This is a genomic window from Winogradskyella sp., from assembly GCF_028282165.1.
GTDB lineage: Bacteria > Bacteroidota > Bacteroidia > Flavobacteriales > Flavobacteriaceae > Winogradskyella.
Genome location: NZ_JANQIM010000037.1, coordinates 1 through 57671, shown reverse-complemented (window position 1 = coordinate 57671; position 57671 = coordinate 1). Strand labels below are relative to the sequence as shown.

The following is a 57671-nucleotide window of genomic DNA, read 5'->3' as shown; positions in this document are numbered from 1 at the left end:
ATCGAAAACGGATAGTATTATTATTGAACTCAAGAGAACTGAAGATAGAAGAGCTATTGACAGTGGATTAAATCAATTGATAACTTATCTTTCTGCAAGTGGAATTACAAAAGGAATACTGTTCATACCACCAAAAGACGATAGACATTTAATTGGTCTTGAAACAAAAGATATTAAAATAGACAACACAGAATTGAATATCGTTGTGATAACACCAGGAAAGAAAAACGCAAGGTAATAATGCCTATAAGTAACCGCTTCCACACGTTTAAAATTAACTTAACCCACAACCTTCCCAACACTATTTCTATCCATAAGAGAAAAAGCCTGTCTTCAAACAATAAATAGTCTAAAAAAAAATGAGACACTTTCTAAAAGTTGAGTCTTAATAGTAGCATCCCAATTATTAGGACTCAAATTTTATAGCTATCCAATGAAAAACATAGTCTTGCTTGTCATAGGTCTAACCATTTGCCTTACTAGCCATTCACAAACAAAAAAAGAAACTCTAGAAACCTTATTTATAGATTGGATCACTTCTGTTAAAAGTGGTAAAACAAGTACTATTCAAAAGTTTGTCAAGGATGAGTTTGCTGATGACTTCATCTCTTTTATGACTGTTGACAAGGTTCTAAACATGAGTATGCAATTACATGAAAATCTGCCTAAGCCATTCAAAATCGATATCCAATACAATGATGGGCAGAAGATTGCTGGTTTACTGCATAATCCAAAAAATTCATTGGGACTGATTATTAATACGCTTCCATCAGGTAAAATAAGAGGTTGGAGTGAAACGGAAATCACTTGGAACTCTAAAAATCCTAATAGGAAATCGCAGCAGGAAATCGTCAACTATTTAAATCGGGTACTTGACAGTTTGAATATAGAGGGCTTTTCAATGTCGGTAACAATCGGTGACTCTCGTCAATCTTTTTTTCAAAAAAACATCGGAATTGCTAATCAATCATTTCAAATCCCTGTAGACGCATCCACAAAGTTTAATATGGCTTCATCCTCAAAAATGTTTACAAGTGTTGCTATTAGAATACTGGAAGCACAGGGTAAATTAAAGCTCTCCGATCCGGTTGTGAACTATTTAAATCTGTCATTAGATCCTACAATAACGATAGCCGATTTATTGAATCATACCTCTGGTTTAAAGACTTTTTTCTCAAGTGAATTTTGGTTAAGCTCAAAAGCAGATTTACAATCTTGGCATGACTTGTTGGATTACGCGGATTTGTCAGTCAAAAAACTTGAGGAAACGGCTTATTTCTACAGTAACACTGGATTTCTCTTGTTGGGACTCATCATAGAACAAGTAACTGGGGATTCCTATCAAAGCGTTCTTCAAAAAAATATCTTTAGACCGGCCGATATGTCCAAAACCTTAGCAGTTAATAAGTATCAAAGCACAAGTAAAAAAGCCACTGGATATACGAGGGTTTATCCTGTTGTAGATAGCTTAAAGGCATCCGTAGAGTTTCAACAGAAGAGACTAAGTGAAGCCACATTTCCCAATGACTTTTTTTCTAATACAGTGTCTTCACCAGCAGGAGGGATGTATACAGTATCTGATGATCTTTTCAACTTTATAAAGTTCGTCGCCAGTGGTTTAATGTCTAAGGAAACAACTCCCAATATGATGCGTCAAAGAACCGTTAGACACTTTAGTTTTATTGAAACGAAAGGGTATAACAATGGGTTTGAAGTCAATACATATAAAGATCAATCGTATTGGGGACATTCGGGAAGCATACCGGGATTTAACAGTATTGCCTACCATTTTCCTACGATAGACGTCACAATAGTGATATTATCTAATTCTGATGATCAGGCAAACAAATTGTTTGCCATGTTAAAAGATTTCCTGTTTTAAACGTCTTAATTACTGTTCTTTCGCATTAAGAAGTTGATCTAGATACTTTAAGTAGTTTGCATTTTGTTTTTCTTTAGGGCGTGCCAGCATGATATCTTTTGATATCTGAAAATGTTTTTTTGCTTTTTCCATATCCCCATTTTCCATGTATCCTTCTCCAAGATAAAATTGGGCATTAATTGATTCAGGAAATAGCTCTGTATTTAACCTTAGTATAGTTAATCCATTTTCATAATCTTCCGCTGTCCAAAAGACTCCTGCCAAACGGTTGATCTCGTTTTCTTTTAAATAATAAGACGGTGAATCTTTATACTTCTCAATAGTCTTATGTACTTCGTCGTTACCATATCTAGCAACTTTATACAATTCTGTTGCCAGTGATTTTTTTGGGAACACTATTTCTTTATCTAACAAGGTTCCAATAATGATGTCCCTAACCTTGTTGATATATTGCGAGTGTGCATTATCGTACATAATTAGGGAAACATCATGATCGGAGTAATACAAAAACCTCGCCCTTAGACCGGGTTCACCACCATTGTGATATATGATTTTACCAAAATCTTCGTGGTGTTCTAACTGAAACCCTAATCCATAGTCAAATGGTGAGTGTCTTAAAGAATCAGGTATATGGGTGATACTGGAAGCAAATACTTTTTCTAGTTTTCCTTTGGGTAAAATCTTATGTGTAAACAATGCTCTATTCCATTTCCACAAATCATCTAATGTAGACGCTACTTTGTCATCTCCTACCTTACCACTCAAATAATAAACTTCCTTTTGATAATCCAATTCCAGTGGACTTTTATACGCCCCAGAAATGGGATCAAGTAGATGCTCCTTAGCGAAGTTTTCGATCCTGTTTTTATTTAGTAAAGTATAGATCTGAGAATTTTCCATTTTTAACGGACCGAAGATTTCTTGTTTTAGATAGTCTTGAAAAGAGACTTTACTAACGTTCTCAACGATGCAGGCTAAGAAGACATAACCAATATTACTATACGAATAGCCCTCATCAGGAGAAAAAAATGACTTTGGTTTTTGCTCTCGATAGATTGTAAGAATGTCTTTATTCTCAGCAATTTTATTATGATCCCAATGTTTAACAAATAAAGGGTTGTATGGATACAGACCAGAAGTATGGGAAAGCAAATTGCGTATAGTAACATCTGGATAAGGCAATTCCGGAAAAAAATCAACTAACTTATCATCTAATTGTAGTCTGCCCTGTTCAATCAGTTGCAAAACAGCTACAGCTGTAAAGGTTTTTGAAACAGATGCCGTTTGAAATACGGTATTAAGGTTTAACGCTTTTTTATCTTCAAATGTTGAATATCCGAAAGTGTTTTTGTAGATCACTTCATTTCCTTTTGCAATTAATACCCCTCCATTAAACTGTTCTTTTTGATGTAAAACATTTAAGATGGAATCTAATTTTGAAGTTGTTCCACTTGCATTGTTGTATTCTTTACACGATGTGCAGCTTACTAGAAAAAGTAAAGCAATTACATTAAGAGCGGTATTTCTCATAATAAAAATCAAAAGTTTTAATTTATTAAAATAATCACGCTGCAAGTGTAACTGTTTTATGCCATTTCAAAGTAGCGTTTTACATTTTGACACCTACTTACTCTTTTATTTTCTGTAAATATTCAACTGGTGATGAATTAGTAAATTTTTTAAACGCTCTATTAAAAGAAGATTTAGAGTTAAAGCCTACTTCATAAGCCAAACCTAAAATTGTTTTTGTTTCAAAATCATATGTGCTACTATTAGATATAAACTCATTTATTCTGTATGTATTTATAAAATCTCTAAAAGAACTTTTGCTCATAATGTTAATAGCTGCAGAAACTTTATTTGGATGCAATTTTAGTTGTTCTGAAAAACTTGTAAGATTGATACTTGGATCTAGGTAGGGTTTGGAAGTTGCCATTAATTCCAATATATTCTGAAATATGTCAGTCATCTCTTTATTGGCAGTTTTTCCTTCTGTTTTAGCTTCACTTTTAAACCCAACACGCAAAAACGTATCATTATTTATTTTAAATCCAAAAAAACCGATAGCATAGGTCAATGCGGTAAATAAAATATAGAAAAGATAAAATCCCGAAGGAGGGAAAGCAAAATCATAATAGAGGGTGTCAAAAAAGGAATACACAACCCATATACTCCAAAGTATTATAAAGCATATGAGAATGGTTTTAATCTTATTTGTAGCATAGAGCATATGGGATTTTAATACTAATCTATAGCTCTTATATAGAAAGATCCCAAAAAAACTAAGTCCGTATAAATGTTCAACAGAAGCTGAATTAAACACCCATGTACTTTCAAACGTATTAAATGTTCTATAGTCCCAATGATTAACCCAATAAATTGCAATGGTTGAAATGTAGTAAACAAATTGAATTAGTAATGGGATAAAAAACAGTCTTATCTTAAAACCAGAGATGGGTTTATTGAAAAGAAATCTTAAATAGATATAAAAAGCCGGGCCAATACCACTAATAAAGAAAATAGGGAAAAGCCGTAAATGAGGAAAATACTTTTCAAATCCAAAGTCATATTTCAGTACCCAAAATATATAAGAAGATAGAAATATAACGGTAATTCCGAGATAAAATTGAGCGCCTTTTAATTTACTTCTAAAACTAAGGTAAAAGCCAAATATAAAGCTTTGAAGCATCCCGAATGCAATAAGTATATTGTACAAATTGACCTTAATATCCATTAGTAGTCTTTGGTTTTACAATAGTTTTGATTAGAGTTTTTACGATTCGTACTAACGTAGTTATCTCAAATATATTGAAAGTAATTTCAACCACACAAAAGAGAAAAATCTAACACCATTGTTTTTTATCGATATATAACTGAAGATATCCATAAATATTCTCTCATTGCAGATGATCTTTTCTTTAGGGTATGTAATTAGATGGAAAGATGAAAATTAAATGCGACAAAATCGTTTTTTTTAGTCTTATATAAATAGCAGGCTAACTAAAGCAACGAAACTAACACCTGGAATAGGAGGAATATATAGTTCTATAGAATCTAAAAAATAAAAATGTCGGACTTTATAATTTCGGAACTTCTGTAAGTTGTAAAAATCTATTTTTATGGAAACTAGTCCTCGATATTAATTTTTTTTGAAAAATTAGATAATATCTCCTTTCAGAAGGTAAAAAGTGGCTTTGAATAAATTCTTTCACGCTTTAAGAAATAGAGTATGTGATAAGAATAAAATTTAACTAAAACAGCGAGTATGAAACACCACCACAGAATAAAATTATGGATTTTACTCCTTGGAACGATCTTAATTACGAATCACCTAAGTTCCCAATCCTTACACGATTGGGCTGGTTTGTCAAAAGGAAAATTTAATGTAGGCTTTAAAGTGCTAACTGAAAGCGATACGAACAGAAAAATGGGAGATAGTGAAAGACCTATGAACTTAGGCGTTTGGTATCCTGCTGATGTAACGTCAGTAGACCAAGCAATTAAATACAAAGCATATATCGCTACCAGAGCTTATGAAGACTCCTTAGGCGGAGGTTCTGGAAACAACAAATCGTTAGAAAAGGCTTTTATCGATCATTTTAGGAATTCTGCAATAAAAAAGGGTGGGAGTGAAAAGAGCATTACAAAAGATTTTGAACATCTCACTTTAGCGCACAATGATGCAAAACCAACGGTTGGCGATTTTCCTGTAATCGTTTATGCTCCAGGATTGGGAGGAAGTATTTATGAAAATTCCATTTTATTTGAATATTTAGCCAGTCACGGATATGTTATTTTTTCTATGCCATCCAATGGCAAAGGTCCCAATATGACATATGATTTGGAAGGATTAAAAACGGCCGTAGAAGATCTTGTTTGGACAAGAAATTTTCTAGATACAGTAAAAACTTCATATACCAAGTCTAATAAGGTTGGATTGATTGGTTACAGTTGGGGCGGATTGGCATCTGCCATTGTAACCAGTGTAAAAAAACCCGATTCATTTGATGCCTTTATCAGTTTTGATGGTACGATTAGTTATGAAGACGGAATGGGCAGAGATAATTTTCAAGGCTATAGTGGTAAAGAATTAAAAATTCCTTTTCTATACACGTTGGCATGGGGAGATCACCAAAATTTTAATTTTTTTAAAGAAGGAAATTCAGAACGCTACTTACTAAAGTTTCAAAAAATGGGGCATCGCAACTTTAACTCGGATGCTATCATGACTATGGATAGGCCTTCTCCTCCTGATTTGGTTGAATTTTACAAACGTAAAGGTGCCGAGATAGAAGCAAGTTATGGATTGCTATGTCAGTTCTCTAAAGCTTTTTTGGATAAAACTTTGAAGAATAACCCTGCGCTTTTAAAATCACTCCAAAAGCAAACTAAAAAGACTAATGATTTTGATGAAGCCATTTATTTTACAAAAAAGACCGATAAGTATTCTGAAAAAAACAATGTATTTACAAAGCTTTTACAGAAACGTAATTTTATAGGGGCGATTAATAATTACTACGAGTATGTAATTAATTCAACCAAAAAACTATCCCTTTTTGATGAAGAAGAACTTCTAGATATTGCTTTAGGAGATTTTAATATAAAAGAGGCCAAAAGTGCTAGGGAAACAGGTATTCTATTGTGGATCAACTCTAGGGAAAACCCACAATCTGCAAAAGCATTTTATGAATTAGGAAATTATTATGTAGACTTTACACCCGAAAACTACAATAATGCTATTCGTTATTATCAAATGGCATTAGATATTGATCCAAATTGCAAAGAGGCCAAGAATAAAATTGATCAGTTGAAAAAGGCAGAAAAGGAAAATTAAATAGAAAAAGCTTGGTCTCTAATAAGGTTCTGTGCTTTTTGTAACATCCAATTTTCTCATAATAGAGGCGTTAGCATTTTCTTTATGATTAAGCCTTCCACAATCTTTGCTGGTTGGAGCTTGTAGCTCTAAATTCCCATAGTTTTTTATGTTGATTTCTTAAGACGAAAAGATTAACTTCGCTTTTAGACGGATAAAACCAATTTAAATGGATTTTTATGAGTCATTTATACATTAAAAAAGAACTATCAACAAAAAACGCATGAATTTAATAAGAAGAACAATCACAAAAAGCTTAAAATACAGGGTTTTTAGGCCTTTTTACTTACTCCTCGCTGTCATTCTATTATGCAGTCACGACCTGTATATAAAAATGGACACCTATTTCTTGAAACCTAATCAAGAAGCGACCTTAAGCCTATACAATGGGACTTTTGAAAATAGTGAAAATATTATTGCGCGCGATCGTATGCAAGATGCTTCTATTTTATATCAGGGAAACCGATTAACTGTAGATGCAAGTCAATGGACAGATAAGGACACCACCATTACACAATTTAAATTTACGCCTATTGAAGCCGCAACTTATGTAGCAGGTGTCTCAACCAAAGCCAGAAATATAGAACTCACCGCCGAAAAGTTTAACAACTACCTTAAACACGATGGTGTTTTAGATATGCTCGAATACCGCACGGATAATGACTTATTGGATCAAGATGCTATAGAGCGTTATGAAAAGCATGTAAAAGCGATCTATCAAGTGGGTGATGTAAAAACAGACGATTGGAAAACGGTTTTGGGCTATCCTATTGAGTTTGTGACATTAGCAAATCCTTATGAAAAGTATACTGGTGATAAGTTGGAAGTGCAGTTATTGTTAGATGGAGCACCTTTAGCCAATCAACTCGTTTATGCGGATTATATCAAAGTAATCCATGATCATGATCATGGTCATGGTCACAGCCATAGTCATGGTGATAAAAAACATAAGCATGATGAAGGTGAACATCACCATGATGAGCACAAACACGAAGGAAAAAAACATTCCCACGAGCATAAGCATGATGATGGTAAGCATAGTCATGAGCATGATGGGAAAAAGCACTCCCATGAACACAAGCACGGTGACGGTGAGCACAGCCATGAGCATGAGCACGAAGGAAAAAAACATTCCCACGAGCATAAGCATGATGATGGTGAGCACAGTAATGAGCATGATGGCAAAAAGCACTCCCATAAACACAAGCACGGTGACGGTGCGCATAGCCATACTGACAAATCAAAGCCAGAAAAAGACCATTCACATACCAGTGGTCAGCAGTTACGGACCAATGACCAAGGCATTGTTTCTGTAAATCTACCAGAAGACGGTATTTACTACTTACGAACCATTCATATGGTTAGTGTTACGGATAGTGATGAATTAACGCATCGCTCTAAATGGGCAACATTGACGTTTGAGGTGACCCACAAACATGATGATAGTACGCATACACATGATCATGATCACGAGGATGGAATCCCTACATGGATTTTTATATTAGGTAGCGTACTTATTATAGCGTTGTTATTCGTAGTCTTTAGAAAAAAGAGTTAATGAAACATCAACATTTTAGGCAGGCACTATTTCTATTATTAATTTTCGTTCCGCTTTTAGGGTTTGCACATGATGTAACAAGTGCTGATCAGGAACTTTTGCGTAACGGTGGTTTGTGGGCTTACATTCGTGTAGGTGCCACACATATGCTTACAGGCTATGACCATTTGCTTTTTCTAACAGGTGTTATATTCTACCTGAACAATTTTATAGACATCTTAAAATTCATTACCGTGTTTACAATAGGGCATTGTATTACCTTAATTGGTGCAACCTATGCCGGAATCACGGCAAATGAACATTTAGTAGATGCGGTTATTGCCCTGAGTGTGTTATATAAGGGCTTTGAAAATTTAGGTGGATTTGAAAAACTGAAGGTAAAATCACCCAATTTACTGCTTATGGTAGGTCTTTTCGGATTGATTCATGGCTTTGGCCTGTCCACCCGTTTACAGTCCTTTGATATTGGAACGGAACAGTTTCTAGTAAAAATCCTATGCTTTAATCTTGGTGTAGAAGTCGGGCAGGTACTGGCGTTGATTCCTATTGTTTTCATAATTACACTTTCGAGAAAACATAAACAGTTTCCAGCGTTTTACAAAGCGGTCAATTGGTATCTGGTACTAGCAGGGATAGGGTTATTTGTATATCAGTTGTACGGTTACTTTAATGGCTATCATTGATGCAGTGAAAGCGAGTTATTTCAATCAGGATAGTTTAAGTCTAAAAGCTCTAAGCAAGCTATAATAATTAACCTACAATCTTTCCATCGACCATTGTCAACTTACGATCGGCCATATTGGCGAGGTCCTGGTTATGAGTTACGACAACAAAGGTTTGCTTCAACTCATCTCTTAACTTAAAGAAGAGTTGGTGTAATTGCTCTGCGGATTCGCTATCTAAGTTTCCAGAAGGCTCATCTGCAAAAATAATCTTCGGTTGGTTAATCAATGCTCTGGCCACAGCCACACGTTGTTGTTCACCACCGGATAGGCTATTGGGTTTATGGTCGATGCGATCGCTAAGCCCTAAATAATCTAACAATTCCTTGGCACGTTTCTCAGCTTCGGCTTTGGGCGTATTATTGATAAATGCGGGGATACAGACATTTTCTAAAGCTGTAAATTCTGGCAGCAACTGATGAAACTGAAAAATAAAACCAATATGTTGATTCCTAAATTTAGCGAGGGCTTTATCGTTAAGTGCAGTAATGGATTGTCCATTGATTATTAGTTCCGAATCCACTTTGTAATCTGGTTTGTCCAAGGTCCCTAAGATTTGCAGTAAGGTGGTTTTTCCTGCCCCAGAAGCACCAACAATAGAAATGATTTCACTTTCGGAAATAGTGATGTTTACACCTTTTAAAACGTGTAGATCCTTAAACGATTTGTGGATGTTGGTAGCTTTAATCATACAACAGCGAAAATACTATATTTTATTAGATTATTAGTGGCTTAGACTGTTAGCCTTTTAGATTTTTAGACTCTTGGGTTATTATAGAGTTTAAATACTATATTGAGTGTCCGGACAATGGTCGATAACGAAGTATTAAGATTATGGTAAAGTGTGAAACGGTCTTATTACAGTATTGCGCATACTAGCCTGTCCGTCTTGTGTTTTGTTCTTCTTTTTAAAGATTGATTTTACATTATTGTAATCAATAAAAAACTGAAGGCGCAAGGAAAAGATGTTTTGCATCGGTTGCTGAAACAGTAAATCCAAGCTTTCGGTAAAACCATCCTCAGAATTTTCGTCATTGCTAAAAATTTGGTTTCTGTACAATGCCGTTAAAAAGCTACCAGGTGCAAACTGCCAAGAATAGCTTAAATCGATATTCCAAGTACTAAAGTTAATATTTGGATTGTCCTCAACCGTATCAATTGTATATCCATCTGCTGTGGTTAAACGCCCATTATCCAAAAGTGTAAACAATTCATTGTCGTAGTTGACGGTATCCCAATAATGTCTAAAGGTTAATCCCAAAGTATGAAATGGATTAAAGGTATAATTTCCCGATAGGGTATTGGTTACGATTTGTCGGTTACGTTCACCCAAGATTGGAATTTCTTCTGTTTCTCCTCCAAATAATTGAATTTCTTCACTGGTGGCATAACCACGATCACCATTGGTGTAGTCAAAAGAGAACCCATAGATTAATAATAGTTTATCAGACACTCTTACTCTAGGTTCTATGTTAAAATCGTAGGTAAAAAAGTCACGTCCATCTTCAAATAGGGTTCCGATATTGGCTCGGGCATCAATGGCAAAAACGCGATTGTAATTGGAAGAGACCCAACCACCAGTACTTACGAAATTTTCAAAAATAAAGGGGCGTCCATCACGAGATTCAAAAAAATCGTATTGTTTTCCAGGTTCTATAAACAAACGAAAACCATAAGCATCAAGCTTTCTGGTAAAGGCACGATAACCACCACCAAAATTGAAATTAGAAAAGGTATTTGGGTCTACAAGACGTCTGTAATTAGAGAAAAAGTTAAAACGATAGCTATTCAACTTTCCTGAAGGCTCAAAGGTTTGATATGAAAAATCGATACCGAAATCATTTCTGTTATTCCTGAAATTTAGACCTAAGTCATTAATCTCATATTTTGTGTCTGCAAAACGATGATCAAAACTATACCTAAAATTACCAGCAACTTTTCCAACGAACAAAAAGCTACTAAAACCGGTTTCACTGGGTTCATTTTGATAATTTACATTACTCATTCTTAACTCAGTGTCTAACCTATAGGTGTTTTTTTTATTCACCAAGTTGGCTACCAGTGCTGTGGCATTACCATCCCTAAACTCACCTTCCCGCATCACATTGGTATTAATAAGGCTTATAGCAGAGTTACCGCCAAACTGCTTGTCAACCACTAAAATATTGTAATTAGCAAAAGGTTCGACCACTTCTTGGCGAGATTGGCCAGTGATAGTATCTGTAATAGTCGCAAAGGTTTTTTCAGTAATGGCATTAAAAAGGCCAAGCCCCCAGCCATCTTTTGTTCGTCCCGATACTTTTACAGCATTTAATACTTTGACTTCATCGGGGACTTCAGCTTCTTCATCATCAGCTAAATCTAATTCGCCTGTTGGTGCACTTCCTACACGCCTCGAAAAGAATAACCCACCTTTAGAAAACAAGTCGACGCCCTCAGTAAAGAATTGTCGCTGTTCAGCAAAGGTTTGCTCAAATGGCCCGAGATTGAGCACCAAATTGTCAAAACCTGCCTGACTAAAGTCGGGAATAAGGGTCGCATCTAAGGTGAAGTTATCTGTAATTCCATATTTAACGTCCATGCCTAATCTTAAGGTAGTTTCTGTTTCGCCATCAAAACTATCGAGAATCCCAGTAGTAAAGGGATAAAAAATGAGTCGGGTAGGAGGTTTAAGGCCATTAAGTCCATGTAGCTCTCCATGGTACAAACCAATATTGCCTTTAGTGGGATCTATGGGATTCCATGTATATTGTGCTCTATCGCGTCTAAATTGTCTATGGAATTGCAAACCCCAAATCGGATTTTCTTCTTCGGCAAAGCGTAATGTTCTGTATGGAATTTCGATCTCTAAACTCCAACCATCATTGTGTATTGTTACAGCACTTTGCCAAACGGCGTTCCAGCTAAAATCCTCACCAATACTTGGATTGGCGATAGCATCTGCCTGTTGGCCAGAACTGAATACAAAAAACTGAGTGTCATTTTGGGCGTCATTATTTGGGTTAATGACCACGGCAAAAAAATCGGTCTGACCGAAATTATCTCGATTCACCAATTGTTTCATGATCAATTCAGGATCATCATAAAGATAAGCAGCAACATAGATGGCTTTATCATCGTAGGTCATTTTTACTTCAGTTCGTTTTTCCTCAGGAAGTGTGTTACCTATTTCTGGTCTAAATTGGATGAAATCTGTAGCTATATCAGCATTTTGCCATATATCCTCATCTAAGATACCGTCTATTTTTGGTTTTTGATTTGTGCGCTCAATATTTAAAATCTTTTTGTCTGGAATCGGTATAGAATCGTTTTGTGCGGAGAAAATAAGGACATAACAAAAGCTAAGAAAAGTTAATAGAGAACGTAAGTTCATAGTGGTTGGTTAATGATGACTTAAACTTTTGTTATAAAGATGGGTTGACAAAATGATTGTTGCACTTATAATGTGCAAATCTACATTCTCACATTGAGCACAGCTCTTAATTAAACGTTAAAAAGGTTTAAGGTATGTTAAGAGTACAGCTTGACTAATTGACACAATATAAATTTGGAATACTTATTGCTATTTACTCAATGAATTAATACTTAAATCTTTACATGAATAAATATAATAAACTTGCATTGGGGCTACTTTTGGATGGTTTAGGATATGTCTCTATAGTATTTCCACCTTTTGATTTTATATGGGCACCATTATCGGCCTATTTTATGACCAAACTATATAAGGGGAGAGAAGGGAAAATAGCTGCTGTGATTGCATTTATTGAAGAAGCCTTACCATTTTTGGATGTGATACCAACATTCTCATTGATGTGGCTATATACTTATATTTTGAATCCGAGAGACTCTGTAACTAAGGCATAAAAAAAGCACTCGACCTCGAGTGCTTTTTTATCTGGTTTTGTTTATTACTTAGTCTATTTCAACATTAAAAGTGATATCAATATCTGTATCAGTTCCAGTTGCTGATCCAAAACCACCATCATCACTAACACTTGGAGACTCGTGGAAAAGTTGAATAGTTATAGTTCCTGTTTCGTCATTTGGGCCAGCAGTCCATACCGTTTTTACACCAAGTCTATTGCCATCTCCTCTTAAATTATCATCATCGGCTCTAACCATTGTAAAATCTAGATCGGTACTATACACAAAAAAGTGTGCATCTATTCCTGCTTGGTCTGCCAAGATATCTTCTGCAAGAAAATCTTCATCCATATTGAATAATTGAATTTCAGCATCATAAACTTCGTCAGCATCGAATTCGCCAACGACCGTTTGTTCGCCTGCATCAATCACTTCATCTAGGTTTGCATCGTTCCAAGTCAATATAACTGTATCTGTTTCGTCATCGTTTGTAAACGTAAGAATCAATCTCGTGATAGCTTCTTCTTCTTCAACTGGTTGTGTACCTGAACCATCATCATCATCTGAACATGATGCCAAAAGGGCTAAACCTAAAAAAGCACTTGCAAAAAATTTAGTTGTTTTCATTGTGTTAAAATTTAAAAAATTAGTTTTCATTGTTTTTGTATTTAAAATTTAAAGTAGTTATTATTTGTTTTTTTTAGTAATTCAATTGAATTTGTAATCTTATATTTCTTCCCATTTCGTCTGCAAAAAAACGTAATCGGTTTAAATAATTTCTGTAGTTTGTATTAAAAATATTGTCAACGCTTAATCGAATATCCAAACTAGATTGTTTAAACACAGGTAAGGTTATTTCACTTTGAAAATGCATTAAATGATAAGCTGGAGGTGGACCAAGGTCGACAACGATATCATCCTCATCTGCTATTGGTACTGAATAATTAAACTCATCTGGAAATTCATTTTGCTCAAAGACCCACTCCGATTGTAAACTTGCATTAAAATTATACCAGTCGGTATTGGTATATGTAATGCCGTTTAAAGTTGCAAATGGTGGAATATCAATCAATGGTATATCGGCTTTCACGTCATACCCCTTTATAAAAGATGATTTGTGATTTATATTCCAGCGAGGTCCAACCTGATAATTTGCACTAACATCTACACCAAAAAGTGTGGCATTAGTTTGGGTCTGTACATATTCCCATTCAGGAAATGGCCCCCTTATTGTTGGAAGTATTCCTACTTCAGTGGGAACTAAGTAGATAAAACTATTGATATGATTATAGTAAGCATCTACCTGTACATTAAGTTTTGAAGTGATATAGCCATAAGTTGTAGATATACGATGAGACTGTTCGCTTTCAATACGAAGATCTCCGATCTCATATCTTGCCGCTGAATGATGCACGCCATCACTAAACAACTCGGAAGGGTTAGGCGCACGACTAGCCAAATTATAACCTAAAGTCATCCAATGATTTGCATTGAATTCGTATTTAACACCTACAGCAGCAGATATATTATGAAAGTCAAATATCGGGTTAGTTAAATATTGTGAAGCATTAGCATCGATACCATCAACAACTTCACCAGCCACTACAGAACCAATAATGATATCCCTAAAATCTTCATCATAACCTCGTTCTTCCCATCGTGAAAGTCTATAAAATTTTAAAGCGTCTACTCTGCTAAAATCGTATCGCAACCCAGCATCCGCAATTAAGTTATCGTTTATAGCCCACTCTGTATTAGCATAAATACCAAAGTCGTATTTATCATAATCTGGGATTAAACGTCTTACACCAGTATCGGGGTTTGCAAAATTATTTTGATATCTGGCCAACAAACCAAAGTTGTACTTTCGTTCTAGATTGTTATCAATTTTAACATTTGCCAAAATGGTGTGGGTTTCTAGTTCTAGGTCAATAGCGGCTTTTCCACTTCTACCACCTCGGCGAACATCGAACTCAAAACGATGATTGTTCTGGTAGTCGTACTGAATGTCAACTTTTCCAAAGTTCTTAAAGCGTTTATAATATGAAGCCTTAAAGAGATGATGTGTCACTTCTTGTTTTGGTTCATTGATATCGTAGCTAAAATCATTTATAAAAATTGGAACTGGTGCATTGATTGAAGCTGCCAAATTCCCTATATTACCAATATGGGCAGATCTTAAAATGCCAATTTCATTATCTAGATAGCTATAATAAACTTCGAATCCCGATTCAAAAGTCTTTTTGCCAAACCGTGCAGATAGGCCTGTCGACTCTAACCCAGTATTGGTAAGGTTATAATCAGGTGCTTTAAAATCGCCATTTCTTTTATAAGAACCCTGAACTTTAGCAAACCATCCTGATTCGTAATTTTTATTTAGACTTGAAGTGAAATTATAACCACGGCCATTGGTTTGACCACCAATAATGGTGCGTCCGTAAAGTGTGTCTTTTCTAATAATTCTGCTCGGATTAATAACGACGACACCACCAATGGCATCACCACCATAAGCTAGAGCACCAGACCCTTTGATCACTGAGATTTGACTAGCGCTGTTAATATCTACATTTGGTGCATGTTCAATTCCCCATTCCTGATCTTGTAAACGTACACCATTATTCATGATCAAAATTCTGCTGCTATGTAGGCCATTTATCATGGGTTTAACAATCGTATTTCCTGTATTTATAGAAGATACGCCTGGAACTTCCCTTAACGCATCACCTAAGGAAAGGCTACTGTATTGCTCTAGGATATCACTTTTTATAAGCGTCTCTTGAGCGGTTTTTGTTTCCTTTCTTTCTTTTCCTGTTACATTAACCTCATCTAGTTCTTCCAAATGATGTTCTAGTTTAATTACGTTATGAGTATCTCCTTGGACTTTCACTGTTATTATTTTCGTTTCACAGGCTATGTGAGACACCTCTATCTGATATGTTTTATCACATAAATCTTTAAACCTAAATTTTCCCTGTTTATCCGATATGGTGATCTTATTTGTACCAATAAGTTTTATTGAGGCATTTTCTAATGCAGTATTATCATGAAAATCGGAGATTTCTCCACTTAAGACACTATTACATTCTTGAGTATAGCCAAAACTAGTTATTAGTATAAATAAGATTAGAAAGATATTCTTCATTTACTTATTTATAATATCCCTATTACTAATCTATTTACTAATTTTTTGACGTATTAGATAAGGTGAGGAGGGGCTTTGTTCCTATGATGTTCAGAAAAAAGTTGGTCGTAATTAAGTTTTTGGTAAACCAGATGGTCTTTTCTGAAGTTATTAATTAATGGTATATCACTTTTGTATGAAAACTCTAAGCTGTTGTTGTAGTCTAAACTGTTGAGATTTAGAACTAAGAGGCATAATTCACAAGGTGTGTTTTCTTCATCTTCATGATTTTCATCAGAGTCTGCAAAACATTGATGTTGCTCATGTTCGTGAAGGTAGACGTGAAGATTTAGAACATTACTGGTAAGTAATATTGATAAAAAAAAGAGCGCTATTATCTTTATAAAAATGTTCTTCATGCAATCTTGGGCAAACCTAGATATTATCCTAAACTAACAATGTTAAGAAAATCTTAATTTTCATCTTTAATGAGGCTGAATCTTCTTAGTATTTTCTTTTCAAATTCCCAGAAAAACTTATGTTGACCAAACAGCCAACCAAAAGTAACTAAAAGAATTTGATAAAAAATAAGACTGATGATAATAAATAGTATCCAATAAAGTAATGGATGTAGATTGTCTTTAGTAATTCCGATCCATTTCATAATGGGTCGTCCTACATACATAGAGGTCGATCCGGTTATGGCAAATACGATAAATACACGTATCATTTCCCAACGGTATTGAAGAATCCAACGTTTTTCTAGCCATTTAAACAATTTAAGGGTAACGGTTAATAAACCAAAAAAAAGTAGAACTGATAGTATAATAACTATTGATAAACCGAATTTTTGAAATAGTGCATTAGACAATTTGTAGGCAGAATACCCTAGACCCAAAAGACCTAAAAGTGGAAATAGCAGTTGCCAATTATGTTGTATTTCCCAATTTTCCTTAAATTTTTTCATCTATTTGAAAATTTCTATTTCATTAGAAATGAAGCGAATAAAAATTTTCTACTTAGATCAACCGCTGCGCTTTATCACAAAAAATTTAATCTTTCCGGTTAGCAAGTAAGAAATTAAATTTAGTTTGTGCCCATTTCATACACTATAAAAGTGCTGCAAAGTTAAGCTAAATTCTAGGAATGATGGATGTTAATTGTTGTTTATATTTAAGTTGAAAATATAAAAAGTAATTGTACAATAGATAGTTGACTTCGTAGCCATAATCTGTGCGCGAATCGTAATCTATACGAAATACATACAAATTTGGGTCAAAAACATGTGGTTGGAGGTTTCTCTGGTTCCATGATTGCACAAGAAAGATATTTCTATCTTCTAAATAGCGCTGTGAATGAAATCCTCTTGGTCTTGCAATAGTTTCTAACCAGCCTCTAAAACCAGGCTCAATGATTATAATTTCATAATCGGTTTCGTCACTGCTAATAGATACCGTATCATTTTCTACCAAGGCATTTTCATCACCGTGGTCTATGGTCTGACTGGGCGTATATGATTTACAACTGGCAATTAATACAATGAGTATTGCAAACGGAATAAGCTTTTTCATGATAATAAAGATACAAATAATTTATGTTTAGTACTGTAAAATAACGTATTCGCAATGTGTCTTAGTAGTTAAAATGAGTAAAAACCGTTTATGAATTAGGTAATGATATGGTTTTAAAGCTTTCTAAAACGAAAAGCAGCTCCATGAGCTGCTTTCATTAAATATTTGAAGTTCTGCTTATTTTCCAAATAAGCCGCCTAAAAGACCGCCTAGACCACCTTTATTCTTACTACCACCTAATACCATTCCGGCAACATCATCAATAACACTCCCATCACCATCAGAGTCTAATACTTGTTCTAAAAATGTTTGCTCTCTAGTCACTGGGCCACTCTGGCTTGCACCACCTAATAAACCTCCTAATAAGCCTGTTAGATCACTTTGGGAACTCACATTGTTTTGTCGTGACTGTTTACCTAACATTCCCATTAGTATAGGTGCAGCAATTTTTAAAATATTTCCAACAGAACCTGCATCGATACCGGCTTTTTGCCCAATTACTTGTTCTACGCCTTGACGTCTTCCTCCTAATACATGTCCAAGAATCTTATCACCATCAGTAGTTACTGTCTCATCAACGCCGCCACCAAATAAACCACTAAGGTTGTCTAAAATACTCCCATCGTGCTTATTGTTTAATGCGCCCATAAGCCCTTGTGCACCTTCTGGTGTAGAGGCATTTCGTTCCATAGCTTTCATGAGTACAGGTAATGCCATTGTTAATACGTTTCCTGTTTTGTTTTGGTCTGTTCCTGTAGATCCAGAAACACCACTAATGATTGTTTTTCCTATGTCACTATTTAATAAATCCAAGATTCCTTCCATTGTTTTTTATGTATTAAGGTTAATAAAATTTAGCATTCATAAGGTACAAAAAAAAGTCCTAGCATATGTAGGACTCATTTATTTTAATTTGGTCACATTTTAGAACTTATTTATCCCAAAATACTAATGATTTGGTCTGCAAGTTCCACGCCAATTCTATCTTGCGCTTCATTTGTCGCCGCGCCCGTATGCGGTGTTAGTGACAGTGCAGAATTCATTAATAATTGAATTTCGGGTTTTGGCTCTTTTTCAAAAACATCCAAAGCAGCTCTTGCGACTTTACCACTTTCAATAGCTTTTACTAGTGCTACTTCATTGACTACGCCACCACGTGCAGCATTGGCAATAATAACACCATCTTTCATAGCGTTGAAGTCAGTCTCATCAATAACATAATCTTTTTGTGCCGGAACATGCAATGTTAAAAAGTCGGCTTGTTTTAAAACCTCTTCCTTAGAAATGGTATCGATCTCAAAACTCACTTTTTGACCGTCAAAGAATTCCAATTCAAGATTGGCTTTTTCTATGAATGGATCGTAGGCCACAACTTTCATTCCTGCTCCAATTCCTATTTTGGCCGTGGCTTGACCAATACGACCAAAACCAATCACGCCAAGGATTTTTCCTTTTAATTCCGTTCCTTTTGCATAGGCTTTCTTTAAACCTTTAAAGTTGGCATCACCTTCTAAAGGCATGTCTCGGTTAGATTTATGTAAAAACCGTGCTAGACCATAAAAATGACCAAAAACCAATTCCGCAACGGAGTGCGAAGATGCTGCGGGTGTATTAATAACATGCAGGCCTTTTTCCCTTGCATATGCTACATCGATGTTGTCCATACCAACACCACCACGACCAATGATTTTAAGACTTGGACAATTGTCAATAATGTCTTTTCTAACTTTGGTAGCACTTCGCACAAGAAGTACTGTTACGCCATTATCATTGATATAATTTTGAAGTTGTTCTTGTGCTACATTGGTAGTGATAACTTCATATCCTGCAGCTTCTAAAGTGTTGATACCACTTTGTGAAACACCGTCGTTTGCTAATACTTTCATTTTTTCCTTTTTTGTCATTCCCGCGAAAGTGGGAATCTATTTATTTTTACTTGCTAATTACTTTGGAATTCCTGGTTATACTTCGACTATATTTTGACTTCGCTCAATAACCACGTACAGTGACCTGACCAACCCAGGAATTGTGATTTACGCTTTACTTTCTAATTCGCTCATCACTTCCACAAGTACCTTCACACTATCTAATGTTAGCGCATTGTACATCGATGCTCTGTAGCCACCGACACTTCTGTGTCCATTTAGGCCATTAATACCGGCTTCTTTCCACATGGCATCGAAGGTTTCTTTAAGATTTTCATTTTCTAAAGTGAATGTTGCATTCATATGAGAACGATCTTCTTTTACAGCATAACCTTTAAACAGTGGGTTTAAGTCTATCTCAGAATAGATTAAACGTGCTTTCTTTTCGTTTTCTTCTTCTATAGCTTTAATACCTCCTTTATCCTTTAGCCATTGCATGGTAAGCATAGATACGTAAACCGCAAATACAGGAGGTGTATTAAACATACTACCTTTATTGATGTGTATTTTATAGTCCATCATTGATGGAATCTTACGCGACACTTTTCCTAAGATATCTTCTTTTACCACTACAAGCGTTGTACCTGCTGGGCCCATATTCTTTTGTGCACCTGCGTAAATAAGATCGAATTGTGAAAAGTCTAATTGACGCGAAAAGATATCACTACTCATATCGCATACCATTGGAATTGGTGAGTTAGGGAAACGCTTCATTTGCGTTCCAAAAATGGTATTGTTGGATGTACAGTGGAAATAATCATAATCCTCAGGAATGTCATACCCTTTTGGAATGTAGTTAAAGTTTGCACTCTTAGAGGATGCTACTTCATAAATGTCATCATAAATTCTAGCTTCTTTTATCGCCTTGTCACTCCAAGTACCAGTATTAAGGTAACCAGCTCTTTTTTCTAAAAGGTTTAAGGCGACCATTAAAAATTGTGTACTTGCACCGCCTTGTAAGAATAAGGCTTTATAACCTTTACCCTCAAGACCTAAAAGCTCTAAGGCCAAGGATCTTGCATTTTCCATGATATCAACAAAAGGTTTGCTGCGATGCGAAATTTCAATGAGCGACAAACCATTGTCATAGTTGATTACGGCTTCCGCAGCTTTCTCCATTACTGATTTGGGTAATACACATGGTCCTGCACTAAAATTATGTTTTTTCATTTTATCTGAATTTATTTCGGGATCTTGTTATCATGACCCTGAACGTCATTTTTTAAACAGCTACAAAGGTGCTAATTTATTGGGTATAATACATTAATAAATTGATAATTTTTGAATCAAATTTTTAACAGGAATTCAACAGTATCAACATCATCGGCATAATCCCAAAGTTGTGGTTTTTGCGTTTCTCCAAAGGCGACTTCATGCTTTACAAAACCATCAGCAACAATACATTGTATATGATTGATATCTGCTGCTAATTTAAGCTCTAAATCGGTTTTGGAATCATAAAATTCGTAGAATAAGGTGGCGATAGGTGAGGCGTAACTTTGATCTTCTTTCAACATTAAAAAGCCATTTTCTAACATATCAAATTCACTCATCAAATATACAGCTTTATTATAGTCGTAGTTGTTAGCATATTTTGTCTCGTGAATCACGGGATGCCATTTGTAAACCGCATTAAAGAAGGCGTCAAAGTTATAGTCTTTAGGGACAAATAGTTTTGAAACGTTTCTGCAACCCAAACCATAGTATCTAAAAATATCGTCAGACAACGCTTCAAGCTGTGTTTTGGTCTCATCGCCATGGAGTACAGCTACTGAATTTCTATTCTTTCTAATGATGGATGGCTTATTTTTGAAATAGTACTCAAAATAGCGTGCGGTGTTATCACTTCCTGTGGCAATAACAGCATCAAAATCTTCGAGCTTATCTTCAGTGAAGGTGATATTACCTTTAAATTCAGGTTCAACCACTTCCAAATATTTAGCTAAAAATGGGAGAAGATGCTTATCGTTAGACGATTGCTTTACTAAAACCTTATGTCCACTCATCAGTACAGATAAAAAATCGTGAAATCCAACCAACGGAATATTGCCAGCCATAATGATGCCAACGGTCTTTGATTCAACACCTTTAAAGTGATAATTTTTTGCCCATCGCTGTAAGTGTTCATTGGTTAATACTTGGGTCCAAGATTCTAGACTGAATAATACATTGGCTTCGGTAAACCAACCATTATGTTCCTTGGCCAGTTTTATTTGATGCTTAAAACCTTCAAAGAATAAGTCGTTGGCTTCGATATGGTCTTTTTTTTGAATGCCATCATTAGAAAATTGACTAAAAAAAGCGCCTAATTTTGCGAAAGCGTTAATTCTTTGTTGTAAATCCATCATGTATTTGGTAAAAAGCGCTTTAGGCTTTATTTTTGCAAATGCAAAATTACGCAATAAAAAAGAAAAATTACGATGGCTATCATAATTACAGACGAATGTATTAATTGTGGTGCTTGTGAACCAGAATGCCCAAATACTGCTATTTATGAGGGTGCTGACGATTGGCGTTATTCTGATGGTACAAGCCTAAAAGGAAAAGTGGTCTTGCCCAACGGTAAAGAAGTGGATGCTGACGAAACACAAGAGCCCATCAGCGACGAGGTGTATTACATTGCTCCCGATAAGTGTACAGAATGTATGGGCTTCCATGAAGAACCACAGTGTGCAGCGGTTTGTCCAGTGGATTGCTGTGTGCCCGATGAAAATGTTGTAGAAACAGAAGAGGAATTGTTAGGGAAACAACGTTTTATGCATCCAGATGATTAAATTAATAATTATTAATGAATAATAGTCCCGAGCTTCTGGCTTGGGATTTTTTTTGCTCGAAAATTACGTAGTTCTACGTATTGGTTTTTCTGTCATTAAGGTCTACCTTCGTTTGGGTATTTTTAATTTTCAATTAAACAGATATAAATATGAAAATTTCTCAGATATAACAGTTAATTACTAAAGACTCAGTTTTATTTCTGAGATTATTTAATTTGTTTTCAAAAGTAATATTAATACATTTAGAATATGTTTGTTTAAATATCCTGTTTTCCAGCTTATTAATTGATTTAACCGATCCAACTATTTAAAAATGGCTAAGAACATTACTGTAATAATTTCTCTTTTTATATTTTCAAATTTGAGTGCCCAAGTTTTAATTCCGAAGGAAAGTCCTCCTTCAGAATTAAATCAGGTTGTTGGTTTGACTAATATTACGATTCGTTACTCAAGACCACAATTAAAAGGAAGGACTATGTTTGGAGACTACATTCCATATGGAAAAGTCTGGGCAATAGGGGCAGATGAAATCACTCAAATTGTAATAGATAATCCCTTAATAATTAAAGATAAAAGGTTAGAAATAGGAACATATAGTGTATTTGCCATACCAAACAAAGACTCTTGGGAAATTATATTCTGTAATGACCCTACAAATTTTGGGGCTTCGGATATCTCCGATAACTCTAATAACTATGAGGACTTAGGCAACTCTTTAGTTAGTGAATATGATGAAAGTCAAATAGCCCTACGTGTTGGGGTAGAATCCATCTTTTATCCCATTAAGACAGATACTTTCACTATTAGAATAGACGACGTTTCATCACATGGCGCAAAAATTGCTATTGTTTGGGAAAACACCTATGTAAGTATCCCATTTAAGGTAGAGACCGATATCCAAGTAAAGGCCAGTATTGAAGAGACTTTGAACAGTCCTAGTGGAGAAGATTATTATGCTGCTGCTAGTTACTATTTATCGATTGGAAAGGATATTGAAAAAGCAAGGTTATGGATTGATAAAGCTGTTGAGTTGTCAGAGGAACCTTCTTTTTGGTACCTGAGGCAAAAAGCTTTGATTTATGCGAAGCTAGGTGATTTTGATACGGCTTTGTTTACTTTAGCTATAGCGAAAAAGTTTGAAAATGCAGAGTATGACGCTATAAGTAATGAGAGTTTAAAGGAATGGGGATGGAAGTCTACAGAAATATATTGCTGTTCTAATCATGAAAAAAAGCATTGTGGTGAGTTGGAAAAGTTGGAAGAACTATCATCGAAAAAAGGGTGCAAAGGATTTAATTGAATAAGTATGATATTAAGAGTAATTGCCTATTTACTTTGGCTTAGTATAGGTTTATATTTTGGTGTTGGAGGTTATTTAACACTTGATTTAGAAGAAAGAAAGATTAATGCCAAATCACTCCCTAGAGCAGAAGCGGTTTATGATGGAATTGAATTTAAAAATATAGAATTGGCTCAAGTCTATATTGATGAGAAAAAGGCTAAACCATTTTTTAGTTTTATAATGGATAATTTACCAAAAAACTTAATATACCTTATTACGGCCATGTCATTTGGAGTATTAGGAGTTATTACTAGAATTACAAAAGAGACCGTAATCGATAAATTTGAATTCAAAAAAACGGAAATGTTTTTTTACCCAATCTTAGGAATAATGACAGGTATATTAATTTTGGCAATTTCAAAAATCATTCCAAACCTCTTAGTTAATAGTAAAAACAATGTAGAACCTTTAACCTTAGCATTTTTTAGTTTGATAGCTGGTTTCGGGTCACAAAGGTTTTATACATGGTTAACTGAATCTAGTTCTAAAATCTTTGGTAGATCTGAGTAGCTTTTAGGTTAATTTTATTCAATAATTTAGATTTATTTTCTCATTGTATACTTTAGTTACAAGTTTTTTTTGCTGGGTTTGTTTTTAGCAAGTGTAACTAACCTCAATAAACATGGTAAGTCTAACTACCTCACCGCCACCATACTAATCTCCACATTAACAAACTTAGGCAAGTTGGCCACTTCAACGGTTTCTCTAGCTGGTGCCGTAGCTTCACTAAAGTATTCGCCATAAACGGCATTGATCTTCGAAAAGTTATGCATATCACTGATGAAGATCGAGGTCTTTACCACATGATCAAACGTCATATCGGCAGCTTCCAAAACGGCTTTCATGTTTTCCATGACTTGTTTGGTTTCAGCTTCAATAGAATCCATAACCAGCTCCATGGTTTTAGGGTCTAAGGCAATCTGGCCTGAGGTATATAGCGTGTTGCCTGTTAAAACCGCTTGGTTGTAAGGTCCTATCGGAGCAGGCGCATTTGGTGTATTAATAATTTGTTTCATGATTATGAGTAAGTATTTGTGTTTAAAATATTAACTCAAAAGTCGTCAATTCGAGTGATTTTTCAGAATGGAATACTAAAAATTTAGCCTACCTTGAGCAAAGTTGAAGGGTCGAGAATAGAATTTAATGATCAAACCTAGTTCTCGATACTAAATTCTTAACGAATTTAACTCGAACTGACAAGTTGTTTTAAGTTAGTTACCCAATTGTCGGTCAGGCTGACGACGTTGATCGTATTTTAAGTCTTTCAACAGGTTAGATTTAATACCAATGAAGAAGTTCCAAGATTGTTGATTGCCAAAGGGTATCCACGAAAAATTCATCCGCCAACTTAATAAATCGCGTTCAAAGCGTAATTGCGTAAATGTAAAACCTTGGTTAAGAAAATCATAACCAGATGATACACCAACGGACCAACGTGGCGATATTTCCACATCTCCAGAAAACATCAAAGAGTTCGAAGTGATTTCATTTTGCCGTTGGGTATTGGTATAGTTGGCCGCATAAGATAATCGTAGACTCCACGGCATTTTATAGTTATACAAATCGTTATCTTCTGGTTCTTCTTCACCGCTCTTGTCACCATCCGATAGCCTTTGGTCAGCAAAGTCCTGAGAAACACCAAAAAGGTCATCGGTTCTGGCATTAGCTGTGGCTGCGCGCCGTTCGGCTTCTTTATCCGTGTCTTCATCCGTCTCCTTGCCAGAAAAACTATCGTTGTTTAAGGTATAGCTGATGTTTAGATTAGCTGAGGTTAGACGGAATAAACTTCCACCATTGTCAACATTAAATGTATTTATAACTCTGTTGTTATTATCTAAGGCATAAGGATTTAAGGTCATGCCAAAGTTAATGTTCATTTTTTTATTTAAGATTTGTGTATTACCAGTAACCCTTAGCGGACTCCAATTTAATGAATCTGCTGCGAGGTCATAAGAGGTGGCTAAATTTAGGTTGTTGAGCAAAAATATCTTTTTGGGTTCGGTATCGGTAGAATCCTTAGAACGTACTTTAGCTTCAAAATTATTACCAACTGAAATCCCAATATTGCTAGAAAAACGATTGCCAGGTGCGCCAAACAATGAATTTTCAAAACGCGTGTACTCAACTTGGTCACTTGTGGTACCATCGGCATCGATAACATCATAAGTTTCGTAATATTGATCAAATGCAGGACTAATACTATAGCTAATTGCGGGTCGCATGACGTGCCTTATGGCCTGTATTTTGGGATCCTTGCCTTCCTTTTCAAAATTATACATGCCATATAATGTTGTTCCGATGCTTGCTCCAAAATTATAGGTTAAAAAACGGTCAAAACCGTTGACATCGATTGCTTCTGAAGTCTCTCCTTCAAAAATATCTTCACGTCTAGTAGTCTTTAAAGTCCAGGTTTCTTCAAAATTGGCACTGGTACTCACACTAAAATGATTAAAAACCTTAAAGTTTGTGGTTACAGGAATTGAATGTCGCATTCCCGCTAGAGCATCATCAAACATTTCGCTTTTTCCAAACAAAGAATCCGTAGTATTAATGCGATATTCCCCTCGAGTATTTACTTGAAAGTTAACGTTTTGAATAGCTCCTTTCTTTGCGCCAGCCTTAGGGGCAAATGGGAATACCCTAGTCATGGAGGCTTGCATGGTTGGCAAGGTGAGGTTAATGGCTTCTGTATTTGTATTTTGATTATGTGTTGCGGTTAAACTTAAATTAACCTGTGGTTCTCCTTGAAATGTTTTAGAATATGATACGGATGATGCTAAGGTATTTGTAAGGACATTGGCTAAGTTGGCCTGATTAATAGATTGTTGAAAGAATTGACTACTACCTAAGTTAACCGAGGCCGAAAATCTTGAACTTGGGTTGGCTTTTGAATCTTGTGTGTGAGACCACCTAATATTGTAAATTGTACTTTGTCTAAAATCCGGAAACCCGCGTTCGCTATTTAAAAGGTTTTCGTATCTAAATCCAAAATTACCTCTAAACTTATAACGTACAGCGTAGTTGCTCTCTAATCGAAGTGCGTAACTGCCGTTAGTATAATAATCGCCTAATACTGCCAAGTCCACATAATCGCTAATCGCGAAGTAATAACCTCCATTTTGTAAAAAATAGCCTCTATCATTACCAGTGTCTTCTCCAAACGAAGGGAAAATGATACCAGACGTTTGTTTTTTAGACATAGGAAAATAAGCAAAAGGAATAGCAATTGGTGTTGGTACGTCATAAATGTACATCTGACTCATACCGGTAACAATCTTCTTGTTGGGAACAATTTTGGCCCTATTCATTAAGATGTAATACTCAGGGTCTTCCAAATTCTCTGAAGTAGTAAATTTTCCTCTAGATATAAAATAGACCGAGTCGTTTTCCCTTTTTGTTCGTTCAGCCAGTACTGTGCCACCACTCTGTTCGGTTACAGAATTAAAAATTAAGGCTTTTCTAGAATCTGTATTAAAAATAATAGAATCAGGTTCAATAACATTAGCACCTTGGGTGAAAACTGGTTTTTGGGAGTAGCCCGTAGAGTCTTTTAAACGACCAGCATATACCAAATTTTTACTATAGTCTATAACAATAACACCAGCGGTAATTTCCATATCCTCATAGACTACTTCGGCCTTATTGTAGAGTCGTATCTGTTGCTTTTTTTGATTGATCGCCACATAATCCCTGGCTTTGTAGGTTACAATATCTTTTAAAAAACTTTCATCTTTTACAGAATCTTGTTCTGTAGAATCAACTTGTTTGATATTGATTGGTTGACTTAATAATGAGTCAACCTCTACTATTTTAGTCTCTTTAGCTATAGCTGTAGAATCTGTTTCTTCTTTTGGAGGAATACTGGTATTCGCTTTTGGTAATTCTTGGGCAAAGCTAAAAGTGTTGATAAACACTGTAAAACTCAAAGCAAAAAGTATGTGTAGACTATTTGTACGCAATCCTTTTAGATGTATTTTTGTAAAAGTATGGCTCGGTTTTTGAAACGCCAAAAGTACAGATATTTTTTTGTGATTATCTTATTTATAGTCTAAAGTTTAAAAATACTGTATTACTAGTAATGACGTGAAATAATACGAGTTCAGAAACCGTTAGATTACATATGCAAACGAAGCGAAATTATATAATAGTATCAATAGTTCTTACTTTTATCACTTCTTTAACATGCCTTTCAAGCTTACAGGCACAGGACGATAAATTTGTAGTGGTTTTAGATGCTGGCCATGGTGGTAAAGATCCAGGAGCCATAAGCAATGGATATAAGGAAAAAAAAATTGCCTTGGATGTGGTTTTAGAGTTGGGGAAGACCCTTGAAACGCTAGATGACGTAAAAGTGATTTATACGCGTAAAAAGGATAGGTTTATTGAGCTTTGGAAAAGAGCCGATATAGCGAATAAAGCAGATGCAGACTTATTTATATCCATCCATTGTAATTCTGTCACTAATTCTAAACCCTATGGTACCGAAACTTGGGTGCTGGGAGAAAATAATGCTGGTAGAAATTTTGAATTTGCAAAACGCGAAAACGAGGTTATTTTCTTAGAGGATAATTATGAGGAAAACTATGCAGGTTTCGATCCGACCTCACCTGAATCTGAAATTGCCTTAACCATTGAGCAAGAAGTGTATGTGGAGCAAAGTGTAATACTTGCACGTAAAATAGAAGACAATTTTATAGGTAAGGCCAAACGAAAAAGTCGAGGCTTAAAACAGCATAGTCTTTTAGTAATAAGAAATACCTATATGCCTAGTGTTCTTGTAGAACTCGGTTTTATTAGCAACAAAAGAGAAGGTGCATTTTTAAATTCCAAATCAGGTCAGCATAAAATGGCCAATGCACTTAAAGATGCCATTCTTTCTTATAAAAAGGAAATCGATCAAAATGTCGGTGGCAATATTCTAGTATCGGAGGAAACAAACGATAATGTGCTGCAGGAAAATATCCCCTTAATTTATGAAGACATCACCTTTAAAGTGCAAATTGCCGCGAGTTCTAGGAATCTAGAACCCAAATCCTATAACTTTATGGGCCTATCTGAGTTGAGTAAAGAAAAAGTCGGTCAGCTTTATAAATACTTTTATGGTAGTACTTCAGATTATAATAAAGCGAAACAACTTCAAGAAGAAGCTAGAATAAAAGGGTATACAACAAGCTTTATAGTTGCTTATAAAGACGGAAAGCAAGTCGATATATCCGAAGCTCTGAAAACTACCACTAATTAGAAACATTATTAATATATTTATTCCTAATTTTGTTTAGAATCAAAGCTTAGCCCATTGAAAATCTCAAGAGAAGTTAAAACAGCAGTATTGGTATTATCTGGTATTGCACTTTTTATATACTTGTTTTCCTATTTAAAAGGAGAAGATATTTTTTCAGACACTAATACCTATTACACTGAGTTTGACTACAATGCTTTAAGTACATCATCTTCCGTGACAGTAAAAGGCAATAAGGTCGGAAAAATAGAAGACATTAAATACGATTTTGAGACAGGAAAAACACGTGTGTTCTTTTCAGTTAATCCGAAGCTTAAATTTTCTAAAAATAGTATTATTCGCCTTTATGAAACGGGTTTGATGGGTGGTAATGCTCTTGCTATTGTAAATACAAATGACGGAGAACTAGCTAAACCAGGTGATTTTATAAAATCTGAGGTGCAACCTGGGCTTATTACTACGCTCAAAAATAATTTTTCGGGAATAAGCTCTGATTTAGACAGTGCTATTCGCTCTGCGGATACTTTAATGACAAGTATAAATGCAATGGTTGTTGACGAGTCGGACCAAGGTTTAAAAAGTACCATTGCCGAATTAAATGCAACACTAAAGTCATTTAAAGATCTATCGTATTCAATTCAATCCGTTATAAAGGAGAATGATGACAAGGTGACATCGGTTCTGGATAATTTTGAAAAAACAAGTAAAGATCTAAGTGAGTTGTCATCCAACCTAAAAGAGGTTAATATTTCTAAGACGGTTGACAATTTAAATAAGACATTGACTGGTATTCAAGGTATAATGGCTAGCATTGATAATAATGAAGGCACCATAGGTAAACTTTTAAATGACGATAGCTTGTATAATAATCTTGAAGCAGCTTCAAAGGAAATGGAAGAATTACTTCTAGATATTAAACTCCATCCTGCAAGGTACAGACGTATTTTATCCAAGAAAGAAATCCCATACCAACCACCAACCGAAGACCAAAAGAATTAATCGATTATATGGAGTTTATACCAAATATACTTTTTGCTATCATCCTCATTTTAGGAATAGGATATTTCACAAGAAATGTTAGAAAACTTATCCGTAACATTAAATTAGGGAAAGCTGTAGATACCAGCGATAATAAAAAAGAACGCTGGAAAAATATGATGCGTATAGCTCTAGGACAAAGTAAAATGGTAACACGTCCTATCGCTGGTATGCTTCATGTTGTCGTCTATATCGGTTTTATCATTATCAATATTGAAGTTCTAGAGATTATCATTGATGGCCTTTTCGGTACACATCGTATCGGATTAAAAGTACTTCCAGAGTCAGTTTATGGCTTTTTAATTGGTTCTTTCGAAATACTGGCAGTTTTGGTGATTGTAGCTGTTATTGCGTTCTGGTTACGTCGTAATGTAATTAAGCTAAAACGTTTCTTAAGTGCCGAGATGAAAGGTTGGCCAAAGAACGACGGTAATATCATTCTATATTTCGAAGTGGTTTTAATGTGCTTGTTTTTAGTTATGAATGCCACGGACACACCATTTCAAGATATGGGACATGGCAATGTTATTTCGCAATTTATAGCACCTTGGTTTGAAGGTATATCAGAAACTGCGCTTCACACCATTGAACGTACAGCATGGTGGCTACATATCATAGGAATTTTGGTGTTTTTAAACTATCTGTATTTTTCAAAGCATTTGCACATCATTTTGGCATTTCCAAATACGTATTATGGAAGTGTTGAGCCAAAAGGAAAGTTTAATAATCTTGAAGCCGTTACTAATGAGGTGAAATTAATGATGGATCCCAATGCCGACCCATTTGCTGCTGCACCAGAAGGCGCTGAAGATGAAGTACCCGAGAAGTTTGGTGCAAGTGATGTGATGGATTTAAACCAAATCCAACTACTCAATGCCTACACCTGTACAGAATGTGGTCGTTGTACATCGGCATGTCCAGCAAACCTAACAGGTAAAAAGCTATCGCCACGTAAGATTATGATGGATACGCGCGACCGTTTAGAGGAAGTCGGAAAGAACATAGATGCCAATAAAGGTGAGTTTAAAGATGATGGTAAACAGCTTTTGGGCGATTATATAACTCACGAAGAATTATGGGCATGTACCACTTGCAATGCCTGTGTTGAGGAGTGTCCTGTAAGTATCAATCCGTTGTCTATCATTGTAGATATGCGTCGTTACTTGGTGATGGAGCAAAGTGCAGCACCAATGGAACTCAATAATATGATGACCAATATAGAAAACAATGGAGCACCATGGCCATATAACCAAATGGACCGTTTAAACTGGGTTAAAGAAGAATAAGAGCTATGAACGAAGAACTTAAAGTGCCAACTATGGCAGAGTATATGGCAGAAGGTAAACAACCCGAAATATTATTTTGGGTAGGTTCTGCTGGAAGTTATGACGATAGGGCAAAAAAAATTACTAAAGCTTTTGTAAAAATACTGAATAAAGCTAATGTCGATTTTGCTGTTTTGGGCACTGAAGAGAGTAATACAGGTGATTTGGCAAAACGCGCGGGAAATGAGTTCTTGTTTCAAATGCAGGCTATGATGAATATTGAAGTGCTCAATGCTTATGAGATAAAACGCATCGTAACCTGTGATCCGCATTCGTTTAATTGTATTAAAAATGAATATCCAAGTCTTGGAGGTAATTATGATGTGGTACATCATACGCAGTACATCAAAGAATTGATCAGCTCTGGGCGTTTAACCCTTGAAGGTAAAACCTATAAAGGAAAACGCATTACATTCCACGACCCATGTTATTTAGGCCGTGCCAACAATGAATATAACGCACCTAGAGACGTTCTTAAAGAAACAAATGCCAACCTTGTAGAAATGAAGCGTCATAAAAGTACAGCGCTCTGTTGTGGAGCAGGAGGTGCACAAATGTTTAAAGAACCAGAAAAGGGCAATATGGATATAAATATTCTTAGAACTCAAGATGCCCTAGAAACCAAACCAGATATAATTGCCACAGGATGTCCATACTGCAATACCATGATGAGTGATGGTGTTAAGTTCAATGAGAAAGAAGATAGTATTAAGGTACTTGATGTTGCAGAATTAATAGCCAATTCTTAATGATTCATTTTTATGTTAGTAGATTTTAATACACTACCTGAGGAATCTCGAGTTTGGATATACCAAGCTAATCGCTCATTTTCAGATGAAGAAGTAACTGAAATAAACTCAAAGATCGAAACATTTATAGAGGCTTGGACAGCTCACGGTAAAGGTTTGCAAGCAGGCTATAATATTGTATATAAACGCTTTATAATAATAGCCTTAAATCAAAACTTAAACAGGGCAACAGGATGTTCTATAGACGCTTCCGTACATTTCATTCAAGACTTGGAGAATGCCTATAACGTGGATTTGATGGATAAAATGAACGTGTCCTTTAAACAAGGGGAATTTATAGCATACAAGCCCTTGGTCGATTTCAAAAAAATGGCAAAGAACAAGTCTGTTTCAAAAAACACTATCGTTTTTAATAATCTAGTCAGCAATATAGCAGAGTTTAGAGAGAATTGGGAAGTGCCAGCCAGTGAGAGTTGGCATAGCCGATTTATCAAATAGGGATTCTTATATTAAAGAATTTGCATCAATTCCCCATAATTATTGTGGCATTCGCATCTAGAATTATTTTTATTTCTCAAATAGAATAATCATTTTTACCACCTGAATACTGTGTTTTAATAAGTACTTCTAAAACTAGGATGGCTACAGATATATTTTTATTAAACATTTCAGGTCAAGACAAACCAGGATTAACCTCTGGTCTTACCAGTGTATTGGCCGAATACGACGCTAAGATTTTGGATATAGGTCAAGCTAATATCCATGATACCTTATCTCTTGGGATGATGTTTGAAATCAAATCAGGGAAAAAATCTGCAGCAGTATTAAAAGATTTGTTGTTTAAAGCCTATGAACTTGGTATTACTGCAAAATTTACACCAATTTCATTAGACGATTATGAGCATTGGGTAAGTATGCAAGGTAAAGACAGATATATCATTACAATATTAGGAGAAAAACTAGCTGCCGAGCAGATTTCTGAAGTGACTAAGGTGATTTCCGAAAAAGGACTTAACATCGATTCTATAAAACGATTAACAGGTAGAACCTCTTTAGTTAAAACAGAAGAGTATCCGAGAGCTTCAATTCAATTATCGATAAGAGGAAAACTGACCAATAAATCTGAATTTACCACAAGGTTTATGGATATTTCTAAGGAATTGGATGTAGATATCGCTTTTCAAGAGGACACCATGTTTAGAAGAAACCGTAGATTAGTCTGTTTTGATATGGATTCTACATTAATACAGACTGAAGTTATAGACGAGCTTGCAGAACGTGCTGGAGTCGGTGAGGAGGTTAAAGCCATTACAGAATCTGCAATGCAAGGAGAGATAGATTTCAACGAAAGCTTTAAAAAACGTATGAAGCTTCTAAAAGGCTTGAGCGAAAGTGTTTTGAAGGATGTTGCAGAAAACCTTCCAATTACTAAAGGTGCTAAGCGCTTAATCGATACATTACATTATTACGGCTATAAAACAGCAATTTTATCTGGAGGTTTCACCTATTTTGGCCATTATCTGCAAGAAAAATTGGATATCGATTTTGTCTATGCAAATCAACTGGAAATAGTAGATGGCGCACTAACAGGTGGTTATGTTGGTGATATTGTTGATGGCAACAAAAAGGCGGAATATCTTAAACGGCTTGCCAGTAATATGGGCATAGATATTGGCCAGACGATAGCCGTTGGTGATGGCGCCAATGATTTGCAAATGCTCAATTTAGCCGGGTTGGGAATTGCTTTCCATGCCAAACCAAAAGTTAAGGATAATGCGCAAAACTCTATATCTAGCATCGGTTTGGATGGCGTACTGTACCTGTTAGGTTATCATGATCGTCATATTGACTTAATGAAGTAGAATAAAGACTGTTAATTACACGGTTTATAAAACTATCCTAAAGTCTTTTTACTTCTTATTAATTATGCTATTTTGGCATGGTATTCGTTAATTAATCTATTAAGCGAAAAAAGAGTTTCATGCGTTATTGGTCCCTTATTCTTATATACTTTTTTATTCAAATAAATTTTGCTCAAGAAGCAATTACAAATCCTTTACTAACTAAGGATACAACTCAGCAACTCAAATGGGTAGATAGTATTTATAATTCAATGTCTGTAAAGGAACGTATCGGTCAATTGTTTATGGTTCAGGTCATGTCTGAGAATAATGATAAGGTAAACAACGATATCGTAAGTCTTATCAAAGATGAAGGCATTGGAGGCATTATTTATTCTAAAGGTGGACCATATCGCCAAGCAAGACTCAATAACAAGTTGCAAGCTGCATCAAAACTACCATTGTTAATAGGCATGGATGCCGAATGGGGCTTAAATATGCGTTTGGATTCTACATATGCGTTTCCCTGGAATATGACCCTTGGTGCTATAACGGACAATATACTTATAGAACAAACTGGGCGTCAGATAGGTGAGCATTGTAAACGTTTAGGAGTACATTTTAATTTTGCGCCTGTTGTAGATATCAATACCAATCCTAAAAACCCGATAATTGGTAATCGTTCTTTTGGCGAGGATAGGGATAATGTTACTGCAAAAGGTCTGGCTTTTATGAAAGGGATGCAAAGTGCTGGTGTTTTGGCAAATGCAAAACATTTTCCAGGCCATGGTGATACTGAGGATGATTCACATAAAACACTCCCAACGGTATCATTTAGCAGAAAAAGAATTGATTCAGTTGAATTGTATCCTTACAGGAAACTTATAAAAGAAGGACTTTCGAGTGTTATGGTTGCACACCTTAATGTGCCAAGTTTAGAAAGGCGAAGAGGCTTTCCTTCATCATTATCTAAACATATAGTTACTGATATGCTTAAAGATTCACTAGGATTTGAAGGCCTAATTTTCACCGATGCACTAACGATGAAAGGCGCAGCCGATTATATTGAGAAAGGAGTAGATGGTATTACACCAAAAACCTTGACTAAAGGCGGTGAAATAGATTTAATGGCGTTTTTGGCAGGCAATGATGTAATGTTAATGTCCGAAAACCCACAAAAAGGAATTGCCAAATTTGTAGAGGCCTATGACGAAGGTGTTATTTCGGAAGAACGCTTATCGCATTCGGTGAAGAAAATTCTAATGGCAAAATATAAGGTAGGTTTACATAAATATTCTCCTGTTGGTCTTTATGGCCTCGATAATGATCTCAATAGAATTAAGGACGATGCACTATATGAAGAGCTTATGGAAAATGCATTGACGGTTCTAAAGAACAAAAATAACCTTTTGCCATTACAAGATTTGGAGACCAAGAACATAGCTTATGTAGAGCTCGGTGATGCTTCTGGGTCAGTATTTTATAATGAATTAAAGAAATATACTAAAGTACATCATATAAAAGCCGATAAGTTAGATGGTCTTATTGCTAAACTACAGAACTACAATACAGTTATTGTTGGCTTTCATAAATCTAATGACAACCCATGGAAAGATTTCAAGTTTACACAAAAAGAATTGACATGGTTATATGAAATCGCAAGAAACAACACCATAATTTTAGATCTGTTTGCAAGACCCTACGTGTTAAATGAGTTACGATCCATAGAAAACATAGAGGGCATAGTGATGAGCTATCAAAACAGTAGGATAGCCCAAGAGAAATCAGCACAGCTTATTTTTGGAGCTATAGGCGCTTTGGGTAAGTTGCCCGTAAGCGCTGGTGAGTTTTTTCCGGTAGGTTCTGGAGAGACCTTTAACTCGATATCTAAATTAAGCTATGGTCTTCCGGAACGTGTTGGTATGAACTCTGAGTTATTAAATAGAATTGATTCTGTGGCGAATCATGCAGTAAACAATAGAATGACTCCGGGTATTCAATTGTTGGTAGCTAGAAAAGGAAAGGTTATCTATAACAAAAATTTCGGATATCATACTTACGCAAAAAAAAACAAGGTAGATTTTGATGATGTCTATGATGTTGCATCATTGACAAAGATTTTGGCAACATTACCAGTACTAATGGAATTAGAAGGTCAAGGCTCGGTATCATTAGATGCCAAACTAGGTAATTTGATGGCATTTTATAAAGATTCCAACAAAAAGAACATCACCTTAAGAAAAATGTTATCTCACTATGCGCAATTAAAGCCTTGGATTCCCTTTTATTATGCAACATTAGATTCTGTGACCAAAAAACCAGATCCAAAATATTACAAAACTAAACGTTCAAAAGCGTTTAATGTGGAAGTTACAAATACCCTTTTTATGAGAAGCGATTATAAGGATTCCATTCAAGATATCATAAAGGAAAGTGAATTGCTATCTAGATTACGCTATCGTTACAGTGATTTACCCTATTATATTTTGAAAGAATACCTGGAAGGGTTTTATGACAAATCATTAGATGAGATTACCCAAGATAGATATTACAAGTCTTTAGGCGCCAACTATACTACTTATAACCCTAGAAAAAAGTTCAGTTTAAAGGATATTATACCAACAGAGATCGATAATTATTACCGATATAAAAAAGTTCATGGATATGTACACGATATGGGAGCCGCAATGCAAGGAGGAATAGGTGGACATGCGGGTATTTTTAGTAACGCTAATGATGTTGCTAAAATTATGCAGATGTATCTACAAAAAGGGTTTTATGGCGGCAAGCGCTATTTAAAGTCGAGCACAATTGATAAATTCAACACCTGTCATTACTGCAAGAATAATAACAGAAGAGGTGTTGGTTTTGATAAGCCACAATTAGGAGAAGAAGGTCCAACATGTGGTTGTATATCTATGACAAGTTTCGGGCATTCTGGTTTTACAGGTACTTATGCATGGGCAGATCCAGAAGAAGAAATAGTCTATGTGTTTTTAGCCAATAGAACGTACCCTGAAGCAGGTAAGAACTTGTTGCTAAGGGAGAATATTAGAACAGAAATACAGCGTCTAATATACGAAGCCATCATTGAATAATTTAAAACGAAGTTGTAAGTTAAAAAGTCTTAAAGTTGACTATTAAAAACATAAAACATCTAACTTTAACCTCTCAAACTAGTAACGACCATACTTAAATGAAAATAGGAATTGTTTGCTATCCAACCTTTGGTGGGAGTGGAGTAGTAGCCACAGAACTGGGTTTAGAACTGTCTAGAAGAGGGCATGAAATTCACTTTATTACTTATAGCCAGCCAGTAAGATTAGAGTTATTGAGCAACAATGTTCATTTTCACGAAGTACACGTTCCTGAATATCCATTGTTTCACTACCAACCCTATGAATTGGCCTTGTCTAGTAAATTGGTAGACATGGTTAAAATGTATGATATTCAATTATTGCATGTGCATTATGCGATTCCTCATGCTTATGCAGCATATATGGCACAGCAAATGCTTTTAGGTGATGGTATTTTAGTCCCTATTGTTACTACATTGCACGGAACGGACATTACTCTTGTAGGTAGCCACCCATTTTATAAACCAGCAGTTACATTTAGTATTAATAAATCTGATGCTGTGACTTCAGTTTCGGAAAGTCTAAGGCAAGATACATTACGCCTTTTTGATATTAAGAATGATATTCATGTGGTACCAAATTTTATAGATTTAGATAAGCATGAACACAATTTTACGGATTGCCAGCGTGGGATGATGGCAGAGGATAACGAACGTATTATTACACATATCAGTAATATGAGGGAAGTGAAACAGATTCCTGATGTGATTAAAATCTTTTATAATATTCAGAAAGAATTACCAGCAAAATTAATGCTTGTTGGTGAAGGACCAGAAAAAGAAGCGGCGGAGTTGTTGACGGAAGAATTGGGAATTAGCGATAAGGTCATTTTCTTTGGAAACAGTTATGAAATAGATAGAATCCTTTGTTTCAGTGACTTATTCTTACTGCCATCACGGACCGAAAGTTTTGGCTTGGCGGCCTTAGAAGCAATGGCAAGTGGAGTACCAGTTATTTCAACAAATACTGGTGGACTACCAGAGGTCAATATTGATGGTTATTCGGGTTACTTGAGTGATGTTAATGCCGTTTCGGATATGTCATCAAATGCCATTAAGATTTTAAAGGATATGAAGACTTTGAATACCTTTAAAGCGAACGCTAAAAAACAATCCAAAAATTTTGATATCCATAATATAGTACCAAAATACGAAGCGATATATGAAGAAACTTTAGATAAGTTTTTGGTGACTAATTAAACCATACGGCATATCCAGATCTTCGTAACTCCAAAGCAATTTCCTTCTCGGCTACAATAGCTTCTTCCCTGGACAAAAAGGGATCTATATGCATATAAAGGCTGGGTCTTAAGTACAAACCATACTGTTGTACGATGTTAGAAGAAATTTTATACCCTTTTTTGTTTCTATAGCCTGTTTTGTGTTGTAGGAAACGTTCTTTAGGTGTCTTACTGGTCATACCAACATAAAGACATTCCAGAACACCATTAAACTGTGGATTTGCAGCTCTAAATTTTGCATTTTTTGTATAAACACGTTTAGATAATTCTATGACATAAATACGATACAGAGTTTTAGGCATAGTAAGATATTATCAATTCTAGATGTTTAGGATCGCAGGATTTTTTCCATCTTTCGGCCTTTAGCTAATTCATCTACCAGTTTATCAAGATATCTTACGCTTTGAGTTGTAGTATTGGTAATATCTTCTACTCTGTAACCGCAAATCACCCCTTTTATAAGGTGAGCGTTCTGATTTAATGTAGCTTCTTTAAAGAAAGTTTCGAAATTAGTTTTTGCCTCAATAATTTTATGCAATGCTTTTTCATCGTAGCCTGTTAGCCACTCTATAACTTGGTGTAATTCTTCTTTGGTTCTGCTTTTCTTCTCCACTTTGGTAACATAATGTGGATATACGGATGCAAAAGTCATTTTTGCAATGCGTTCGTCATGATGGCTAGTATCACCCATAATCACTATTTTAGGTTGTTAAAATTAAGAATTGTGCGTTATTATCTGATTTATAATGCAATTCCTCTATTATTTTTCATAAAAAAGCTTAAAGTTCTTAAATAGCAACGAACTTTAAATCAATATATATTCTATATTCTAGCTCTTTAATCAAACTCATATTGTAGTTCAAGACTTAATCTCCCTCTGTTTTTTATAAATATAAGCAAGAACTTTTAATTATTATCACAATGCCTACTTCAGATAAATTGAAATTCTTTCTACTCAAAACTCCATTTGCAAAGCAAATAAGAGCTATTGAGGGACGACTAGTACTGTGGCAAATGAACATGCAAAGCTCAGAAGTTTTGAAGCAGAGAACAGTTTATTGTATTTCGCCATATAAAACGGGTACAACCTATCTATCAAGCAGTTTTAAATCCGAAATTTCAAGACACGAGCCAATACATTATGCGTCATATAAGTACCTCGATAAGGATTTTGATAAATACTTCGTAAAACGTCTAAATTATTTAAACTTAAAGTTAGAATGTTCAGGATCATGGAGTGCCTATGTAGAGGAGCTGTCTAAAAATGAGATTGCTAAAGATCTAAATTATATTTGTATTTTAAGATCACCTTCATCATGGATCACTTCAGTTATCAATTATTGGAATAAGCCTTCAATGTTAAAATTCTATTTTGATATACCACATGAGCATTTCTGGCAAGAAAAAGTAGGTGTGAATCTTCGCGAATTTGAGTTTGATCTAAAAAGTAAAAAAAATCAAGACATGATAGATAAGCTCATTGATTTTTATTTCGATTTTACGGAGAAAACAAGATTGCTTAGAAATATCACATATATTCGACTAAAAGATATTAAAGAGAGTTTGCCACTCGTAGAAGGTTTAATAAACGAGAAAGCATCCCCCGAAAAAAGCTGGAAAAGGGCAAATAATAAGAAGCAGTTCACCTACAAGAATGAGGCTATTGACCAAAAATACAAAGACTTAACTAACGAGCTTGTAAAAGAGAATAATGTTAGGGTATCTCTTTGATTTTTCCCTTAAGCTTTCTTCAATTGTTTTTTTGGTTTACTACCTTTACGTTTTATGGCGTCATTAAACCAATTACTCGAACGTTTTTCATCTTTAGCATGGGGCTTACCTCTACTAATACTGCTTATAGGAGGTGGTTTATATTTAATTATTCGCTCTCAGTTTCTTCCTTTTCGATATTTAGGACATGCTATTAGTGTCCTTAGAGGTAAATACGATGACCCAAATGATCCTGGACAGATTTCTCATTTTAAGGCTTTGAGTACTGCTTTGTCATCCACCATAGGTATGGGAAATATTGCTGGTGTAGCTTTGGCCATTTCAGTTGGTGGGCCAGGTGCTATGTTTTGGATGTGGGTCAGTGCCATTGTGGGTATGAGTACTAAGTTTTTTACGTCGACATTGGCTGTTTTATATAGAGGAAAAGACAGTAATGGAGAACTGCAAGGTGGGCCAATGTATTTTATTGTTGAAGGCCTAGGAAAAAAATGGAAGTTTTTAGCAGTATTATTTAGCATTTTTGGGATGTTGGGAGCGCTTCCTGTGGTTAATGTTAACCAACTTAAACAAGCGATTAATGATATTATCTTAATTCCCAATGGTGTAGAAGTAACGTTTAACACAAATCTTACGATTGCACTAGTCTTAGTTATAGTAACAAGTATCGTTATTCTTGGAGGTCTTCAACGCATAAGTACTTGGGCATCTAAAATGGTACCATCTATGGTTGTATTGTATTTTGTATTAGTGCTTATAATCCTGAGCATTAATTATTCTGAAGTTCCAATTTATCTAAAACTAATTGTTACTGATGCTTTTGCAGCCAATTATTTCCCGGCAGACCAACCTTTTTTAGGTGGTGTTTTGGGAGCATTAATCTTACATGGTATTAAACGTGGTGCTTTTTCTAACGAAGCTGGTTTAGGTACTGCCCCCATGGCTCATGGAGCAGCTAAAACCGATGAACCTGTGAGGGAAGGCTTAGTAGCTATGTTAGGGCCTGTAATAGATACTTTAATTGTTTGTACGTTAACAGCTTTGGCTATATTGGTTACAGGGGTTTGGGAGACAACACCAGATAATGGGGTTAGTCTTACTGCTTCGGCCTTTAAGGATGCGCTTCCCTATGGTCAGTACCTCTTAATGGTTTGTGTATTCTTTTTCAGTATTTCTTCACTCTTTAGCTATGCCTACTATGGTAAAAAGTGTATGTCGTTTTTACTAGGTGCTGATAGAAAACATTATTATAACTACTTTTATATTATAAGCATTGTTTTGGCAGCAACGACCCCTTTTGAGGCTATGATAAACTTTATTGATGGTGTCTTTGCTTTTATGGCGATTCCAACTATGCTTGCCACAATTTTATTAGCACCAAGGGTTGTAAAGGCCAGTAAAATCTATTTTAGCAGGTTATAAACTTTATTTTATCTTCTTTAAGAGAATCTTTTCGTTTGAAAATTGATTGGCCTCATCCAAGAATGCAATCATTTTTGGCCAGTTCTCACTGGGTTCAAAATGGTTTTTGTATTTCTTGGAAGTTTCTATTTTTAGAATATTATCCTCAATTGTCGCAGTACTTATAAAAGCACCAGTTTCATTATCAACACTTTTGTTTAGTTTATCTAAGCCTGCAACGGTATAGCCTTCAGGAATTACAAAATCAATTTTGTAATTAAAACTTCTCGCATATTCTACATTTATATTAGCTGTTCTTTCCCGTTCTTTTTCTTCCAAATCAATTTGCCCTCCAATTAGTCTTCCAATTTCAATAATGTGATTAGGGCCAGCTTTCTTTAAAAGTGCATTATTTATATCAAAACTCTCTGTAAACACAAAATAATCATCAAAGGCATAACGTCCCGTAGCGTCAATAGAATACGTGTAATTTTCAAATTCTTCTAAGTCGAAATCTGATTCAGCCGCTGCTTTAAATCGCTCTTGCTGGTTGTCTTGTAGTTTTTTGGCTAGGGCGTCTAACTCTTTTTTATATCTCGCTTTGTCTTTTTTACGTTTCATCATATTAATCCAGGATTTGGTGCCGTATTTTGCATAATCCTCATTTACATAGTCATTGAATAAGAGACGGTCGTATAGATGTTCCGTTTTTACATGTCCTTTAAAATAGTTGACTGAAGAAATTCTTAGTCCAGAAAAATCATCATTTAAACTAATGGAAATCTCTTTTTTGGTCTCATTATCCGAATAAGATGATACTGGAAGTTTTCCCTTTTTAATGGTGTCTATTTTATTACGAGTTGCCGACAATAAGTAAACATCCGTACCTTCGAGTAAAGGCGAAAACTCATTAATATTGGTGTGGATACTAAAAAGCTCTGCATATAATGGTGTTGGCGTATTCACCTTAATCAATACATTAACGTTACGTTCTATAAGTAAATCTTCAATTGAGCCATCATAACGTTTTTTGGCAACAACGATTTCATATTTTATTTTTTCGCGTTTTAGAAATTCTGTAAAATGCCTAACAAACTGTTTTTGATTATCTATAAAAACGGGATAACCATAATAAACATAAGGATTAAACATTATGTTTGCCTCTTTGGCGAATATGGCTTCAACAAAGCGTGTTAAATAATAATGACGCATGTAATAATAGGCCTCAGTGACTTTTTCTGTAGGGTTTTTGAAGGTTTTCTTTTTAAAGAATCCTTTTACATCCCCGATATCGCCATCTGGTCTAAATCGATTATCATACAAATCCAATACTTCATATTTTGAAACCGAAGTCTTTATGATGCTTTCCTTTTCGGGTAAAAAGGCCATGGCTCTGTCCTCAAATTTACCTGAGCGTGCAAAATAAACCTGAAACTTGTAAGAAGGCAATTCTAAAAGTGGAAAAAACCAACGCTTATATTCACTTTTGCCTATATCCGAAGCAGATAGCTCATAACGTCTCAAACTGCGCTTATCGGTCGGAATTTCTTTTAATTCAGGAGCGCCATTAAAGGACCTAAAATTGATAAAGAAATCATTTTCGGTTTCAATGAAGAGTTTATAATTTACTATGGGGTATTCTTCATTTAAGGTTGTCTCAACAGGATCAAAACCAAAGGCATATGTAGATTTAAATGGTTCTAAGCTGTAAAAATAATAGTCAATTATGTCACCAATTTCAAGATTTGATATGGCAATTTTAGACTCGCCGTCTACTTCCACAGCCTCTTTTTCTATATCGATTTCTATTTCTTTACCATCTGGTTTAATAATCTTTACACCTACAAAATTATTGCCTTTCTCTCGCCAAGTAAAACGCCCTTTTGTAGATCTAAATCGCTTTTGGAAAGCAAATTCTGAAAATTCTTCAACCGCAGCTTTGTCTAAAAGCTTTATGCGTTTTCTTACGGAACTCTTATACGTCACATTTTTGCCAAACTTATGGAAGTCGTAGTTAACATTTTTGTAAATAATGACTGCGGATTCATTATTCCATTTTTCAGGGATTTCAATAGCATTTTTATAGGTGTCGTTTGCGCCCCAGAAAAAATCTTTAGCTTCTTGGGCTTCCTTCGATTGCCCAAATGTTGATAATGTTAAACATGCGAATAATATTAGTAATATATGGGTCTTCATTAGTTTAGTTTTTTGTAAGTATAATTTGTTCATTATATAGGGTGTTGAGGTCCTCCATAAAAGTATTCCACTCTTCAAAATCCGTAGTTTCAATTATAGCATTTTTAATCACGAATACCTTTTTATAAGAAAGTTGACGGTCATTTTTTGTAAAGGAAACAGAGAGGTCGTAATTGGTGTTTGAAACAGCTATATTTTTAGGCAAATAATCAATAGTATACCCTTCAGTAATAGTAAGATTTGTTGTAGATTCTAAATATTTTTTTGAACTGAAGATGTAATCAACATCTCGCTCTTTAAAGGCAAAATCGGCCAGTTCTTTATCTATATCCAAATCTATATAAATGGAGCCGTCAAAAGACGATACGGCATTCTTCACTTCAATTTTATAGTCCATAGCAATGTTTATGTCTCTATTGGATAAATCTGAAGTTTTAATATCAAAAACCTTGATGTTACTATTCCCTTTATTTAAAAAGTATTCTAAGAATTCTTCTTTTTTATCCGACTTAAGCTGATCGAAAAAATAGAGCAAATCAGAACGACTTTCTCCTTTATACTGTTTGTTTACAGTGCCTTTTAAGGTTTCCCCTTCAAGGTTTAAGTTGTATGTAAAAACTTCTTTATTAAATGCTACATCACTTACTGGGACAGTTTTTAAAATATACGCATCGCCGTTTTCTATCATAACTTGCTTACCTTGAATGCGGTCGGCATATTCACCATAAGCATTAAACTTTTCAGTACCATCCAAGAATATAACTTCGCCATCCTTAAAAAGTGAACAGATCATATGGTTATCCACGGACAAATTGGGTGTGGAATAGTCGTAAGCGATATGTTTAGTACCAATCCAAGTTAGTCTAGCATCAAAACCAGCTTCTATAAGCATTTGTTTGGTAAGATTAGCCATGCCTTTGCAATCACCATATTTTTTATTGTACACATTAGAAGCTTCATCTGGCTTAAACCCGGCGATTCCATCTTCAAAAGCAATATATCTAATATTATCTTGTACCCAATAATAGATGTTCTTTATTTTGTCCTCGTCGGTTTTAGCGTCTTTGATGAGTTCGGATACTTTTTCTTTAAAAGGCGTGTTATCGTTCTCTAAACTTTTGGTGAGTGAACTGTACCAATTGTACAAGTCTTGTGTAGATTCGAAAATAGGTGTTGTTTTGTCAAGTTTCTTATGGGATTTAGCTAAAATCAACAAATGAGGATACATGTAAGTGGGGCCAGGTGCATTAGAGGCTTTTGTCATGGCCGGTATGTCCTTTAGTGTATAAATATGGGTTTTGGATTTCTTTCTGGGATTAGGTTGAGTACGCTTCTCTATATTAAACCCCTCAAAATTAATCTCCTTTAATTCTATATCTAACCACTCGGGAATTTCAATACTAATGACTTTATTTTCGGTTGGGTATTGGTCATTGAAATATAGCTTTGTAAAATATTTAATGTCAAAGTAGATCTTTTTGATAAACGTTTCATAGCGATAGCCTTGAAGCGGAAAATCCATTTCAGTATACATAACCCTAGCATCATTATGAAATAGATCGCCGCTGGTGTAAGCTTCGTCTTTTATAAAAAAGTTGGCATCTCGACCATTTTTATAGTTAATTTCAAATTCTATTACCTCGGATTGACCATCATAAAAACAATATTTTTGAATATCAGCACGAGTATTCATGTTTATCATTTTTTCCTTCATTTCGTGCTGCACAGTAACGTTTTCGGTTCTAGAATTAAAATCGAATGAGACAAAATCAAGACTCTCCTCAAGTACAACATCGTCGTCTTCATTATCGAATTTGGATTTTAGTTTTTTTGCTTTTGCTATATCGTATGCATCTGGTTCTATCTTTCTTTGGGCATTTATGACTGAAAAAGTAAAGACCAAAAAGAATAAGGGGAAGTAGAGTTTAGCCATGTTGTAATAATCTGCGACTAATATATTTAAATGTTAAGAAAATCAAAAAGAATACCCAATGCTTTGTCATTGGTTTTCGATAAAAGCTAATTTTTTGTGTTAAAATCTATACTTATTAATCTAAGTTAACTAAAGGTCTTTCCAATCTAAGAGATGCCCTGATATATTGTATTTTTTTGTTTAATGACTTTTGCTTATTGCTACAACAAAGTATTTTTATTTGTATATATTATGCTAAATTAATATATTTATGCTAAATAAATATATATAACTAATGAAAACTAATCTTTGTCCAAATTGTGGTTCTAATCACTACGTTAAGAGCGGAATAGTAAATAATAGGCAACGCTATAAATGTAAGTCTTGTAATTATTACTTTACTGTAAATAAATTAGGGAAAAAGATTGATGATTATTATGTTAATAAAGCCCTACAGCTTTACTTGGAGGGGCTAACATATCGTGAAATTGAGCGTATCCTTGGTATTTCTCATGTTAGTGTAATGAATTGGGTGAAAAAGTTTAATATTAAGCGACCTTATAATTCTAAATACCACCCAACCTATAAAATTTTAAACGCAGAAGAGCTCTCCAAATTTTTTTCTAATTCCAAAAATCTATCAGGAGCGGGTACGCTAGTAACTGAACTTGGGGATAAGTTTATGCTTATTAAATGGGAACGTTTCAGGGATTAGGTATTGTTTCAATAATTTTTAGGTATATTTTGTTTAAGTTATTTTATAGCTTTAAGTATTAGCTTTTTTATGCTAAAAGTATATTTAATTAACAAAAAACTATATTAACTTTTTTTTTAGAGCTTGTTTTTTAGAGCTTAGTGGTGCACACAAAACCAATTGTAACTAACTAAATCACTAAAATTTATGAAAAAAACAAGTTTGACTTTGTTTCTACTTGCGCTATTTTTTATGCCATTTGCAGGTTGGGGACAACAAGAAGATTCTGAACCGGATCATACTTACAAACCATTACAAGTAAAATTAAATGATGATGGTAGTAAATACATTCGATTTATCTTGTGGCACCAAATGTGGCTTCAAGGTGGATCAGAACAAAAGGGACCTAAGTTCTCTATCAGAAGGTCAAGAATGTTGGCCTATGCACAAATTTCACCACGATTTTTGATTTTAACCCATTTTGGTTTGAATAGCTTAGGAGCTAGTCAGCTTACTGCCAATCCAAACTCCCAGTCAGATAATCAGCGCAGTTTGTTGTTTTTGCACGATGCCTGGGCTGAATTTGCGGTAGTTCCCGGGAAATTGCATGTTGGATCTGGGTTGCATTATTGGAATGGAATTTCACGGCTTACTAACCAAAGTACCTTAAACATGATGACCTTAGATAATCCAGGTGGTCAAGGAGGAGCATCTGTGTCTGATGCAAGGTTATTTCCATGGTCAAATATTACAACTAGTGACCAATTTGCACGTCATTTAGGCATTTATGCCAAAGGTTCGCTAGGGAAATTCGGATATCGTGTTTCTGCAAATAACGCCAGAAATAATTTTGGTGCTGATGATAATGGCGATGGTTTACCAGATAATTTAGGTGCATCACCTACATTTCAAGTAGATAATAGTATAGGGACGGGAACATGGAACTATGCGGGTTATTTTAAATATGACATATTTGATAAGGAATCTGATAAGCTACCTTATTTCGTAGGTTCCTATTTAGGAAAAAAGAAAGTACTAAGTATTGGAGCTGGCTTCCACTACCATCCGGATGCCTTGGCGGTTAATACTCTAGACAATAGAGAGGATGTTTTCCATTTTGCAGCCGATGCATTCTATGATGCACCCTTAAACGACAAGTTGGCTATTAGTGCTCTAGGTGCTTATTACAACTATAATTATGGCGACACTACAGGTGCTCCTGGTGGTGGATTAGTGCCTTCATCGGGCTCAATTGTTCATGGGCAAGTTGGGCTTTTGTTTCGAAATGCCAAACTTATGCCTTATGTTAAGTATAACACACAAGACCTTGATTTTACACCGAATACTGCTAATGAATTTGGTGTAGGTTTAAACTATTTTATAAACGGTCATTTCGCCAAGATCACGGCAGAATATTTGACTGGCAAAAGTGGAGCAATGGGAGCGGAAAATAGAAATGTCTTTACAATTCAAACACACATATTTTTATAAACCAACAGCATTATGTCAGATAAACAACAAAACGCAACAGCATATTGGAAGGAAAATGTAAAATACCTTTCCATACTCTTGGCCATTTGGTTCATTGTATCCTATGGCTGTGGTATCCTCTTTAAAGATACTTTAAATCAAATAAACCTTGGAGGCTTTAAACTTGGCTTCTGGTTTGCACAGCAAGGATCGATATACGTATTCGTCATCTTAATATTCGTTTACGTTCGCATTATGAATAAACTAGATAAAAAATACGGTTACGACGAATAGTCTTAACTAATAACCAAAAAAAATAAAATATTATGAGTGTACAAACTTGGACATGGATATTAGTTGGGATCACATTCGCACTATATTTCGGAATTGCAATTTGGGCAAGAGCAGGCTCAACAAAAGACTTTTATGTTGCAGGTGGAGGTGTATCTCCTTTAGCAAATGGTATGGCCACAGCGGCCGATTGGATGAGTGCAGCATCGTTTATATCGATGGCTGGTATCATTTCTTTCACAGGTTACGATGGCTCAGTTTACCTTATGGGCTGGACAGGCGGTTATGTACTACTGGCATTATTATTAGCGCCTTACCTTCGGAAATTCGGAAAGTTTACCGTTCCCGATTTTATCGGAGATCGCTATTATTCTAACACAGCCAGAACCGTTGCGGTAATCTGTGCACTTTTAGTGTCGTTTACTTATGTTGCCGGACAAATGCGCGGTGTAGGTGTAGTATTTTCTAGATTCTTGGAAGTTGACATCAACTTGGGAGTTGTTATAGGTATGGCCATTGTGTTAGTATTTGCTTTCCTTGGAGGAATGAAAGGCATCACCTATACACAGGTCGCCCAATATTGTGTACTGATCTTTGCATTTATGGTACCTGCATTTTTCATTTCTATGCAAATGACGGGGAATATTATTCCACAATTAGGTATGGGAGGAAGTGTAGAAGGAGGCGAATTGCTCCTGGACAAATTGGATCGACTGCATACAGAACTCGGATTTAAGGAATACACAGACGGTAGTAAATCTACTTGGGATGTCTTTGCCATTACTTTAGCATTAATGGTTGGTACAGCCGGATTACCACACGTTATCGTACGTTTCTTTACGGTACCTAAGGTGAAAGATGCACGTAAATCAGCTGGTTTAGCGTTGTTATTCATCGCTATTCTCTATACAACAGCACCTGCTATTGCAGTATTTGCAAGAACCAATTTAATTGAGACCGTAAGAGATACAGAATATACTGAAGTGCCAGCATGGTTTAAAAATTGGGAAGATAGTGGTCTAATAGCTTGGACCGATAAGAATGGTGATGGCAAAATTCAGTATGTAGCTGGTGGTGCTATTGATGGCAAAAAACCCATATTTAATGAAGCTAGGGGCGTTTATGGTGAGCGTACCATTTCAAATGCTACGGATTCGGCAAATGAATTATATGTAGATAGAGATATCATGGTATTGGCCAATCCAGAAATTGCTAAACTGCCAAATTGGGTAATCGCACTGGTTGCAGCTGGTGGATTAGCGGCAGCATTATCTACTGCTGCAGGACTTTTATTAGTAATTTCAACATCAATTTCCCATGATTTGATTAAGAAACAAATAAAGCCAGATCTATCTGAAAAAGGAGAGCTTTGGGCAGCACGTATTGCTATTCTAGGTGCTATTTTAGTAGCAGGGTACTTTGGTATGAATCCACCAGGGTTTGTTGCTGCCGTAGTAGCATTGGCTTTCGGACTTGCAGCTGCTTCATTTTTCCCAGCCATTATTCTCGGGATTTTTGATAAACGCATGAATAAGCAAGGTGCAATTGCAGGTATGATCGTCGGAATTACTTTGATGTTGTTCTATATGATTAGATATAAAACCGGTCTAATAGGAGCATTCGATCCTAGACCAGCAAGCGAATGGTGGTTTGGTACTTCACCTGAAGGGTTCGGAACCATTGCTATGCTTGTAAATGTTATTGTTTCGGTAGTAGTGTCGCGCATGACATCCGCACCGCCTCAACATGTACAGGAAATTGTTGAAAACATTAGAATACCATCTGGTGCTGGAGAAGCACATAGTCACTAGTTGACAAGTTTTATTAGTTAGTAAAAACAGTGTTGCCCTAAACAACACTGTTTTTTGCGTTAGTTCTGAACTTATATGTGCTGGATTCATTTCAGTAATTCAGAATCTCAGAATGTATTTAAATTTCTTTTAGTAATTTCAGAATCTAAATTCGTCAAACTTTGAAAAAAAGACACGAGCAAAAGTTAATTATACTATCCATTACCGCCTTCATTATTTTGAATGTCCCTTTTCTTTTAGTCTTTAATAATGATGGACAAGTGTTTGGAGTTCCAACATTTTACGTATCAATTTTTAGTATCTGGTTGATTATTATTGTGGTATCTTATCTCGTATTAAAGCGATATTATGAGTAATTACGTTTTGTTCACCATAATCATTGCTTATTTAGCCACTTTGTTTTTCATAGCGTTTATTGCTGAGAAGAACTCAAAAAGCAAATGGGTTAACAATGCTATAGTCTATACATTGTCTTTGGCAGTTTACTGTACAGCTTGGACATATTATGGAAGTATAGGGATCGCGGCCAACTCTGGCATTGATTTTTTACCTATTTATTTGGGGCCAGTGATTGCAGCACCACTTTGGATAGTAGTGCTCAGAAAGATAATAAGAATTTCAAAGCAACATAAGATCAGTTCAATTGCAGATTTTATATCATTGCGTTATGGAAATCATCGGTTTTTAGGGGCGCTCGTGACTATTGTATGCCTCATGGCCATTGTACCATATATTTCCCTTCAGCTTAAGGCAGTTTCTGAGACCTTTCAAATTTTATCAGATGACACCAGTTATGTATCAACCTCGGTTTATGACGATTCAACATTTTATATCGCTTTATTGTTAGCCGTTTTTGCAACATTTTTTGGTACCCAAACCACAGATGCTTCCGAAAAGCATAAAGGAATAATCGTATCAGTTGCCTTTGAATCCATTATTAAACTTACGTTCTTTTTGTTTGTAGGTATTTATGTAACATATATCTTATTTGATGGAACCGAAGATATCTATTCTAAAATGGCTAAGTCAGAGAATTTTAAATCGCTTACAACAATAGGCGGTTTTGAGGATGGGTTCAATTGGCTCTATACTATAATGTTATCGTTTATGGCCATATTTTTATTGCCAAGACAGTTTCAAGTGTCGGTTGTAGAAAATGTAAGAGAAAAACACTTAAAGGGTGCTATTTGGATGTTTCCATTATACCTTTTGCTATTTAATGTGTTTGTGATTTTTATTGCTTGGGCAGGAAATTTAACCATTGGCAATGCAGATCAAGCAGAATACTATGCTTTGTTATTGCCATTGCAAAACGGTAATACGTTTTTATCAGTCTTAGTTTTTTTAGGAGGATTTTCAGCTGTGATTTCTATGGTTGTCGTAGCTACGTTAGCCTTGTCAACAATGGTGAGCAATAACTTGGTGATTCCCTATGGGTTTTTGGACTATTTTGTCAAGGGCCATCCTGAACGTAATGCCAAATACATAAAGAATATAAGACGTATTTCCATCTTTTCCATTATCATAATTGCATATGCCTTTTATGTGAATTTCTCTTTTGAGTTATCCTTATATTCCATAGGGCTCATGGCTTTTGTAATCATTGCCCAGTTGGCACCTTCATTTTTTATTGGGTTGTTCTGGAATAGAGGTTCATCAAAAGCTACGGTCATTGGTATCATTGCTGGGATAGGAGTCGTCTTTTATACCTTGATTTTACCCTTTTCCATTCAGGCGTTAACGGGTTCTGAAGATCTTGTTCAAAATGGTTTAAATAATGTTGCGGCGTTAAAACCACATGCCTTATTTGGCATAGACTTTTTAAGCCCACCAGCCCATGCCTTTTTCTGGAGTTTATTGGTTAATGTGTTCTGTTATGTAACATTTTCTGTTATAATTAAGGGAAATTATCGCGAGCGTAACTATGCGGAAATGTACGTGGATAGCAGAAACTATACAGATTTGCAGGATGGTGCTTTGGTATGGAAAGGGGAAGCCTATGTAGCCGAAATAAAAAAGGTTTTGGTGAAATTTTTAGGCGAACCAAGGACAGAGCGTGCCTTAAATCTATTTTTTAGAAAATACGATTTGCCTTTAGATACGCAAATGGCTGATGCCAGACTGATTAACTTTTCTGAAAAGCTATTGACGGGAAGTATTGGCAGTGCTTCTGCAAAAATACTAATCTCAAGTGTAGTAAAAGAAGACGAGGTCAGTTTAGTGGAAGTTTTGAAAATTCTTGAAGAATCCAAAGAAACCATTGCAAGAAATAAACTACTAAGAGAAAAGTCTAATGAATTAACGAAGCTAACGGATCAATTAAAAAACGCAAATGAAGAGTTGCTTGAAAAGGACAAGCAAAAAGATGAGTTTTTAGATACAGTGGCACATGAGTTAAAAACACCAATCACTGGCATAAGAGCTACTACAGAACTGCTTATGGATGATGAAGATGATATGCCATCTGAGATTAAGACCCAATTTCTAAAGAATATGTTGCAAGACAGTGATCGCCTTTCGAGATTGATTCATAATATATTGGATTTTGAAAAACTTTCAAGAGGAAGAACACAACTCAATATTAAGAAACATAACATTAGGAAAACCATTCAAAAAACAATAGATAGTCTATACCATTTAGCCGAAAAGAAACAAGTAAGTGTCATTCATTCTAACATGAGCGACTTTTATGCGGAGTACGATGAAGATCGTATTGTACAGGTTTTAACCAATCTTATTTCAAATGCGATTAAGTTCAGTAGTACCAAAAAAGGCAAGATTGTAGTAGATTATAAGTACGATAAAGGGTTTTTGGAAGTTACAATTAAGGATAATGGAAAAGGTATTCCAGATCAGGATATGCCTTATATTTTCGATAAATTCTACCAGTCAAAAAACCAAAATATTCGAAAGCCAGAGGGCAGTGGATTAGGTCTGGCCATATGCAAACAGATTGTAGAAAACCACAATGGAAAAATTTGGGCGAAAAATAATCAAAAAAGTGGTGTAACCTTTGGTTTTAAGCTGCCTTTTAAGTAAATTGTAAGATAATTAGAGTAATGAAAAAAATTGTCATCGTTGACGATGAACCAAACATAGTAATGACATTAGAATACACGTTTAAAAAACACGATTTTGAAGTGTATATAGCAAGGGATGGTAGCGAAGCATTAGAGATTTTAGAACGTGTCATTCCTGATGTAATTATGTTAGATATTATGATGCCTAAAGTAGATGGTTATCAAACACTTAAGGCAATTAAAGATAACAATCAGTTAAAAGATACCAAAGTTGTGTTTTTAACTGCAAAAAATAAAACTTCAGATATTGAAAAAGGCTTAAAACTCGGAGCTGATAAATATTTAACAAAGCCGTTTTCAATAAAAAAAATAGTTTCAGAAATTAATGAGCTTATAGCCTCATAGTTTCTACTTTAATAAATGTTGGTTTTGTGTGCAAACAAACCATGTTTAATTAAAGTAAAATAAAATGAAACGACTTCGAATTAATGCTTTAGCGTCTGATATTATCATCAGTTTATACGTTATAGTAACCCTTTATTTCCGTTTTAAATTAGAAAGTGAAACTGCAACTGGCCCTTTTGAGTCCTTGATTATGGGCATTTGTTTTGTGGTCATTATTTGGGCTCTTATAAAACTTAGAGTATTGAATCCAAATTGGTTTGGATTATTTAATTCTAAAAAGAGCAAACCATGAAATATCAAGATATTTACAAGAAGAGCATAGCTAATCCGGCTGAATTCTGGAAAGAACAAGCAGAACAAATAGCTTGGTATCAACAACCAACCAGTATTCTTGGAGCTGATGAACATAACTATCCTCAATGGTTTGCAGACGGAAAGCTAAATGTAAGTTACCTCTGCATCGATAAACACATTGAAGATGGTTTCGGTGAACAAAATGCAATTATTTACGATTCACCAGTTACAAATACAAAAACTAAAATAACTTTTAATCAATTGCATCATGAAGTTGCCAAATTAGCCGGTGGCTTGGAAACACTTGGTTTGCAAAAAGGAGATACTTGCGTTATATACATGCCAATGATCCTGCAAGCGCTATATGCTATGCTGGCTTGTGCAAGATTAGGAGTTATTCATTCAGTAGTTTTTGGTGGATTCGCTCCTCACGAATTGGCCATAAGGATAGACGATTGCAAACCAAAGGCGATCATCACAGCTTCAAATGGTATAGAAATAGAGCGTATTATTCCCTACAAGCCATTTGTTGATGAGGCCATTGAACTCGCAGAACACCAACCCGAACATGTCATTGTTTTTGACAGGAAATTGGGTGTAGATATTCCTTATAAACCTTATGATATAGATTATGGAGAATTGGTATCTAAATCAGTAGCCATCGAACCTGTTTCAGTAGAATCTAATCATCCGTTGTACATTTTATATACCTCTGGAACTACGGGAAAACCTAAAGGTATCATAAGAGATTCAGGAGGTTATGCAACAGCACTTAAGTTCTCTATGAGTCATGTGTATGGCGTAGAAGAAGGTGATGTGTATTGGGCAGCAAGTGACGTAGGTTGGGTTGTGGGTCATAGTTATATCGTTTATGGGCCGCTGTTGAATAGAAACACTACCGTTTTGTTTGAAGGCAAACCCATCAAGACACCAGACGCCTCTACATTTTGGCGCGTCATTAGTGAGCATAACGTAAAAGTGATGTTTACAGCACCAACGGCCATTCGTGCCATTAAAAAGGAAGACCCCAATGGTGAGTTTATAAAAAAATATGATCTCAGCGGTCTTAAGTATCAATTCTTGGCAGGAGAGCGTTGTGATGTGGCTACCTTGAGTTGGACCGAGCAACATTTGGGTATTCCAGTTATTGATCACTGGTGGCAGACAGAAAGTGGTTGGCCAATGTTGGCAAATATGGTAGGTGTTGAACTTATGGACGTGAAACCAGGTTCGGCATCACTTCCAGTCTGTGGCTATGATATACAAATTTTAAATGAAGAAGGAAAAGAAACCGCTTCAGGTGTGGAAGGTTATGTTGCTGTAAAACTGCCATTACCACCAGGAACGTTGTTAAACCTTTGGGGTAATCCCGAGCGTTTTAAATCAGGTTATCTCAATAAGTTTCCTGGTTACTACTTTTCTGGTGATGGTGGTTTTAAGGATGAAGATGGCTATATATTTATTACAGGCCGTGTGGATGATATTATCAATGTTGCCGGTCATCGTTTATCGACCGCAGAAATGGAGGAAATCGTTGCATCTCATAAGGCGGTGGCAGAATGTGCTGTATTTGGCGTGCATTGCGATTTAAAAGGGCAGAAGCCATTGGGTTTAGTGGTCTTAAAAGCAGGTGAAATACAAGACGAAAGTGTTATTTCAAAAGAAATTATTCAAGATGTACGCCACGAAATAGGAGCGGTCGCTTCATTTAAGGACGTTTTTGCCGTAAAACGTTTACCAAAAACACGCTCAGGAAAAATTCTTCGTAAATTGTTGAGAAACATTTGTGATGACTTAGAGTATAATGTGCCATCAACTATTGACGATGCCGCTATAATTTCAGAAATTGAATCCGTTTATAAAAAAAATCAAATAGGAATACATAAAAACATAATCAATCATGAGTAATTACCATATTAAAAACTTTGAAGAATACTTTCAGGTTTATAGAAAATCAACCTCTAATCCAGAATCCTTTTGGGAAGAAATTGCTGAAGAGCATTTTGAATGGCGCAAAAAATGGAATAATGTATTGAGTTGGGACTTTAAAAAACCAGAAATCAAATGGTTTGAGGGCGCTAAACTGAATATTACCGAGAACTGTCTCGATAGACATTTGCATACAAGAGGCGACAAAACAGCCATTCTATTTGAACCTAATGATCCAAGTGATCCAGCTGAACATATTACATATCGGCAATTATACGATCGCGTTTGTAAATTTGCCAATGTGCTGCATGATAAAGGCATCAAAAAAGGAGATCGTGTGTGCATTTATCTCCCTATGATACCAGAATTGGCGGTCGCTGTTTTGGCCTGTGCTCGTATTGGCGCCATTCATTCTGTGGTATTTGCAGGGTTTTCGGCCACAGCATTATCCACTCGAATTAATGATTGTGATGCCAAAATGGTCATCTGTTCTGATGGGTCGTATCGAGGCGCAAAGACTATAGACTTAAAAGGCATCGTAGATGAAGCTTTAGAGGATTGTCCTGGTGTGGAATCGGTTTTAGTGGCCAAGCGCATCAATTCTGATATCACCATGAAAGAAGGTCGCGACGAGTGGCTTCAACCTTTATTAGACGAAGCTTATCGCGAGTTTACGGCTGAAATTATGGATGCCGAAGATCCATTGTTCATTTTATATACCTCGGGTTCAACAGGAATGCCAAAAGGGATGCTGCATACCACAGGAGGGTATATGGTTTACACAGCATACACGTTCAAAAATGTATTTCAATATCGTGAAGAAGATGTATATTGGTGTACGGCAGATATCGGTTGGATTACTGGACATAGCTATATTGTTTATGGGCCATTATGTAACGGCGCTACAACGGTGATGTTTGAAGGCGTACCAAGTTATCCCGATTTTGGACGCTTCTGGCATATTGTCGAGAAGCATAAGGTGAATCAATTCTATACCGCACCAACAGCTATTAGAGCATTGGCTAAGCATGGTACAGAACTCGTAGAGAAATACGATTTATCATCACTAAAAGTACTGGGCTCTGTTGGAGAGCCAATCAACGAAGAAGCATGGCATTGGTACAATGATAATATAGGTAAAAAGAAAAGCCCTATCGTAGATACTTGGTGGCAGACCGAAACAGGTGGAATTATGATTACACCAATCCCGTTCTCCACACCAACAAAGCCTACTTACGCCACTTTACCATTTATTGGTATTCAACCAGCCTTAATGGACGAAAATGCCAAAGAAATAAAAGGGAATCAGGTAGATGGTCGCTTATGCATAAAGTTTCCGTGGCCATCTATGGCAAGAACCATTTGGGGCAATCACCAACGCTACAAGGACACCTATTTTTCGGCTTTTGAGAATATGTACTTTACAGGGGATGGTGCCTTAAGGGATGAGGTAGGTTACTACAGAATTACAGGTAGGGTAGATGATGTTATTATCGTTTCAGGACATAATTTAGGAACCGCGCCAATTGAAGACGCCATTAATGAGCATAATGCGGTAGCAGAGTCTGCCATTGTAGGGTTCCCGCATGATGTTAAAGGGAACGCCCTCTATGGTTATATTACCTTGAAGGATACTGGAGAAACAAGGCAGCACGATAATGTGAGAAAGGAAATCAATCAGTTAATCACCGATCGTATTGGACCAATAGCCAAACTCGATAAAATTCAATTCACTTCTGGTTTGCCTAAAACACGATCAGGTAAGATTATGAGACGTATTTTGAGAAAAATAGCCTCTAAGGACACCAGTAACCTTGGTGATACCAGTACATTGTTAAATCCTGAAGTCGTTCAAGAGATTATGGATAATGTATTATGATTTAATTCTATTGCTTGAGTTTAAAATCCTTATTCTTTTTTGAATAAGGATTTTCTTTTTTAATGAAGCCCAAAAAATATAGATGACCTAAAGGCAATGATGATTAAGTGCTTTAGTGAGATTGTAGTGAAAAGGCCATTAGATGATTTATGGTTTTTTAGATAATTTAAAATACAAAAGAACTTAAACCCATCCAAACCTACTATTTATTTAGTCCAATTAAAATGTAGGTAATAACTTATTTTTACGCATTCAGAACAGCGGTTCCCTCACCCAAGGCGGTACTTGGCTAAAGACGCATTTCACAGGACGTTTTGAGCAGTATCTTTGTAGGTGAAAACTATACAATATGATAATTATCAGGTTTTTGTAAAAATTTCCGAAGTAATTTTAAGGGCAACACAATTAGCTTACCCAAAAGGGAATTATACGATTGCCCT

Annotated in this window: 48 protein-coding genes (1 of these 48 running past the window's edge); 29 read left to right on the top strand and 19 right to left on the bottom strand. The window is 35.5% G+C overall.

Annotation, left to right across the window (positions count from 1 at the left end; genetic code table 11):
• Both Q0972_RS15150 and Q0972_RS15145 read left to right on the top strand, forming a co-directional pair.
• Positions 1-238: the 3' portion of a hypothetical protein gene (locus Q0972_RS15150; protein ID WP_299367191.1), read on the top strand. It extends 725 nt beyond the left edge of the window; 238 of the gene's 963 nt are visible here — the last part of the coding sequence; its start codon lies off the left edge, out of view; it ends in the stop codon at positions 236-238.
• Between the two features lie 195 nt (positions 239-433).
• Positions 434-1882 (top strand): serine hydrolase, encoded by a 1449-nt coding sequence (locus tag Q0972_RS15145; RefSeq protein ID WP_299367189.1) that lies wholly within the window; start codon positions 434-436, stop codon positions 1880-1882.
• 9 nt (positions 1883-1891) lie between these two features.
• On the opposite strand, the gene Q0972_RS15140 is transcribed toward Q0972_RS15145, so the two are convergent.
• Together Q0972_RS15140 and Q0972_RS15135 are read right to left on the bottom strand one after the other, a co-directional pair.
• Positions 1892-3412 (bottom strand): serine hydrolase domain-containing protein, encoded by a 1521-nt coding sequence (locus Q0972_RS15140; RefSeq protein WP_299367186.1) that lies wholly within the window; start codon positions 3410-3412, stop codon positions 1892-1894.
• A gap of 97 nt (positions 3413-3509) precedes the next feature.
• The gene (locus Q0972_RS15135; RefSeq protein WP_299367183.1) at positions 3510-4616 is read right to left on the bottom strand and encodes an AraC family transcriptional regulator; all 1107 of its coding nucleotides are present in this window, start codon (positions 4614-4616) and stop codon (positions 3510-3512) included.
• A 531-nt stretch (positions 4617-5147) separates the two neighbouring features.
• On the opposite strand from Q0972_RS15135, the gene Q0972_RS15130 reads away from it, so the two are divergent.
• The 3 genes from Q0972_RS15130 (at position 5148) to Q0972_RS15120 (ending at position 8996) form a co-directional block, all read left to right on the top strand.
• On the top strand, positions 5148-6716 hold the full coding sequence (locus Q0972_RS15130) for an alpha/beta fold hydrolase (protein WP_299367180.1): 1569 nt from the start codon (positions 5148-5150) through the stop codon (positions 6714-6716).
• Positions 6717-6978: 262 nt separating this feature from the next.
• The gene (locus tag Q0972_RS15125) at positions 6979-8313 is read left to right on the top strand and encodes a DUF4198 domain-containing protein (RefSeq protein ID WP_299367177.1); all 1335 of its coding nucleotides are present in this window, start codon (positions 6979-6981) and stop codon (positions 8311-8313) included.
• A complete protein-coding gene (locus tag Q0972_RS15120) occupies positions 8313-8996 on the top strand; it encodes a HupE/UreJ family protein (RefSeq protein ID WP_299367174.1) in 684 nt (227 codons plus the stop codon). Before Q0972_RS15125 ends, Q0972_RS15120 begins: the two co-directional genes overlap by 1 nt.
• A gap of 67 nt (positions 8997-9063) precedes the next feature.
• On the opposite strand, the gene Q0972_RS15115 is transcribed toward Q0972_RS15120, so the two are convergent.
• Positions 9064-9726: an ABC transporter ATP-binding protein gene (locus Q0972_RS15115; protein WP_299367171.1), complete on the bottom strand. Its 663-nt coding sequence runs from the start codon at positions 9724-9726 to the stop codon at positions 9064-9066.
• 141 nt (positions 9727-9867) lie between these two features.
• Positions 9868-12408 carry a DUF5916 domain-containing protein gene (locus Q0972_RS15110; protein WP_299367168.1) on the bottom strand — a complete coding sequence of 847 codons (2541 nt, stop codon included), beginning with the start codon at positions 12406-12408 and terminating at the stop codon, positions 9868-9870.
• Between the two features lie 224 nt (positions 12409-12632).
• On the opposite strand from Q0972_RS15110, the gene Q0972_RS15105 reads away from it, so the two are divergent.
• Positions 12633-12899 (top strand): hypothetical protein, encoded by a 267-nt coding sequence (locus tag Q0972_RS15105; RefSeq protein ID WP_299367165.1) that lies wholly within the window; start codon positions 12633-12635, stop codon positions 12897-12899.
• A gap of 48 nt (positions 12900-12947) precedes the next feature.
• On the opposite strand, the gene Q0972_RS15100 is transcribed toward Q0972_RS15105, so the two are convergent.
• The 9 genes from Q0972_RS15100 to Q0972_RS15060 form a co-directional block, all read right to left on the bottom strand.
• Positions 12948-13526: a hypothetical protein gene (locus Q0972_RS15100; protein WP_299367162.1), complete on the bottom strand. Its 579-nt coding sequence runs from the start codon at positions 13524-13526 to the stop codon at positions 12948-12950.
• A 73-nt stretch (positions 13527-13599) separates the two neighbouring features.
• Positions 13600-16041 (bottom strand): TonB-dependent receptor, encoded by a 2442-nt coding sequence (locus tag Q0972_RS15095; protein ID WP_299367159.1) that lies wholly within the window; start codon positions 16039-16041, stop codon positions 13600-13602.
• Between the two features lie 53 nt (positions 16042-16094).
• Positions 16095-16439, bottom strand: a complete 345-nt coding sequence (locus tag Q0972_RS15090; RefSeq protein WP_299367156.1) for a hypothetical protein — start codon at positions 16437-16439, stop codon at positions 16095-16097.
• 53 nt (positions 16440-16492) lie between these two features.
• Positions 16493-16987, bottom strand: a complete 495-nt coding sequence (locus tag Q0972_RS15085; protein ID WP_299367153.1) for a DUF6787 family protein — start codon at positions 16985-16987, stop codon at positions 16493-16495.
• Positions 16988-17153: 166 nt separating this feature from the next.
• Positions 17154-17591: a DUF6146 family protein gene (locus tag Q0972_RS15080; protein WP_299367150.1), complete on the bottom strand. Its 438-nt coding sequence runs from the start codon at positions 17589-17591 to the stop codon at positions 17154-17156.
• Positions 17592-17768: 177 nt separating this feature from the next.
• Positions 17769-18416, bottom strand: coding sequence for a DUF937 domain-containing protein (locus Q0972_RS15075; RefSeq protein ID WP_299367147.1), 648 nt, complete (start codon positions 18414-18416; stop codon positions 17769-17771).
• A gap of 110 nt (positions 18417-18526) precedes the next feature.
• On the bottom strand, positions 18527-19477 hold the full coding sequence (locus tag Q0972_RS15070; protein WP_299367144.1) for a D-2-hydroxyacid dehydrogenase: 951 nt from the start codon (positions 19475-19477) through the stop codon (positions 18527-18529).
• A gap of 147 nt (positions 19478-19624) precedes the next feature.
• Entirely contained in the window at positions 19625-20686 is a 1062-nt protein-coding gene (serC, locus tag Q0972_RS15065) for a 3-phosphoserine/phosphohydroxythreonine transaminase (protein WP_299367141.1), read from the bottom strand.
• 116 nt (positions 20687-20802) lie between these two features.
• On the bottom strand, positions 20803-21861 hold the full coding sequence (locus Q0972_RS15060; protein ID WP_299367293.1) for an acyl-CoA reductase: 1059 nt from the start codon (positions 21859-21861) through the stop codon (positions 20803-20805).
• Between the two features lie 75 nt (positions 21862-21936).
• Here Q0972_RS15060 and Q0972_RS15055 point away from each other — a divergent pair, with 75 nt between their 5' ends.
• From Q0972_RS15055 to Q0972_RS15045, 3 genes are all read left to right on the top strand, one after another.
• Positions 21937-22290 carry a 4Fe-4S dicluster domain-containing protein gene (locus tag Q0972_RS15055; protein ID WP_299367138.1) on the top strand — a complete coding sequence of 118 codons (354 nt, stop codon included), beginning with the start codon at positions 21937-21939 and terminating at the stop codon, positions 22288-22290.
• Between the two features lie 313 nt (positions 22291-22603).
• Positions 22604-23590 carry a DUF2911 domain-containing protein gene (locus tag Q0972_RS15050; protein WP_299367135.1) on the top strand — a complete coding sequence of 329 codons (987 nt, stop codon included), beginning with the start codon at positions 22604-22606 and terminating at the stop codon, positions 23588-23590.
• A 6-nt stretch (positions 23591-23596) separates the two neighbouring features.
• Positions 23597-24142, top strand: coding sequence for a hypothetical protein (locus Q0972_RS15045; RefSeq protein WP_299367133.1), 546 nt, complete (start codon positions 23597-23599; stop codon positions 24140-24142).
• A 125-nt stretch (positions 24143-24267) separates the two neighbouring features.
• Here Q0972_RS15045 and Q0972_RS15040 read toward each other — a convergent pair whose 3' ends face one another.
• The gene (locus tag Q0972_RS15040) at positions 24268-24648 is read right to left on the bottom strand and encodes a RidA family protein (RefSeq protein ID WP_299367130.1); all 381 of its coding nucleotides are present in this window, start codon (positions 24646-24648) and stop codon (positions 24268-24270) included.
• A gap of 195 nt (positions 24649-24843) precedes the next feature.
• Positions 24844-27642, bottom strand: a complete 2799-nt coding sequence (locus tag Q0972_RS15035; RefSeq protein ID WP_299367127.1) for a putative LPS assembly protein LptD — start codon at positions 27640-27642, stop codon at positions 24844-24846.
• Between the two features lie 110 nt (positions 27643-27752).
• On the opposite strand from Q0972_RS15035, the gene Q0972_RS15030 reads away from it, so the two are divergent.
• From Q0972_RS15030 to bshA, 8 genes are all read left to right on the top strand, one after another.
• Positions 27753-28874 carry an N-acetylmuramoyl-L-alanine amidase gene (locus Q0972_RS15030; protein ID WP_299367124.1) on the top strand — a complete coding sequence of 374 codons (1122 nt, stop codon included), beginning with the start codon at positions 27753-27755 and terminating at the stop codon, positions 28872-28874.
• Between the two features lie 54 nt (positions 28875-28928).
• The gene (locus Q0972_RS15025) at positions 28929-29870 is read left to right on the top strand and encodes an MlaD family protein (RefSeq protein WP_299367122.1); all 942 of its coding nucleotides are present in this window, start codon (positions 28929-28931) and stop codon (positions 29868-29870) included.
• Positions 29871-29878: 8 nt separating this feature from the next.
• On the top strand, positions 29879-31195 hold the full coding sequence (locus tag Q0972_RS15020; RefSeq protein WP_299367119.1) for a (Fe-S)-binding protein: 1317 nt from the start codon (positions 29879-29881) through the stop codon (positions 31193-31195).
• A 5-nt stretch (positions 31196-31200) separates the two neighbouring features.
• On the top strand, positions 31201-31983 hold the full coding sequence (locus tag Q0972_RS15015; protein ID WP_299367116.1) for a (Fe-S)-binding protein: 783 nt from the start codon (positions 31201-31203) through the stop codon (positions 31981-31983).
• Positions 31984-31995: 12 nt separating this feature from the next.
• Positions 31996-32481, top strand: a complete 486-nt coding sequence (locus Q0972_RS15010) for an ABC transporter ATPase (protein ID WP_299367113.1) — start codon at positions 31996-31998, stop codon at positions 32479-32481.
• A gap of 140 nt (positions 32482-32621) precedes the next feature.
• On the top strand, positions 32622-33845 hold the full coding sequence (serB, locus tag Q0972_RS15005; protein ID WP_299367110.1) for a phosphoserine phosphatase SerB: 1224 nt from the start codon (positions 32622-32624) through the stop codon (positions 33843-33845).
• Positions 33846-33964: 119 nt separating this feature from the next.
• Complete coding sequence (locus Q0972_RS15000) at positions 33965-36922, top strand: glycoside hydrolase family 3 N-terminal domain-containing protein (protein WP_299367107.1); 2958 nt, start codon at positions 33965-33967, stop codon at positions 36920-36922.
• Between the two features lie 98 nt (positions 36923-37020).
• The gene (bshA, locus tag Q0972_RS14995) at positions 37021-38160 is read left to right on the top strand and encodes an N-acetyl-alpha-D-glucosaminyl L-malate synthase BshA (RefSeq protein WP_299367104.1); all 1140 of its coding nucleotides are present in this window, start codon (positions 37021-37023) and stop codon (positions 38158-38160) included.
• Here bshA and Q0972_RS14990 read toward each other — a convergent pair.
• Both Q0972_RS14990 and Q0972_RS14985 read right to left on the bottom strand, forming a co-directional pair.
• Positions 38153-38503, bottom strand: a complete 351-nt coding sequence (locus Q0972_RS14990; RefSeq protein ID WP_299367101.1) for a ribose-5-phosphate isomerase — start codon at positions 38501-38503, stop codon at positions 38153-38155. The two genes, bshA and Q0972_RS14990, sit on opposite strands and share 8 nt — an antisense overlap.
• A gap of 26 nt (positions 38504-38529) precedes the next feature.
• On the bottom strand, positions 38530-38892 hold the full coding sequence (locus Q0972_RS14985) for a DUF2200 domain-containing protein (RefSeq protein WP_299367098.1): 363 nt from the start codon (positions 38890-38892) through the stop codon (positions 38530-38532).
• Positions 38893-39122: 230 nt separating this feature from the next.
• Here Q0972_RS14985 and Q0972_RS14980 point away from each other — a divergent pair, with 230 nt between their 5' ends.
• The gene (locus tag Q0972_RS14980; RefSeq protein ID WP_299367095.1) at positions 39123-39932 is read left to right on the top strand and encodes a hypothetical protein; all 810 of its coding nucleotides are present in this window, start codon (positions 39123-39125) and stop codon (positions 39930-39932) included.
• 54 nt (positions 39933-39986) lie between these two features.
• The gene (locus Q0972_RS14975) at positions 39987-41351 is read left to right on the top strand and encodes a sodium:alanine symporter family protein (protein WP_299367092.1); all 1365 of its coding nucleotides are present in this window, start codon (positions 39987-39989) and stop codon (positions 41349-41351) included.
• 3 nt (positions 41352-41354) lie between these two features.
• Here Q0972_RS14975 and Q0972_RS14970 read toward each other — a convergent pair whose 3' ends face one another.
• Both Q0972_RS14970 and Q0972_RS14965 read right to left on the bottom strand, forming a co-directional pair.
• Positions 41355-43526 (bottom strand): hypothetical protein, encoded by a 2172-nt coding sequence (locus tag Q0972_RS14970; protein WP_299367090.1) that lies wholly within the window; start codon positions 43524-43526, stop codon positions 41355-41357.
• A 4-nt stretch (positions 43527-43530) separates the two neighbouring features.
• On the bottom strand, positions 43531-45459 hold the full coding sequence (locus Q0972_RS14965; RefSeq protein ID WP_299367087.1) for a transglutaminase family protein: 1929 nt from the start codon (positions 45457-45459) through the stop codon (positions 43531-43533).
• A gap of 274 nt (positions 45460-45733) precedes the next feature.
• Between Q0972_RS14965 and Q0972_RS14960 the strand changes: the two genes are divergently transcribed.
• From Q0972_RS14960 to acs, 10 genes are all read left to right on the top strand, one after another.
• Positions 45734-46153, top strand: coding sequence for a helix-turn-helix domain-containing protein (locus tag Q0972_RS14960; RefSeq protein ID WP_299367084.1), 420 nt, complete (start codon positions 45734-45736; stop codon positions 46151-46153).
• A gap of 186 nt (positions 46154-46339) precedes the next feature.
• The gene (locus Q0972_RS14955; protein ID WP_299367081.1) at positions 46340-47623 is read left to right on the top strand and encodes a hypothetical protein; all 1284 of its coding nucleotides are present in this window, start codon (positions 46340-46342) and stop codon (positions 47621-47623) included.
• 12 nt (positions 47624-47635) lie between these two features.
• Positions 47636-47896, top strand: coding sequence for a DUF4212 domain-containing protein (locus tag Q0972_RS14950; protein WP_299367078.1), 261 nt, complete (start codon positions 47636-47638; stop codon positions 47894-47896).
• 32 nt (positions 47897-47928) lie between these two features.
• Positions 47929-49704 (top strand): sodium:solute symporter family protein, encoded by a 1776-nt coding sequence (locus Q0972_RS14945; protein ID WP_299367075.1) that lies wholly within the window; start codon positions 47929-47931, stop codon positions 49702-49704.
• Positions 49705-49865: 161 nt separating this feature from the next.
• Positions 49866-50060, top strand: a complete 195-nt coding sequence (locus tag Q0972_RS14940; protein WP_299367072.1) for a hypothetical protein — start codon at positions 49866-49868, stop codon at positions 50058-50060.
• Positions 50053-52743 (top strand): sensor histidine kinase, encoded by a 2691-nt coding sequence (locus Q0972_RS14935; RefSeq protein ID WP_299367070.1) that lies wholly within the window; start codon positions 50053-50055, stop codon positions 52741-52743. Before Q0972_RS14940 ends, Q0972_RS14935 begins: the two co-directional genes overlap by 8 nt.
• 20 nt (positions 52744-52763) lie before the next feature.
• Complete coding sequence (locus Q0972_RS14930) at positions 52764-53129, top strand: response regulator (protein ID WP_299367067.1); 366 nt, start codon at positions 52764-52766, stop codon at positions 53127-53129.
• Between the two features lie 64 nt (positions 53130-53193).
• Positions 53194-53421 carry a hypothetical protein gene (locus Q0972_RS14925; RefSeq protein ID WP_299367064.1) on the top strand — a complete coding sequence of 76 codons (228 nt, stop codon included), beginning with the start codon at positions 53194-53196 and terminating at the stop codon, positions 53419-53421.
• Positions 53418-55331 carry an acetate--CoA ligase gene (locus tag Q0972_RS14920; RefSeq protein WP_299367061.1) on the top strand — a complete coding sequence of 638 codons (1914 nt, stop codon included), beginning with the start codon at positions 53418-53420 and terminating at the stop codon, positions 55329-55331. The genes Q0972_RS14925 and Q0972_RS14920 overlap by 4 nt, the downstream gene beginning before the upstream one ends.
• A complete protein-coding gene (gene acs, locus Q0972_RS14915; protein WP_299367058.1) occupies positions 55324-57231 on the top strand; it encodes an acetate--CoA ligase in 1908 nt (635 codons plus the stop codon). Before Q0972_RS14920 ends, acs begins: the two co-directional genes overlap by 8 nt.
• Positions 57232-57671: the final 440 nt, after the last annotated feature.

What these genes read in the sequence shown, in the direction of transcription:
- Q0972_RS15145 (WP_299367189.1), top strand. Translation starts at nt 434, where the DNA reads ATGAAAAACATAGTCTTGCTTGTCATAGGTCTAACCATTTGCCTTACT.
- Q0972_RS15140 (WP_299367186.1), bottom strand. Translation starts at nt 3,412, where the DNA reads ATGAGAAATACCGCTCTTAATGTAATTGCTTTACTTTTTCTAGTAAGC.
- Q0972_RS15135 (WP_299367183.1), bottom strand. Translation starts at nt 4,616, where the DNA reads ATGGATATTAAGGTCAATTTGTACAATATACTTATTGCATTCGGGATG.
- Q0972_RS15130 (WP_299367180.1), top strand. Translation starts at nt 5,148, where the DNA reads ATGAAACACCACCACAGAATAAAATTATGGATTTTACTCCTTGGAACG.
- Q0972_RS15125 (WP_299367177.1), top strand. Translation starts at nt 6,979, where the DNA reads ATGAATTTAATAAGAAGAACAATCACAAAAAGCTTAAAATACAGGGTT.
- Q0972_RS15120 (WP_299367174.1), top strand. Translation starts at nt 8,313, where the DNA reads ATGAAACATCAACATTTTAGGCAGGCACTATTTCTATTATTAATTTTC.
- Q0972_RS15115 (WP_299367171.1), bottom strand. Translation starts at nt 9,726, where the DNA reads ATGATTAAAGCTACCAACATCCACAAATCGTTTAAGGATCTACACGTT.
- Q0972_RS15110 (WP_299367168.1), bottom strand. Translation starts at nt 12,408, where the DNA reads ATGAACTTACGTTCTCTATTAACTTTTCTTAGCTTTTGTTATGTCCTT.
- Q0972_RS15105 (WP_299367165.1), top strand. Translation starts at nt 12,633, where the DNA reads ATGAATAAATATAATAAACTTGCATTGGGGCTACTTTTGGATGGTTTA.
- Q0972_RS15100 (WP_299367162.1), bottom strand. Translation starts at nt 13,526, where the DNA reads ATGAAAACAACTAAATTTTTTGCAAGTGCTTTTTTAGGTTTAGCCCTT.
- Q0972_RS15095 (WP_299367159.1), bottom strand. Translation starts at nt 16,041, where the DNA reads ATGAAGAATATCTTTCTAATCTTATTTATACTAATAACTAGTTTTGGC.
- Q0972_RS15090 (WP_299367156.1), bottom strand. Translation starts at nt 16,439, where the DNA reads ATGAAGAACATTTTTATAAAGATAATAGCGCTCTTTTTTTTATCAATA.
- Q0972_RS15085 (WP_299367153.1), bottom strand. Translation starts at nt 16,987, where the DNA reads ATGAAAAAATTTAAGGAAAATTGGGAAATACAACATAATTGGCAACTG.
- Q0972_RS15080 (WP_299367150.1), bottom strand. Translation starts at nt 17,591, where the DNA reads ATGAAAAAGCTTATTCCGTTTGCAATACTCATTGTATTAATTGCCAGT.
- Q0972_RS15075 (WP_299367147.1), bottom strand. Translation starts at nt 18,416, where the DNA reads ATGGAAGGAATCTTGGATTTATTAAATAGTGACATAGGAAAAACAATC.
- Q0972_RS15070 (WP_299367144.1), bottom strand. Translation starts at nt 19,477, where the DNA reads ATGAAAGTATTAGCAAACGACGGTGTTTCACAAAGTGGTATCAACACT.
- serC (WP_299367141.1), bottom strand. Translation starts at nt 20,686, where the DNA reads ATGAAAAAACATAATTTTAGTGCAGGACCATGTGTATTACCCAAATCA.
- Q0972_RS15060 (WP_299367293.1), bottom strand. Translation starts at nt 21,861, where the DNA reads ATGGATTTACAACAAAGAATTAACGCTTTCGCAAAATTAGGCGCTTTT.
- Q0972_RS15055 (WP_299367138.1), top strand. Translation starts at nt 21,937, where the DNA reads ATGGCTATCATAATTACAGACGAATGTATTAATTGTGGTGCTTGTGAA.
- Q0972_RS15050 (WP_299367135.1), top strand. Translation starts at nt 22,604, where the DNA reads ATGGCTAAGAACATTACTGTAATAATTTCTCTTTTTATATTTTCAAAT.
- Q0972_RS15045 (WP_299367133.1), top strand. Translation starts at nt 23,597, where the DNA reads ATGATATTAAGAGTAATTGCCTATTTACTTTGGCTTAGTATAGGTTTA.
- Q0972_RS15040 (WP_299367130.1), bottom strand. Translation starts at nt 24,648, where the DNA reads ATGAAACAAATTATTAATACACCAAATGCGCCTGCTCCGATAGGACCT.
- Q0972_RS15030 (WP_299367124.1), top strand. Translation starts at nt 27,753, where the DNA reads ATGCAAACGAAGCGAAATTATATAATAGTATCAATAGTTCTTACTTTT.
- Q0972_RS15020 (WP_299367119.1), top strand. Translation starts at nt 29,879, where the DNA reads ATGGAGTTTATACCAAATATACTTTTTGCTATCATCCTCATTTTAGGA.
- Q0972_RS15015 (WP_299367116.1), top strand. Translation starts at nt 31,201, where the DNA reads ATGAACGAAGAACTTAAAGTGCCAACTATGGCAGAGTATATGGCAGAA.
- Q0972_RS15010 (WP_299367113.1), top strand. Translation starts at nt 31,996, where the DNA reads ATGTTAGTAGATTTTAATACACTACCTGAGGAATCTCGAGTTTGGATA.
- serB (WP_299367110.1), top strand. Translation starts at nt 32,622, where the DNA reads ATGGCTACAGATATATTTTTATTAAACATTTCAGGTCAAGACAAACCA.
- Q0972_RS15000 (WP_299367107.1), top strand. Translation starts at nt 33,965, where the DNA reads ATGCGTTATTGGTCCCTTATTCTTATATACTTTTTTATTCAAATAAAT.
- bshA (WP_299367104.1), top strand. Translation starts at nt 37,021, where the DNA reads ATGAAAATAGGAATTGTTTGCTATCCAACCTTTGGTGGGAGTGGAGTA.
- Q0972_RS14990 (WP_299367101.1), bottom strand. Translation starts at nt 38,503, where the DNA reads ATGCCTAAAACTCTGTATCGTATTTATGTCATAGAATTATCTAAACGT.
- Q0972_RS14985 (WP_299367098.1), bottom strand. Translation starts at nt 38,892, where the DNA reads ATGGGTGATACTAGCCATCATGACGAACGCATTGCAAAAATGACTTTT.
- Q0972_RS14980 (WP_299367095.1), top strand. Translation starts at nt 39,123, where the DNA reads ATGCCTACTTCAGATAAATTGAAATTCTTTCTACTCAAAACTCCATTT.
- Q0972_RS14975 (WP_299367092.1), top strand. Translation starts at nt 39,987, where the DNA reads ATGGCGTCATTAAACCAATTACTCGAACGTTTTTCATCTTTAGCATGG.
- Q0972_RS14970 (WP_299367090.1), bottom strand. Translation starts at nt 43,526, where the DNA reads ATGAAGACCCATATATTACTAATATTATTCGCATGTTTAACATTATCA.
- Q0972_RS14965 (WP_299367087.1), bottom strand. Translation starts at nt 45,459, where the DNA reads ATGGCTAAACTCTACTTCCCCTTATTCTTTTTGGTCTTTACTTTTTCA.
- Q0972_RS14960 (WP_299367084.1), top strand. Translation starts at nt 45,734, where the DNA reads ATGAAAACTAATCTTTGTCCAAATTGTGGTTCTAATCACTACGTTAAG.
- Q0972_RS14955 (WP_299367081.1), top strand. Translation starts at nt 46,340, where the DNA reads ATGAAAAAAACAAGTTTGACTTTGTTTCTACTTGCGCTATTTTTTATG.
- Q0972_RS14950 (WP_299367078.1), top strand. Translation starts at nt 47,636, where the DNA reads ATGTCAGATAAACAACAAAACGCAACAGCATATTGGAAGGAAAATGTA.
- Q0972_RS14945 (WP_299367075.1), top strand. Translation starts at nt 47,929, where the DNA reads ATGAGTGTACAAACTTGGACATGGATATTAGTTGGGATCACATTCGCA.
- Q0972_RS14935 (WP_299367070.1), top strand. Translation starts at nt 50,053, where the DNA reads ATGAGTAATTACGTTTTGTTCACCATAATCATTGCTTATTTAGCCACT.
- Q0972_RS14930 (WP_299367067.1), top strand. Translation starts at nt 52,764, where the DNA reads ATGAAAAAAATTGTCATCGTTGACGATGAACCAAACATAGTAATGACA.
- Q0972_RS14925 (WP_299367064.1), top strand. Translation starts at nt 53,194, where the DNA reads ATGAAACGACTTCGAATTAATGCTTTAGCGTCTGATATTATCATCAGT.
- Q0972_RS14920 (WP_299367061.1), top strand. Translation starts at nt 53,418, where the DNA reads ATGAAATATCAAGATATTTACAAGAAGAGCATAGCTAATCCGGCTGAA.
- acs (WP_299367058.1), top strand. Translation starts at nt 55,324, where the DNA reads ATGAGTAATTACCATATTAAAAACTTTGAAGAATACTTTCAGGTTTAT.